The 57,671-nt window shown below is 53.7% G+C and carries 45 protein-coding genes (1 of these 45 cut by a window edge); 21 read left to right on the plus strand and 24 right to left on the minus strand.

The window, feature by feature from the left end:
• Nucleotides 1-230 precede the first annotated feature (230 nt).
• Nucleotides 231-416 (minus strand): general stress protein, encoded by a 186-nt coding sequence (locus NR302_RS20380; RefSeq protein ID WP_008106309.1) that lies wholly within the window; start codon nt 414-416, stop codon nt 231-233.
• A gap of 246 nt (nt 417-662) precedes the next feature.
• On the opposite strand from NR302_RS20380, the gene NR302_RS20385 reads away from it, so the two are divergent.
• The 4 genes from NR302_RS20385 (at nt 663) to NR302_RS20400 (ending at nt 6,433) form a co-directional block, all read left to right on the plus strand.
• A complete protein-coding gene (locus NR302_RS20385; RefSeq protein WP_008106310.1) occupies nt 663-2,111 on the plus strand; it encodes a sugar porter family MFS transporter in 1,449 nt (482 codons plus the stop codon).
• Between the two features lie 64 nt (nt 2,112-2,175).
• Nucleotides 2,176-2,880, plus strand: a complete 705-nt coding sequence (locus tag NR302_RS20390) for a YoaK family protein (RefSeq protein WP_154156746.1) — start codon at nt 2,176-2,178, stop codon at nt 2,878-2,880.
• Between the two features lie 275 nt (nt 2,881-3,155).
• Complete coding sequence (gene bglF / locus NR302_RS20395; RefSeq protein ID WP_258145636.1) at nt 3,156-5,024, plus strand: PTS beta-glucoside transporter subunit IIABC; 1,869 nt, start codon at nt 3,156-3,158, stop codon at nt 5,022-5,024.
• A gap of 14 nt (nt 5,025-5,038) precedes the next feature.
• Complete coding sequence (locus NR302_RS20400) at nt 5,039-6,433, plus strand: 6-phospho-beta-glucosidase (protein ID WP_308714012.1); 1,395 nt, start codon at nt 5,039-5,041, stop codon at nt 6,431-6,433.
• A gap of 82 nt (nt 6,434-6,515) precedes the next feature.
• Here NR302_RS20400 and licT read toward each other — a convergent pair whose 3' ends face one another.
• Nucleotides 6,516-7,379, minus strand: coding sequence for a BglG family transcription antiterminator LicT (licT, locus tag NR302_RS20405; protein WP_258145638.1), 864 nt, complete (start codon nt 7,377-7,379; stop codon nt 6,516-6,518).
• 302 nt (nt 7,380-7,681) lie between these two features.
• Here licT and fliD point away from each other — a divergent pair, with 302 nt between their 5' ends.
• Entirely contained in the window at nt 7,682-9,094 is a 1,413-nt protein-coding gene (gene fliD / locus NR302_RS20410; RefSeq protein WP_258145639.1) for a flagellar filament capping protein FliD, read from the plus strand.
• Between the two features lie 108 nt (nt 9,095-9,202).
• On the opposite strand, the gene yajD is transcribed toward fliD, so the two are convergent.
• Nucleotides 9,203-9,550, minus strand: a complete 348-nt coding sequence (gene yajD / locus NR302_RS20415) for an HNH nuclease YajD (protein ID WP_034460453.1) — start codon at nt 9,548-9,550, stop codon at nt 9,203-9,205.
• Nucleotides 9,551-9,723: 173 nt separating this feature from the next.
• Between yajD and NR302_RS20420 the strand changes: the two genes are divergently transcribed.
• The gene (locus tag NR302_RS20420; protein ID WP_258145640.1) at nt 9,724-11,226 is read left to right on the plus strand and encodes a glucosyltransferase domain-containing protein; all 1,503 of its coding nucleotides are present in this window, start codon (nt 9,724-9,726) and stop codon (nt 11,224-11,226) included.
• A gap of 74 nt (nt 11,227-11,300) precedes the next feature.
• Here NR302_RS20420 and NR302_RS20425 read toward each other — a convergent pair whose 3' ends face one another.
• Nucleotides 11,301-12,332: a methionine synthase gene (locus tag NR302_RS20425; protein WP_008106326.1), complete on the minus strand. Its 1,032-nt coding sequence runs from the start codon at nt 12,330-12,332 to the stop codon at nt 11,301-11,303.
• Nucleotides 12,333-12,361: 29 nt separating this feature from the next.
• Nucleotides 12,362-13,345, minus strand: a complete 984-nt coding sequence (locus tag NR302_RS20430; protein WP_008106329.1) for a DUF1852 domain-containing protein — start codon at nt 13,343-13,345, stop codon at nt 12,362-12,364.
• 307 nt (nt 13,346-13,652) lie between these two features.
• Here NR302_RS20430 and NR302_RS20435 point away from each other — a divergent pair, with 307 nt between their 5' ends.
• The gene (locus NR302_RS20435) at nt 13,653-14,192 is read left to right on the plus strand and encodes a DUF2058 domain-containing protein (RefSeq protein ID WP_154156752.1); all 540 of its coding nucleotides are present in this window, start codon (nt 13,653-13,655) and stop codon (nt 14,190-14,192) included.
• 20 nt (nt 14,193-14,212) lie between these two features.
• On the opposite strand, the gene NR302_RS20440 is transcribed toward NR302_RS20435, so the two are convergent.
• Nucleotides 14,213-14,896 (minus strand): RluA family pseudouridine synthase, encoded by a 684-nt coding sequence (locus tag NR302_RS20440; protein WP_258145641.1) that lies wholly within the window; start codon nt 14,894-14,896, stop codon nt 14,213-14,215.
• 189 nt (nt 14,897-15,085) lie between these two features.
• Here NR302_RS20440 and NR302_RS20445 point away from each other — a divergent pair, with 189 nt between their 5' ends.
• The gene (locus NR302_RS20445; RefSeq protein WP_008106338.1) at nt 15,086-15,568 is read left to right on the plus strand and encodes a cold-shock protein; all 483 of its coding nucleotides are present in this window, start codon (nt 15,086-15,088) and stop codon (nt 15,566-15,568) included.
• Between the two features lie 102 nt (nt 15,569-15,670).
• Here NR302_RS20445 and NR302_RS20450 read toward each other — a convergent pair whose 3' ends face one another.
• The 4 genes from NR302_RS20450 to NR302_RS20465 form a co-directional block, all read right to left on the minus strand.
• Nucleotides 15,671-16,156 (minus strand): type VI secretion system tube protein TssD, encoded by a 486-nt coding sequence (locus NR302_RS20450; protein ID WP_154194349.1) that lies wholly within the window; start codon nt 16,154-16,156, stop codon nt 15,671-15,673.
• Between the two features lie 14 nt (nt 16,157-16,170).
• A complete protein-coding gene (locus NR302_RS20455) occupies nt 16,171-16,497 on the minus strand; it encodes a DUF1493 family protein (protein ID WP_258145642.1) in 327 nt (108 codons plus the stop codon).
• Nucleotides 16,491-16,940 (minus strand): STM2901 family protein, encoded by a 450-nt coding sequence (locus NR302_RS20460; protein ID WP_258145643.1) that lies wholly within the window; start codon nt 16,938-16,940, stop codon nt 16,491-16,493. The genes NR302_RS20455 and NR302_RS20460 overlap by 7 nt, the downstream gene beginning before the upstream one ends.
• A 194-nt stretch (nt 16,941-17,134) precedes the next feature.
• Complete coding sequence (locus NR302_RS20465; RefSeq protein WP_258145644.1) at nt 17,135-18,778, minus strand: methyl-accepting chemotaxis protein; 1,644 nt, start codon at nt 18,776-18,778, stop codon at nt 17,135-17,137.
• Nucleotides 18,779-19,067: 289 nt separating this feature from the next.
• Here NR302_RS20465 and NR302_RS20470 point away from each other — a divergent pair, with 289 nt between their 5' ends.
• A complete protein-coding gene (locus tag NR302_RS20470; protein WP_258145645.1) occupies nt 19,068-22,787 on the plus strand; it encodes an autotransporter outer membrane beta-barrel domain-containing protein in 3,720 nt (1,239 codons plus the stop codon).
• A 72-nt stretch (nt 22,788-22,859) separates the two neighbouring features.
• Here NR302_RS20470 and glgX read toward each other — a convergent pair whose 3' ends face one another.
• The 4 genes from glgX to proP all read right to left on the minus strand — a co-directional run bounded on the left by glgX (nt 22,860) and on the right by proP (nt 31,008).
• Nucleotides 22,860-24,932 (minus strand): glycogen debranching protein GlgX, encoded by a 2,073-nt coding sequence (gene glgX / locus NR302_RS20475; RefSeq protein ID WP_258145646.1) that lies wholly within the window; start codon nt 24,930-24,932, stop codon nt 22,860-22,862.
• A 34-nt stretch (nt 24,933-24,966) separates the two neighbouring features.
• Nucleotides 24,967-27,453: a malto-oligosyltrehalose synthase gene (treY, locus tag NR302_RS20480; RefSeq protein ID WP_258145647.1), complete on the minus strand. Its 2,487-nt coding sequence runs from the start codon at nt 27,451-27,453 to the stop codon at nt 24,967-24,969.
• Complete coding sequence (gene treZ / locus NR302_RS20485; RefSeq protein WP_258145648.1) at nt 27,450-29,234, minus strand: malto-oligosyltrehalose trehalohydrolase; 1,785 nt, start codon at nt 29,232-29,234, stop codon at nt 27,450-27,452. The genes treY and treZ overlap by 4 nt, the downstream gene beginning before the upstream one ends.
• Nucleotides 29,235-29,568: 334 nt before the next feature.
• Nucleotides 29,569-31,008: a glycine betaine/L-proline transporter ProP gene (gene proP, locus NR302_RS20490; RefSeq protein ID WP_258145649.1), complete on the minus strand. Its 1,440-nt coding sequence runs from the start codon at nt 31,006-31,008 to the stop codon at nt 29,569-29,571.
• 306 nt (nt 31,009-31,314) lie between these two features.
• Between proP and NR302_RS20495 the strand changes: the two genes are divergently transcribed.
• The 3 genes from NR302_RS20495 (at nt 31,315) to NR302_RS20505 (ending at nt 34,141) form a co-directional block, all read left to right on the plus strand.
• Nucleotides 31,315-32,016, plus strand: a complete 702-nt coding sequence (locus NR302_RS20495) for a response regulator (RefSeq protein WP_258145650.1) — start codon at nt 31,315-31,317, stop codon at nt 32,014-32,016.
• The gene (locus tag NR302_RS20500) at nt 32,013-33,281 is read left to right on the plus strand and encodes a HAMP domain-containing sensor histidine kinase (RefSeq protein ID WP_258145651.1); all 1,269 of its coding nucleotides are present in this window, start codon (nt 32,013-32,015) and stop codon (nt 33,279-33,281) included. Before NR302_RS20495 ends, NR302_RS20500 begins: the two co-directional genes overlap by 4 nt.
• An 80-nt stretch (nt 33,282-33,361) precedes the next feature.
• Entirely contained in the window at nt 33,362-34,141 is a 780-nt protein-coding gene (locus NR302_RS20505; RefSeq protein WP_258145652.1) for a MipA/OmpV family protein, read from the plus strand.
• 1 nt (nt 34,142) lies between these two features.
• Here the strand turns inward: NR302_RS20505 and NR302_RS20510 are convergent, their stop codons facing one another.
• Nucleotides 34,143-35,033, minus strand: coding sequence for an oxidoreductase (locus NR302_RS20510; protein WP_258145653.1), 891 nt, complete (start codon nt 35,031-35,033; stop codon nt 34,143-34,145).
• Nucleotides 35,034-35,093: 60 nt separating this feature from the next.
• Nucleotides 35,094-35,843 (minus strand): DeoR/GlpR family DNA-binding transcription regulator, encoded by a 750-nt coding sequence (locus NR302_RS20515; protein ID WP_258145654.1) that lies wholly within the window; start codon nt 35,841-35,843, stop codon nt 35,094-35,096.
• Between the two features lie 128 nt (nt 35,844-35,971).
• On the opposite strand from NR302_RS20515, the gene NR302_RS20520 reads away from it, so the two are divergent.
• On the plus strand, nt 35,972-36,331 hold the full coding sequence (locus NR302_RS20520) for an NUDIX hydrolase (protein ID WP_258145655.1): 360 nt from the start codon (nt 35,972-35,974) through the stop codon (nt 36,329-36,331).
• Nucleotides 36,332-36,414: 83 nt separating this feature from the next.
• Here NR302_RS20520 and NR302_RS20525 read toward each other — a convergent pair whose 3' ends face one another.
• A complete protein-coding gene (locus tag NR302_RS20525; protein WP_258145656.1) occupies nt 36,415-37,161 on the minus strand; it encodes an SDR family NAD(P)-dependent oxidoreductase in 747 nt (248 codons plus the stop codon).
• A gap of 147 nt (nt 37,162-37,308) precedes the next feature.
• On the opposite strand from NR302_RS20525, the gene NR302_RS20530 reads away from it, so the two are divergent.
• Nucleotides 37,309-38,250: a LysR family transcriptional regulator gene (locus NR302_RS20530; RefSeq protein ID WP_258145657.1), complete on the plus strand. Its 942-nt coding sequence runs from the start codon at nt 37,309-37,311 to the stop codon at nt 38,248-38,250.
• Here the strand turns inward: NR302_RS20530 and NR302_RS20535 are convergent, their stop codons facing one another.
• The 4 genes from NR302_RS20535 to NR302_RS20550 form a co-directional block, all read right to left on the minus strand.
• Nucleotides 38,251-39,147, minus strand: a complete 897-nt coding sequence (locus NR302_RS20535; RefSeq protein WP_258145658.1) for an SDR family oxidoreductase — start codon at nt 39,145-39,147, stop codon at nt 38,251-38,253.
• 253 nt (nt 39,148-39,400) lie between these two features.
• On the minus strand, nt 39,401-39,553 hold the full coding sequence (locus tag NR302_RS20540; protein ID WP_008110189.1) for a KGG domain-containing protein: 153 nt from the start codon (nt 39,551-39,553) through the stop codon (nt 39,401-39,403).
• 117 nt (nt 39,554-39,670) lie between these two features.
• Nucleotides 39,671-40,783 (minus strand): ABC transporter substrate-binding protein, encoded by a 1,113-nt coding sequence (locus tag NR302_RS20545; RefSeq protein ID WP_374990662.1) that lies wholly within the window; start codon nt 40,781-40,783, stop codon nt 39,671-39,673.
• A gap of 37 nt (nt 40,784-40,820) precedes the next feature.
• Entirely contained in the window at nt 40,821-42,950 is a 2,130-nt protein-coding gene (locus tag NR302_RS20550; RefSeq protein WP_258145660.1) for a TonB-dependent siderophore receptor, read from the minus strand.
• Between the two features lie 197 nt (nt 42,951-43,147).
• Here NR302_RS20550 and NR302_RS20555 point away from each other — a divergent pair, with 197 nt between their 5' ends.
• Nucleotides 43,148-44,035, plus strand: a complete 888-nt coding sequence (locus NR302_RS20555) for a MurR/RpiR family transcriptional regulator (protein WP_154156767.1) — start codon at nt 43,148-43,150, stop codon at nt 44,033-44,035.
• 2 nt (nt 44,036-44,037) lie between these two features.
• Here the strand turns inward: NR302_RS20555 and NR302_RS20560 are convergent, their stop codons facing one another.
• On the minus strand, nt 44,038-44,955 hold the full coding sequence (locus tag NR302_RS20560; RefSeq protein WP_258145661.1) for a DMT family transporter: 918 nt from the start codon (nt 44,953-44,955) through the stop codon (nt 44,038-44,040).
• A gap of 169 nt (nt 44,956-45,124) precedes the next feature.
• On the opposite strand from NR302_RS20560, the gene NR302_RS20565 reads away from it, so the two are divergent.
• Complete coding sequence (locus NR302_RS20565) at nt 45,125-46,039, plus strand: alpha/beta fold hydrolase (RefSeq protein ID WP_258145663.1); 915 nt, start codon at nt 45,125-45,127, stop codon at nt 46,037-46,039.
• Nucleotides 46,040-46,079: 40 nt separating this feature from the next.
• Here NR302_RS20565 and NR302_RS20570 read toward each other — a convergent pair whose 3' ends face one another.
• The gene (locus NR302_RS20570) at nt 46,080-48,251 is read right to left on the minus strand and encodes a TonB-dependent siderophore receptor (RefSeq protein ID WP_258145848.1); all 2,172 of its coding nucleotides are present in this window, start codon (nt 48,249-48,251) and stop codon (nt 46,080-46,082) included.
• A 343-nt stretch (nt 48,252-48,594) separates the two neighbouring features.
• Here NR302_RS20570 and NR302_RS20575 point away from each other — a divergent pair, with 343 nt between their 5' ends.
• The 5 genes from NR302_RS20575 (at nt 48,595) to NR302_RS20595 (ending at nt 55,020) form a co-directional block, all read left to right on the plus strand.
• Nucleotides 48,595-49,785, plus strand: coding sequence for a glycoside hydrolase family 5 protein (locus tag NR302_RS20575; RefSeq protein WP_258145664.1), 1,191 nt, complete (start codon nt 48,595-48,597; stop codon nt 49,783-49,785).
• A gap of 341 nt (nt 49,786-50,126) precedes the next feature.
• Complete coding sequence (locus NR302_RS20580) at nt 50,127-51,023, plus strand: ABC transporter substrate-binding protein (protein WP_258145665.1); 897 nt, start codon at nt 50,127-50,129, stop codon at nt 51,021-51,023.
• Complete coding sequence (locus tag NR302_RS20585; RefSeq protein ID WP_008110207.1) at nt 51,020-51,943, plus strand: amino acid ABC transporter permease; 924 nt, start codon at nt 51,020-51,022, stop codon at nt 51,941-51,943. The genes NR302_RS20580 and NR302_RS20585 overlap by 4 nt, the downstream gene beginning before the upstream one ends.
• Nucleotides 51,936-52,697, plus strand: coding sequence for an amino acid ABC transporter ATP-binding protein (locus tag NR302_RS20590; RefSeq protein ID WP_061719602.1), 762 nt, complete (start codon nt 51,936-51,938; stop codon nt 52,695-52,697). The genes NR302_RS20585 and NR302_RS20590 overlap by 8 nt, the downstream gene beginning before the upstream one ends.
• 34 nt (nt 52,698-52,731) lie before the next feature.
• Nucleotides 52,732-55,020, plus strand: coding sequence for a molybdopterin-dependent oxidoreductase (locus NR302_RS20595; RefSeq protein WP_258145667.1), 2,289 nt, complete (start codon nt 52,732-52,734; stop codon nt 55,018-55,020).
• An 80-nt stretch (nt 55,021-55,100) separates the two neighbouring features.
• Here the strand turns inward: NR302_RS20595 and NR302_RS20600 are convergent, their stop codons facing one another.
• A protein-coding gene (locus NR302_RS20600; protein ID WP_258145668.1) for an FAD-dependent oxidoreductase crosses the window boundary here: on the minus strand, nt 55,101-57,671 show its 3' portion. The gene runs 1,140 nt beyond the window's last position; only the last 2,571 of its 3,711 coding nucleotides appear in the window; its start codon lies off the right edge, out of view — the gene reads right to left on this strand; it ends in the stop codon at nt 55,101-55,103.

Genomic DNA, 57,671 nt, shown 5'->3' on the forward strand with positions numbered 1-57,671 from the left:
TCCTTTGCTCATGGGGCCGCCGGGAATCGGTTGTTCGGTTTGCACATTAGGGCGACCATCGGGGCCAATAGGGCGGTCAGAGTGATAGCAGCCTGATAACGTTATCAGGGCGGAAAAGATAATAAGCCCACCTAAAAATCGCTTCATATAAACACGTCCTATTGAAGGGTGTAGGAAACAAACGATCAAGCAGTGAAGCCAATCCATGGCATAAAAAATCCTAAGGCGCCTTACTCAGACTTCGTTGGAGGACGACGGCTAATTTTGCCTCCTTTCCGTCCCGCTTCAACGGCTCTTTCAGGATCGTTTCTGAAATTGCCTCCACTGGCTTTGCCTCCCGCTCTTCCAGCTTCTTTCGCACGTTCTGGATCGTTGGCAAAATTCCCTGCGCCGCCTCTGTAGCTCTGTTGTTTCATAGGAAGACCTCTTATCAATGTTCCGTGAGATTTGAGGACTAGCTAGTCACGCTGAAATTTTAGTATGCCGTTGAGGTAAAGCCAGGGCGCAGATGACGATCGTTGAAACGGATCATGAAAAAAATTTTTGGATGTTTATCGATTTAACAGTGATCTCCGTCACATTTTACAATTCCTGACTATACTTCTGCCTTTTGGGTTTCAACCTTTGCGCTCCAGAGCGCGTTCAATATGCAGGGAACAGGAATGGACACATCGCAGCAAAACAGTGACGACGATTCAGCGCTAAGCAATCTCACCGTCAAACAGCGCATCTTCTTCGTTGTACTTGTGGCGACCATGGGCGCGCTGGCCTTTGGTTATGACACCGGGATTATCTCGGGTGCCTTGCCGTTTATGACCTTGCCGCTCGATCAGGGCGGTCTCAATCTCACTCCATTCACCGAAGGTTTAGTCACTTCATCACTGATCTTCGGTGCCGCTCTGGGTGCTTTTCTCAGTGGTTACTTCTCCGACCGCTTCGGTCGCCGTATCACGCTGCGCTCTCTGGCGCTGATTTTTGTACTTGGCGCGATTGGTACCGCGTTAGCGCCGAACCTGCACGTAATGGTGGCGATGCGTTTTCTGCTCGGGATTGCGGTTGGCGGTGGCTCCTCAACCGTGCCGGTGTTTATTGCCGAAATCGCCGGACCAAAACGTCGTGCGCCGTTGGTGAGCCGCAACGAGCTGATGATTGTTTCCGGTCAGTTGCTGGCGTATGTGGTCAGCGCGGTGATGAGTTTCACGCTTAACGATCCGCATCTGTGGCGTTACATGTTGGCGATGGCGATGATTCCGGGCGCGTTGCTGTTCATCGGCACCTTCTTTGTGCCGGCTTCGCCGCATTGGATGGTGGCGGAAGGACGTATCAAAGAAGCGAGCCGTATCCTGCACAAACTGCGTGAAACACCGCGTGAAGTGAAGAAGGAGATGACGGAGATGCGCCAGCACGCCAAGGCGGCGCGTCAGGGGCCTTCCGCGCGTGAACTGCTGCAAGAGAAATGGATTCTTCGCTTGTTGCTGGTGGGCGCGGGGCTGGGCATTGTTATCCAGTTCACCGGCGTGAACGCCTTTATGTACTACACTCCAGTGATTCTGAAAACCACCGGTATGGGCACCAACGCGTCGATTGCGGCAACCATCGGTAACGGCATTGTCTCGGTGCTGGCGACCATGGTGGGCATCAAAGCGGTGGGACGTTTTGGACGTCGCACCATGCTGATGACCGGTTTGACAGTGGTAATCGCCATGCAGCTGGTGCTCGGCTGCGTACTGCTGCTGATGCCACAAGACATGACGCAAAGTATCTTCGCGCTGGCGGCAATTCTGGTGTTCCTGTTCTTTATGCAGATGTGCATTTCGCCGGTGTATTGGCTGCTGATGTCCGAGCTGTTCCCGATGAAAGTGCGTGGCGTGCTAACCGGGGCTGCGGTTTCATTCCAGTGGATCTGTAACGCGGCGGTGGCGTTTGCTTTCCCGCCGCTGCTGTCCGCCACCGGCAATGGCGCATTCTTTATCTTTGCGGCCATCAACGTCGGCTCGCTGATCTTCGTGATCACCATGTTGCCTGAGACTAAAGGCAAATCACTTGAGCAGATCGAAAACGAAATGCGCGAGCGGTTTAGTGAGCAGGAACAGGATCAACAGACCGCCTAACGGTGCTTGAGAATTCCTGGTCACGGGAGGAAGATACGCATCTTTCACCGGGCCAGGATTTCCCATGCTGATCACCGCCGAGAACACGCGCACCTTCAATACCGACATTCGCCTGGCCTGCACGCTGGCCGCAGTTGCCGGCGCACTCAACACCGCAGCGTTTGAAACCGTCGGCTTCTTCTCGGCAAACATGACCGGCAATGTCTCCTCACTTTCCGACCATCTGGCCAAAGCCAATCTGCACGTTGGCCTGTTTTTTCTGCTCATCGTGTTGCTGTTTATCGCTGGATCGTCGGTATCAACGCTGATTATTAACTCAGGCAGACGACGCCAGATTCGCGGTATCTACGCCATTAATATCCTGATTGAAGGCATCGCGTTACTGGTGCTGGGTGTGATTGAAAGCTGGTTCCGCTTTAGCGGCTCCGGCGTGTTGCTGGTGCTTAGCCTGAGTTTTTTGATGGGATTGCAAAACGCCGTCGTGACGCGCATCTCCAACGCGCGCGTCCGTACCACGCACGTTTCCGGCACCGCGACCGATATCGGTATTGAGCTGGCGATGCTGTTTGATGTGCTGCGCCGCAAAGAATCACCCAAAGATGCGCCGCTCTATATTGAGCGGCTAAAGCTGCATTTTTACACCGTACTGGCGTTTTTAGGCGGCGGCGTGCTGGGGATTTGGTTGCTGCAGTGGATGAGTTATCTGCTGCTGATGGTGATTGGTGCGCTACTTAGCGTGCTGGCGTTAGCGGCACTCAAACGCATCTGATCGGTGACCCGCTTCACACTTCTCCACGCTGTTCGCTAATACTGCTTGCCACTTTTTCCGTGCTGTAAGCATGATAGCCCCCGTTAAGGATTGTTACTGTTCGGCAGGCAAAACCTGAGACGCGCCCTTTTTCATTGAAGAGGGCGCGTCTCAGGTTTTTTTTTGCGCGAAAAACGCGCCAATCCTTTGTAGGGTCGCCATTTATGGTGACCGAAAGACGCTTAACTGGCGAGCATTAGGGCATGAGTTTAGGGCATTGTTCAGGAGAAAGAGTGATGCAATATCAGGAACTGGCGGATGACATCGTTAGCGGTGTTGGCGGCAAAGAGAACATTATCAGCGTGATGCACTGCGCCACGCGTTTGCGCTTCAAGCTGAAAAACAGTCAAAAAGCGCAAACCGCCGCGTTAAAGGACAATCCCGGCGTGATCATGGTGGTGGAGAGCGGCGGCCAATATCAGGTGGTAATTGGCAATCAAGTCGCGGAAGTGTATCGCGAACTCACCGCGCGCCATGCGCTGGATAATCAGAACGAGGCCGCAGATAACGCTGCACCGCAAAGCCTGTTTGCACGCTTTATCGATTTGGTTTCCGGCATTTTTACCCCGTTTATCGGCGTGATGATCGCCACCGGCATCATCAAAGGGTTGCTGGCGTTGGCGCTGGTGCTCGGCGTGATGAGCGCCGACAGCGGCAGCTACAAAGTGCTGTTTGTTGCCAGCGATGGTTTGTTCTACTTCCTGCCGATTTTGCTCGGCTACAGCGCCGGTAAAAAATTCGGCGGCAATCCGTTTGTCAGCATGGCGATTGCCGCTGCGCTAGTGCATCCGATGATTCTCGAGGTGCTGCAACAGCAGCAGCAGGGCAATGCGCTGACGTTCATCGGCATCCCGCTCGAAGTGCTGAACTACAGCTCCTCAGTGATTCCGATTATCTTCGCGGCCTGGGTTTCCAGTTTGATTGAGCGCTGGGTGCATCCGCGTTCACCCAGCGCGGTGCGCAATTTCACTACGCCGTTGTGCTGCCTGTTGATCACCGTGCCACTGACGTTCCTGGCGATTGGTCCGGCGGCAACCTGGCTAAGCCGCATGCTGGCCGAAGGCTATCTGTGGATTTACAGCCTGAGCCCAATGATTGCGGGTGCGGTGATGGGCGCGATTTGGCAAGTGTGCGTGATTTTCGGTCTGCATTGGGGATTGGTGCCGATTATGCTCAATAACCTCGCTAACTTTGGTCATGACACGCTGCTGCCATTGCTGATGCCAGCGGTGCTGGGCCAGGCGGGTGCGACGCTGGGCATCTTCCTGCGAACCCGCGAAGCGAAACTCAAAGCGATGGCGGGATCGGCCTTTACCGCCAGCATCTTCGGCATCACCGAACCGGCGGTGTATGGCGTGACGCTGCCGCGTCGTCGTCCGTTTATCTTCGGCTGCATCGGTGGCGCATTGGGCGCGGCGATCCTCGGCTTCTGGCACACCACCATTTACTCCTTTGGTTTCCCGAGCGTGTTCACCTTTATTCAGGTGGTGCCGAACAGCGGCATTGATGCCAGCGTGCTGGCGGCGTTTGCCGGTGCGGCGGTGGCTTTAGTGTTCGCTTGCGTGAGCACCTATCTGTTCGGTTTGACCGAGCCAGCAGCTGCAGTGGCTGCGCCGCCTGCGCCGGTTTCTCCGCCCACCAATCTTACGCGCCGCGAAAGCGTGGTCAGCCCGATGGCGGGCGATGTCATTCCGCTGGAACAGGTTAAAGACGAAACCTTTGCCAGCGGTTTGCTCGGCAAAGGCGCGGCGATTATCCCGCAGAGTGGCCGCGTGGTTTCGCCGATCGATGGCGTGGTGTCGTCGATGTTCCGCACTGGCCATGCGATTGGCCTGACATCGGTGCAGGGCGCGGAAGTGCTGATCCACGTCGGCCTCGATACTGTGAAGCTCGATGGACAATATTTTTCTCCAAAAGTCGCCAACGATCAGCCGGTCAAAGTGGGCGATCTGCTGCTGGAGTTCGATCTCGATGCGATTAAAGCCGCAGGATTTGACCTCACCACGCCGGTGCTGGTGAGTAATAGCGATGATTTTGTGGATGTGTTAACCCTGAGCCGCACGGCCGTGAGCGAAGGCGCTCCGTTGTTGGCCGTGCTGAAATAATGAGGAGCAAGCAGATGACTAAACGTTTCCCGGACGGATTTTTATGGGGCGGCGCCGTGGCCGCCAACCAGGTTGAAGGCGCGTATCAGGAAGGTGGCAAAGGTTTATCGACGTCCGACCTGCAACCCAAAGGCATTTTCGGTGCGCGCGTCGAGCGCAGCGGTGACGATTTTGGCATCAAAGATACTGCCATCGATTTCTATAATCGCTTCCCGGAAGACATCAAACTGTTCGCCGAAATGGGCTTTACCGTGCTGCGTACCTCGATTGCCTGGACGCGCATCTTCCCGCAGGGTGATGAAGCGGAACCTAACGAAGCAGGCCTGGCCTATTACGATCGCCTGTTCGATGAGATGGCCAAATACAACATTACGCCGCTGGTGACGCTGTCGCATTATGAGATGCCGTATGGCTTGATCAAAAAGTACGGCGGCTGGGGCAATCGCATCACCATCGATTGCTTTGAACGCTATGCGCGCGCGGTGTTTACCCGCTTCCAGCACAAGGTGAAACTGTGGCTGACCTTTAACGAAATCAACATGTCGCTGCACGCGCCATTCACCGGCGTGGGTTTGGCAGAAGAGAGCGATCAGCAGGCAATCTATCAGGCGATTCATCATCAGCTGGTGGCGAGCGGACGCGCGGTGAAAGCCTGCCATGAAATCGTTAAGGACGGCAAAATCGGCAACATGCTGCTGGGTGCGCTGCTCTATCCGCTGAGCTGCCGTCCGGCTGACGTGCTGGAAACCTTACAGCAGAACCGCGAATGGCTGTTCTTTGGCGATGTACAGGTGCGCGGTGCGTATCCGGCCTATATGAAACGCTTCTTTGCCGATCGCGGCATCAGCATCGAGATCACTGATGAAGATAAGCGCGACCTGCAAAACACCGTCGATTACATCTCCTTCAGCTACTACATGACCGGCTGCGTCACCACCAATGAAGAGGAGAACCAGAAAGCGCGCGGCAACATTCTCTCGATGGTGCCGAACCCGCACTTGCCGAGCTCCGATTGGGGCTGGCAGATCGATCCAGAAGGGCTGCGCATTCTGCTTAACATCCTGTATGACCGCTATCAGAAGCCGCTGTTTATCGTGGAAAACGGGCTTGGCGCTAAAGATGTGGTGGAAGCGGACGGGCAAATTAACGACTATTACCGTATTCAATATCTCAACGATCATCTGGTGCAGGTGCGTGAAGCGATTGAAGATGGCGTGGAGGTATTGGGTTATACCTGCTGGGGACCGATCGATTTGGTCAGCGCATCAAAAGCCGAGTTCTCCAAACGTTACGGCTTTATCTACGTGGACCGCGATGATGCGGGCAACGGTACGCTGGCGCGTTCGCGTAAGAAGAGCTTCTTCTGGTATCAGGACGTGATTCGCAGTCATGGTGAAGCGTTGAAGTAAGTGGGTTGGTGGTCGCCATTAATGGCGACCCTACAAAGGATTGACGCGTTTTTTGTAGAGTGCGCATTGATGCGCACCTGGTTTACGCCTCGTCCGCATCATCCTGCAGCGCCAGCGTCTCTTTGCGTACCCGCTCAATATGAATGGTGAGGAACATGCGTTCCTCGCTGGAGAGCTCATACAGATATTTCTGCTGAATATGCTGGTCGATTTTCACCGCACATTGATAGGCGAGCGGATATTTGTCACGCACCACATCATGCAGAGATTCATCCTCGCTCCACGCGCCGCGTTTGCCCAACATACGTTGTGCAAAGAACTTCAGATGGTTGACGAAGCGGTTGTAACTCAAGCTCTCGGTGCGGTAATCCAGTTGCAGACGATACTTCACGATATGCAGGATCTCCTGCATAAATTGCGTTATGTGCGATACATCGGCGAAATCGCTGCCGAGTTGCGCATTCACCAGATGGAGCGCGATAAATCCGGCCTCATCTTCAGGTAACTCCACGCCCAGCCGTTTGTGAATCAGCGCTAGCGCTTCGATGCCCAATGAAAACTCTTTTGGATAGAGCGTTTTAATTTCCCACTTCAAGACGTTGCGAATCGGGATGCCTTGCTGATGGCGTTCGATTGCAAAATGGCAGTGATCGCACAGCGCGATTGAGAGACTTTCATGCAGCGGTTGGCCCAGCTGTTGACGCGCATTGGCAATGATCAGTTCGCTGGTGGTGATCACCTCAAGCGGAATATCCGACAGCAATTCGCTGAGCCGGCCCGTCAACGTATCACTTTGCAGCGCAAACACTTTTTCGATCTGCTGTGCATCCAGATCGTCGCCGACGCGTTTCTGAAACGCCAAACCGCGTCCCATCACAACCTGTTCTTTGCCGTTGTCGCCCAGCACTACCGCGACATTGTTGTTGAGGATTTTCGCGATTTTCATTTTATCTGCCCTGAAAATAAAAAACCTGACCCACCGGGAGGACGGCGTGTCAGGTTTTGCCTGCGCTGAACGCAGTAACAATCTCGCAAGATCATAATCGGCTGAGCTTTCCCGACAAGCACAGCGACAGTTAAATGTGAAATGCATCATATTTCCAGCGCGATTAATCATTGGCAATCAGACGCTAACGACGCGGCATTTTATGTTTGTAAGGATAGCGTAAGGAAATGATCAGATTTTTATAAAGTTTGCGTTAAGGCTGCCGATAGTACCGTAACGTTAAATTAACAGGAGTTGCGTTCATGACTGGGATTTCAACATTAGGCGTCGGTTCAGGACTGGGTTTAAGCACCATCCTCGACAAACTGACTGCGGCAGAGAAGCAATCGCTGGCACCGATTTCTAAGCAACAATCGGCGGCGACCGCCAAGTTGTCTGCCTATGGCACGCTCAAAACCGCGATTCAGACTTTCCAGACGGCAAACAACAAATTAAACGATGCCGCCCTGTATACCTCGACGACCACCGCATCCAGCTCAACAGCGTTTAGCGCCGATTCCAACGGCAATGCGCTGGCCGGAAAATACACCATCAGCGTGCAGAAGCTGGCACAATCGCAAACGCTAACCAGCGATGCCAAAACCGATATCAAAGCGGCGATTGGTAGCGATGCTGATTCCCGAACCCTGAAATTTGTCACTGCGGAAGGTAAAGAGAAGAGCATTACGCTGACCAAAGATCAGACCTCGCTTTCCGCCATTCGTGACACCATCAACAAGTCCGACGTTGGCGTCACCGCCAGCCTGATTAAGGTGTCGGCCACTGAATACCGTTTGTCACTGACTTCATCTGCATCCGGCACCGGCAATGCGGTGAAATCGCTGAGCGTGACCGGCGATGATACCTTGCACGACTTTATCGGCTTTGATGCGACAAATGCTGGCAGCAGCGGCATGACGCAAAGCGTCGAGGCGCAGAACGCCAAGCTGACCGTGAATAATGTTGCGATTGAGAGCAGCAGCAACGTGATCACCGACGCAGTGGAAGGCATCACGCTAAAACTCAACGATGAAACCAGCGGCAACCAAACGCTGACGGTAAGCAGCGATACCAACAAGGCGAAAACCGCTATTACCGATTGGGTAAATGCCTATAACTCGCTGCAGGATACGATGGCGAGTTTGACCAAATATACGGCGGTGGACGCGGGTAAAGACCCGGATGGCAAAAATGGTGCGCTGCTTGGCGATGGCACATTGCGTAACATTCAGGTGCAGATGAAAAGCATTCTGGCTAACAGCTCGGGTTCCAACGTCTACAAGACGTTATCGCAGGCGGGTATTACTACCGATCCGACCAGCGGTAAGCTCAATCTGGATGCCGCCAAATTGACCACCAGTTTGCAGGTGAAGCCTGAAGCGATCCGAGACATGTTCGCCGGCGATGGCAAAAAAACCGGTGTTTCGACGGTGCTGAACACCACCTTCACCGCGTTCCTTAGCAGCAAAGGTGTGCTGCAGGGCGCGACGGATACCATCAGTAAAAAACTGAATACGCTGACCGATCAGTACAATACCGCCAGCAAACGTATCGATGACACTATCGCGCGTTATAAAAAGCAGTTCACCAATCTGGATAAGATGGTTAGCGTGCTGAATAACACCAGCAACTATCTTACCGAGCAGTTCAGTAATAGTACGAAGACTAATAAGTAAGCGTAAATCGGTCGCCATAAATGGCGACCCTACGGTAATTTGGCGGGTACGCGCAATGGGCGTTCGTAGGGTCGCCATTCATGGCGACCTCTGTCTCAAACAATAACCTTACTTCTTCTTATTCAACATCGACTTCAAATCGGCAAACGGATTATAGGTGGCTTCACCGACATCTTTTTGCGCATCTTCCCCTGCTACAACCGTTGTACCGTACTGATCCGCTTCGGTGTACTTCGAATGTTCGTGGTCGTGACAATACAGGCACAACAACTCCCAGTTACTGCCATCTTCCGGATTATTGGTGTGATCGTGATCGATGTGATGAACGGTTAATTCGCGCAGATTGGAATAGACAAATTCGCGCGAGCAGCGGCCGCATACCCACGGATAGATTTTTAATGCTTTTTCACGATAGCCGCTTTCCAGCCGCGTGTAGTTTTTAGGGATCAGAGCCATGCCGATGTTGCCTGTTAGAAGGAGATAAAGTGACATGTTATCCGCACAGCCCAAACCTGCCAATGATGTTTATCATCCCTGAGCATCCCTTCTAAAAAAACCTCCTACACTAGGTTGTATCTACGCGGAAATAAATTCCGCCCGCCCCAGATCGATGGAAATTCGCTAATAAAATGATGCCCGTAAATGATCCTCCGTCGGCAAGCCGGATGCAGCGTATCGCTTTGACCATGATGGTTGCCATGCTCGCTACTCTGCCTGTCTGGACTCACAAAATTTATTATCGGGATGACCTTTACCGGATACTGGATGGGGATCGGTCAGTGTGGATGAGCAACGGAAGACCGGGCACCTGGTTATTAGAGGCTTTGGTCTCTTTTGGTAATACGGTCAGCGATGTTTCTCCGCTTAATTTACTGCTTGGATTGCTGGTGCTGAGTGTTGCAGCTGTTTTCTTCACTGAAAAACTTAAAATTCCCCTGATTGGCTACTGGTCATTTGTGCCGCCGCTTTTTGTGGTGCTCAATCCCTTTCTGGCGCAGGGAATGCTGTATACCTTTGACAGCCTCACCATTCTTTTGTCATTCGCGGGCGCGATGCTGGCAAGCATGGTGAACCGATCGAAGCCGTTTCAGGAGGTCATTTACACGGCGCTAATATTACTGCTGATTCAGACGCTCTATCAGCCAGGACTTAATGTCTATATTGCTTGCGTAGCGTTGCTGGCTATTTCACGGTTGAATAATGATCAATCTACATGGACGTGGCTGGCCGGGAAAATAGTGGCGCTGGGCATTGCCATTCTGGTCTATAAACTGGCGATGAATTATTTATTGCCGGTTAAGATCGACTGGTACAGCATGAAACACAGCAAGCTGTTACTGCCCAATTCAGAGTCTTTGCCAGTCATCATCGAGACGATTAAAACGTTTAGTCGCCTTTTTCTTAGCGCCTATCCGCGCGGCCTGATGATACTTTTATTGTTGCCTTTGTTGATGCTTTTTTCAGGCCTTATTTTGATGGCACGCAACTTAAAACAGCAGCGGAAATTGACGGTAAGCGCGGCCATTTTGATGTTGAGTGCAGGATTGATCGTCATCATCGCTATCCCCGGTCTTTCTTTGGCATTAGCCACTCCCTTATTTGCGCCACGCATGTTGGGCGCCTGCAGCATAACTTTCCTGTTCTGTTTCTACGTATCCGTGCTTGCTTTACCTGCAATAAAAAACTGGCTGGCGGGATTCAGTATCATTTTCCTGTTTTATCATCTGGTGGTGATGTCAATAACTTTCAACACGGTGGTGAATGACCAGCGTTACCAAATGGATGTGATGAATCAGATTAAAATCTCGCTGTCGGCTCCTGGCGCACAATCGATTGATTCTCTGGCGTTTGTTGGTCAGCTGAATGATGCCCCTGAAGTACAAACTAATATTCGTAATTTCCCCATCATCGATCATATACGAATGAAAATGCTGGGTGAGTCTGAACCGTGGATTTGGCTGGCTTTGATTAAAAACGCTGGTTTGAGGTTGAAAGCGGTGAACGCAACCGAAGAGATGAGAGTCATTAAACCGCGTGAATATCTTTCGCAGGGACCGGATTTTGACGCCTTTCAGGATGGTCAAACGATGGTGATTGATTTCAGAAAGTCGGGTGGGCAGGTTAACAAATAATGATTCAGCTGCTCGGTCCGGGAATGACTGTCATATCCCGGACCGAGTTTTGTATATGGTGCTATTTGGCCGCGTTATTTATTCAGCAGCTCTTTACGCACAATCTCCGCACCGGCGCTTAATGCATCCAGCTTGCCTCTTGCCACGCCTCGCGGCAAAGGAATCATGCCGCAGTTGGTGCAAGGATAGAGTTTGTCGGCGTCGACAAACTGCAGCGCTTTGCGCAGCGTCGCGGCAACTTCTTCAGGCGTTTCAATGGTATTGCTTGCCACGTCAATGGCACCAACCATCACTTTTTTGCCGCGAATCAGTTCCATCAATTCCATCGGCACATGTGAGTTTTGGCATTCCAGTGAGATGATATCAATATTCGACTTCTGCAGTTTAGGGAAGATCTCTTCATATTGACGCCACTCGGTGCCCAACGTCTTTTTCCAGTCGGTATTCGCTTTGATGCCATAACCGTAGCAAATATGCACAGCGGTTTCGCATTTCAGCCCTTCGATGGCTCTTTCCAGGGTAGCGATACCCCAATCATTCACTTCGTCGAAGAACACATTAAATGCCGGCTCATCAAACTGAATAATATCGACGCCCACCGCTTCTAACTCTTTGGCTTCTTCATTGAGAATTTTAGCGAATTCCCATGCCAGTTTTTCACGGCTTTTATAATGGTTGTCATAAAGCGTGTCGATCATGGTCATTGGACCCGGCAGCGCCCATTTAATTGGACGGTCAGTTTGCTGGCGCAAAAACTTAGCATCTTCAACGAACACCGACTTTTGACGACTTACCGGACCCACAACGGTTGGAACACTGGCATCATAACGATCGCGGATTTTTACGATCTCGCGCTTCTCAAAATCCACGCCGTTGAGATGTTCAATAAAGGTGGTAACAAAGTGCTGACGCGTTTGTTCGCCATCACTGACGATATCAATACCTGCCTGTTGTTGATCTTCCAGGCACAAACGCAGCGCATCTTGTTTACCGTCGGTTAATTCCTGATCTTGCAATTTCCACGGCGACCACAATGTTTCGGGCTGAGCCAGCCACGATGGTTTTGGCAAACTACCAGCAGTGGAAGTCGGTAATAATTTTTTCATAGCAGGTGACCTTATATTTTTATGGGTGATCAAAGAACGGGAGTAGCAAACCATTGCTCAAGAATAGTTTGGTAAGGCTTAATAAAGCGCTCTTCCGTGAACTTCCCTTGTTCAACTGCCAAATGGCTACGTTCTTCTCGATCATAAACAATTCGCGTTAAAGAATAATCCTGATGATTTAAGCTTGGCTGATACTGATTACCGGCGGCCGAGTTAGCATTGTAAATCTCAGGACGGTAAATCTTTTGGAACGTCTCCATGGTGCTGATGGTACCGATAAGCTCAAGATTGGTGTAATCACTGAGTAAATCGCCATGGAAATAGAAAGCCAATGGCGCAGCACTGTTTGCCGGCATGAAATAACGCGCCCGCAGGCCCATTTTTCCGAAATATTCATCAGTCAGTGAGAGTTCATCCTGCTGATATTCGATGCCCAGTACCGGATGTACATTACCGGTACGATAATAGGTGTTTTTACTTGATACGCTCAGGCAGATAACCGGTGCTTTATTGAAGTTAGCTTTGTATGCGTCTGAGTTAACGAAGTTTTTGAAGATATTCCCATGCAGGTCGCCAAAGTTATCTGGCGTACGGAATTCAGTGTGACTCTTATTATGCTCTGACAATACAACGCTGAAATCATAATCACGCACGTAAGAAGAGAAGTTATTGCCTACAATCCCTTCGATGCGCTCGTTGGTTTTTTTATCAACGATATTGGTTTTCAATATTTCAATGACCGGGAAGGTATTGCCATTGCCTTCAGCACCGAGATTCAGTTCAGCGGTAATAATCTCCAGCTCAACCGCGTAACGATCGCTTTTCGGATTGTCCCAATGCGCCAGAGAATTGAAGCGGTTATCAATCATCACCAACGCGTTGCGCAGATTCTCCTGACGCTTCTCACCCCGGGCCAGATTCGCAAAGTTGGTGGTGATACGTGTATTGCCAGAAGGATTGTAATTTTCGTCGAAACGAAGGCTCTTAACCGTAAAAGTAAAGGCGTTATTCATTTTAGTCTGCTGTCCTGGTTATAAATATAAGGCCTTGCTGTGGCTAGGTTTTTTAGGCTTTCCCCATGTTCTTATCGGGTACTCTCAATCAGCAGGCTTCATATTATTTTAAGTTATTAACGATGGTACTTTTATGCCTGAGTCACTGGTTGAAAAAAAGTGATTTAATTTCATCGAACATGAAGGAATTTCATGATGAGAGTGATGATGAAAATCGTGCGTTCAGCAGTCAGCCCGTGCGGTCTGGCACAGACTTCATCATTGCAGGTATACTCTTCCCAAATTTTTTAACGGGTCAGACACGAAAATGGCAAAACTCACCTTACAAGAGCAAATGCTGAAAGCAGGCTTAGTCAGCAGCAAAAAAATGGACAAGGTCCAACGAACCGCTAAAAAATCACGCGTTCAGGCTCGTGAGGCCAGAGAAGCGGTGGAAGAGAATAAAAAGGCGCAGCTTGAGCGTGATAAGCAGCTGAGTGAACAGCAAAAACAGGCGACATTAGCTAAAGAGTATAAAGCGCAGGTTAAGCAACTGATCGAAATGAACAAAATCGATATTTCAAAAGGCAATATTGGTTTTAATTTCACCGACAATAATCTGATCAAAAAAATCGACGTGGATAAGCTGACCCAGACGCAGCTGATTAATGGCCGCCTTGCCATCGCGCGACTGAGCGTTGATAGCAATGGTGAGAGTCAATACGCGATTATTCCTGCCAGCGTTGCGGATAAAATCGCACAGCGAGATGCAAGCAGTATCGTATTGAACAGTGCGTTGAGTCAGGAAGAGCAGGATGAAGACGATCCGTACGCTGATTTCAAAGTGCCAGATGATTTGATGTGGTAATAAAAACGCCGGTTGCGCTGTCAGAATGGGCAGGCATTGCTGACGTTTACAGACTCACCGCTTACCGGATGAATAAAATTCAACTCGCTGGCGTGTAACATCAATCGCGGCGTTTGTTCGCTTCCTGGCAGCAAGCGCCCGCCATACAGATCGCAACCCAAAATCGGATGGCCCAACTGCTGGCAGTGAATGCGCAGTTGATGGGTGCGTCCCGTTTCTGGCGTGAGTTCTACCCGCGTTAATGGCAGCATCCCTTCATGCGTGCGCTCAATGATGCGATAACGTGAGCGAGCAGGTTTGCCATTGACTGCGCAAATCGTCATCAGCGGAAACAGCGCCGGATCTTTAGCAATTGGCGCGTCGATCACACCTTCATCATCAGCCAGATGCCCGCACAACAGCGCGCGATAAATCTTGGTCACGCTGCGCTGGCTGAACTGCTGGCACAATGCGGCATTAATCGACTTGTTGCGGGCAATCACCATTAACCCCGAAGTACCGAAATCCAGCCGATGCACCAGCGTACAGCCGGGGAACAGCTTTACTAACCGATGATGCACTGAATCGAGATTGAGCGGATTTTTCCCCGACAGGCTGAGCAAGCCAGCAGGCTTATTGATTAGCAGCAGATGTTCATCCTGATAGAGAATCTCAATTTCGTCATCGCATGGCGGGGCAATAAAGTGATCGATAATGGTAGACATCAAAACGCCCGGCTGAGGAAGGGAGGCGGATAATAGCGAATTTTCAACTAGCTGGCGAATCTGGCGGATAAGCACTCGCATAGCCAAAAATTATCGTCCAGACTTACAGCAAAGACGTGGTCTGCGCAGGCAATGTGCTTTACACTGCGCGCTGAAAAAACTGAGTAGATAACGATTAGGTAGGCGGCAATGGCGATGAACGGAACGATCACAACCTGGTTTCAGGATAAAGGTTTTGGATTTATCAAAGATGAAAATGGCGATAACCGCTATTTCCATGTGATTAAGGTCGCTAACCCTGAGCTGATCAAGAAAGATGCGGCGGTGACATTCGAGCCGACAACTAATAACAAGGGTTTGTCAGCCTATGCGGTGAAAGTCTCGCCCGAGAGCAAATATATCTATATTGCAGGTGAGCGTCTTAAGCTTACGTCGATCAAGTCTTACGTGGTTTACAGCGAAGAAGTACCGGTTGAGACGCGTATCGATAAAGAGAATACCGTGCTGTCTGTTGGTATTTTGATGAATAGCATCAAGCCGAAAACTGATGTTAAGCCGGATGAAGTCCGCTCACTAAAAAAACTGGCGATTACCACTTTTCAGGGAACAACCTTAATTTTCACGGCAGATGAAATCGATATTGATGCCACTGTGAAAATGCTGAAGGTCTGAGAATATTTGGATTTTGTGCCGAAATCCTGCGCTTTATATATGCAGGATTACGGCATCAATTAGGTTGCGATAAATCTCTTTTCAATAATTTCACTTCCGGCTTTAGGCTGTTGGCCTCTCATTCCATGCATCGGTGTATTGAATGTTGCCATCAACATATTTCCACGTGATCTTCGCATAACGAAGCGCAACGCTTTCCATATGTCCGGTTCCAGGACAATTACGCGTATCATGCATGATCGGCGATATGGATATGACCTTTACATCTTCCATTAATATATTGAAGTACTCTTCTTCTTGACCGGCGTCACTGATTCGATACCACTTAATTTCAGCCTCCTTTAACGTTTGACCCGTTGCCACCGCTTTATATAAATAAGGGGATGCGGAATCAATTTCTTTTTCGAACATAAACGGAGCATGTTGCCGCGTCCCTGTTAGCTTCCCAGTGTTGTTGTCGGTTGGAATAGAGAGAAGATGCTGCACACCACGTAATTCAATGCTGCCTTCACGATGCATGACATCTGAACCGCCTCTGATGACCGCTCCGCCATCATCTTTGATAAACATGTGAACAGGTATAGCCATTTGAATCTCCTTAGTTAGTTGTACAACCAACGCCCAGCCTTTGCCGATTCCGCGAACATACGGACAGTTAGTGGCTTCACGGTTTGTTGTATGGGTTCCTTCGAAAAGTATTTTCGGAAAACTGTTTCTGTTTTCCAGGGATAATAAGCGTCAAAATTTATTACTGTTGTATCGACATTATATTTTTTTCCAAAATCCTCAATCGCATAAGGTAACTCATCCCATCCGGCATAGCCCTGAAGAGGAGTATCAAATTCAATCTGGATGGGTTTTAATCTCCATGTGGTCATAAGAGAAAGCTCTTCTCGGAAAAAGTCTAATACTTGTTGTTCATCTACCATACTCGATCTTCTTCTCTGACGATCATGTTATAGGTTGATACTGTTTTATAAACTATTCGAGCGACATCATTTGTCAGTAATGCCCATCCTACAACAGGAACAGTACGACCAACAAAAGCACCAAGATTGTTGGTCCACATAGGCTTGAGTAACTTAATGCTAGTGTTAGTAAATGTTGGCAAGGGACGGGGTAATTTCACGTTCAACAATTGACGTGAATATTTAGAAGCAATTGAAGTGCCAGGCGTAGCATTGCCGGGCTTACCTCGTGTACTAAGAAGAGGAAGACCAAGAATAATGCTGCTCACCGCAACAATGTTATTTATGCCGCCAACATGCTCATCAATTTTTTCCAACAATATCCAAAAAAATAACTCGCCAGCCGAAACATTGCTGACTCCTTTGTAGAAGTACGTCCCATTAAGCTGCTCAACCGTATCCATAATCATCCTCCCTGAATGACAGGTAGCCAGATTACAGCGGGATGAACGCTAATTTTTGTTCAAAAGAGAGGAGTGGAACGACTAATAGCGGAGTAGATATTGAAAAGTTTGCCAGGCAAATGAAAATAGGTCGCCATGAATGGCGACCCTACATTGCCGTAGGGTGCGCATTCATGCGCACCGGTTAAAACACCTTAAAAACTCTGCCAATCCGCATCATTCACCACCGCAACGCGCGATGGCTTAACGTATGAAGCCTTATGCACCACAGCCTGCGTCTGATTAACCTCGCCTGCACCCGCAACATGGAATTTACCCACCAGCTGATTCAGATTCCCGGCTTGCTCCTGCAGCGACTGCGAAGCGGCAGAAGCTTCTTCCACCAGCGCAGCGTTCTGTTGCGTGACATCGTCCATCTGATTCACCGCTTGCTGCACCTGCACAATGCCCTGGCTCTGCTCAACGGCGGCGGCGGCAATCTCTTCCACCAGCTGGCTCACCTGATGAATCGCATCGTTCATCACGCTCATATTGCGGCCGACGTCGCTGGCCTGCGCGGCACCGGCTTCGGTCAAACGATGGGACTCTTCAATCAGCGTCTTTATTTCGCGCGCGGCGGTGGTGGAACGCTGCGATAAGCTACGCACTTCACCGGCTACCACGGCGAATCCTTTGCCATGTTCCCCGGCACGCGCGGCTTCAACGGCAGCATTCAGCGCCAAAATATTGGTCTGGAAAGCAATGCCTTCAATGATCGAGACAATTTCGGTCACTTTGCGCGAGCTACCACGAATGTTATCCATGGTTGAAAGCATGGTGGTCAGTGATGTGCTGCTCTTCTCCGATAATCCGCTGGCGTTGGCGGCAAGCTGACTCGCCTGGCGGGTGTTATCGGCGGTTTGACGTACCGTTTCACTCAGCTCAGTCATGCTGGCGGCGGTTTGTTCCAACGATGCCGCCTGCTGTTCTGTACGTGATGAGAGATCTTCATTGCCAGCGGTGATCTGTACCGATGCGCTACTAACCGATTGTGATGCCTGACGCACGGACGAGAGGGCGCCTGATACGCGATCCATCAAGACGTTAAACGAGTGCGCCATATTGCCCACTTCATCACGACGACTTTCATCCGCCTTCAAGGTTAAATCGAGGTTCTCGCTGGCCGCCATCATCACCTTGCCTGCCGCAGACAAGCTGCGACGAATGCGCAGTACGGTGAACAGCGACAGCACACCAAAAATCAGCACGGTCGCGATAACGCCAGCAATGGTGGTCCACAGCACCGAATGGAAGGTGCTGCGGTTGGTGGCGCGCAGTTCATCGCCGATGGTGATATTCAGCTGTAGCTGTTTTTGATAATCACTAATCAGCTGTCGGATTGCGGCACCGATGCCGGTTTGTCCGGTGATCAAATCCAGACTGATGTCATTCTGATGGGCGCGTGATGCCGCTAAGAAGGGCGGAAGCGCGGCGATGACATGCTCAATATTGGTGTAAGCAACTTCCGTTAAGCGCTTATCTTCATCATTGGAGATATCGTTAGCCATGTAGTAATCGGTTTGTGATTTCAAATCCGCCAGCTGTTTTTGGATCTCACCCTCAATCGCCGGCATTTTACTGTCGTCGGTCTGGCTTTTGTGTTTGTACAGCGTTAACGCCAGCTGGTTACTGCCATCAATCAGTTTTCCCAGATCTTTGATCGAGGGAATCGCATTGGCCTGTACGTATTCAAAACGATCCTGAAAACCTGAAAGCAGAGAAATGGCGAGCACAGCTTGTAGGATGATGGCAGCAAACAGTATGGAAAAGGTGGCAAACAGACGTTGGGAGATGTTCATTTTATTATCCTTAATCTTAAGGCATCCCGGCTTTGACAGCACAGGGTAGAGGGCAGATTAATAACCATCGGCAGTTTGAGGAAATTAGTTAATTTTTTTATCGAGGATTTATGCCTTCGGTTATTTATCACACCAATTATTAACATCATCCCACACTGATGACTGATTCAGATGCGTGATAAGTAATGGACTACAAGACTCGGCTTGCTCTCCGATATTTTCCTACAGACCCGCTCTTTATCATTTCGGCAATGGTTAAAAATTGCTGGGTATAGAGAGAGTAAATCCTATGAATAAAGTATTTCGTGTGGTCTGGAATGCAGCGATGCAGCGTTTTGTTGTGGCTTCAGAACTGGCTAAGGGCAAAGTTAAATCAAGTTCCTCAGCTGTTACGGCAGGTAACTCAACTTATAAAACGTTTGCTGTTTCTGGGGTTGCTCTGGCAATGGCCTTAGCGTCGCCCTCTGTATTTGCCGTATCAATTATCGCAAATGGTGCAACCCTGACTTATGACGGTCAGGATATTACCGCGACCGGTTCAGGTGAGTTTGCGCGTGGATTGAGTGCCACTAACAATGGTGTAATTAATTTCAGCAACGGTAGTGTCACCACCACTGCTGCCGCTGGATTTGGTGCCTTCGTTGATACCAATGCCACCATTAAACTGGATAACACCACGATCAATACTGCGGGCACTAACGCGCAAGGCATCTATGCCAAAGGCGCGGGTAGCGTAACCGGTGATGGTGTGCATATCACCACCAGCGGCAAAACCGCCTACGGTATTCAAACCAGTAATGGTTCTGTGGCTCTGGCTAATAGCTCGATTAAGACCACTGGTGCGAGCGCTGCTGGTGTGGTGGCTGCAGGTACAGCGGGAAATGTCACGTTAACCAATAGCACCATCACTACCGAAAATAGTAGTGCACAAGGGATCTATGCCAATACGGGAATTGTCAGCGCCGATGGCGTGCAAATCACCACCAACGGCAGTACGGCGTACGGAATTCAAAGCAGTAATGGTGATGTAACACTAACCAATAGCTCAGTTAATACCACAGGTGCGAGTGCGACCGGTGTTGTCGCCATGGGCACTGCAGGAAAGGTTACCATCACTGACAGCATCATTAAGACTGCGGCGAATGGTGCACAAGGTATCTATACCAAAGATGGCGCTAATGTAACGGGCGATGGTGCATACATCACTACCAACGGAACTACAGCTTATGGCGTACAAAATGCCAATGGCTATATGACGCTGACTAACAGCTCAGTCAACACCACAGGTGAAGGTGCTATTGGTGTAGTTGGCACGGCAGCAACTGGCGGTACAGCCATCAGTGACAGCCTCATCCATACCACGGGTGATACCGCACATGCGCTCTTCGCTTCAGGCGGCGCTCAGATGACGGTGAATAACAGTGAGATTACCGCTGAAGGTCACTTTTCAAATGGAGCTAAAGCATCAGGTGCAGGCAGCGTCCTGAACGTTAATAACAGCAACATCACTACGTCAGGGGCTTCAGCTGAAGCAGTGTTAGCTTACGGTGGCGGCACGGTTAATCTGACTAACACCAATATCTTTTCTGACCGCATCAACTCTTATGGCTTGCGCGCCAATGGTGCCAATGCTGTGGTGAATTTTGATGGTGGCACCATTACCACGACCGGGCCTACCGATTCTGTTCAGGCATTGAACGCAGGCAGCGCGATAAATATTCGTAATGCCACCATCAACACAGCGGTTAAAGGGTTAACAACTGTCTCAGGTCAAATCGCTGCAGAAAACGTTATCATCAATAACAGCGGTGAAAATGTAGCCGATACCATGGAGACAGATAATTTAGCGACGTTGGGAGCAGGCGTTTCAGCGCGCTTAAGTGGCGCTAATATCACAATTAAAAATAGCCAGATCAATAGCAATCGCGGCAACTTGCTCGGATTACGCTCCAGCGAGGGTGCCAGCGTTGCACTCGATAATGTGGCATTTAATCACTCATCTAACGGTGCTGGTTTAGTTGCCTATAGTGGTGGCAACATCAGCGGCGATCGCGTCAGCATTAACCTGGCAGGTCAGGATGGCGCGGCATTGTCTTCGGGTATTTGGATGGGGATGGGCGCTGGCGACAACAGTGTTGATTTGAGCAATTCGCAGATCACACTGACCGGCGCAAACAGTGCTGCCTTACTGTTCCAATCCGATGCGGTGAGCAATAACGCTTTATCCCTGAGCAACAGCGCGATCAGTGCTAGCGAAGGCACAGCGGTGATGGTGTCTGGCACTGCCGATACTAACGTCACCACATCAGGATCGCTGTTAACCGGCTCGACGCTGTTATCCGCTGGCGTGGGTAATTCAGGCACTGTCAGCAATGTCGAACTCACTGGCGATAACGGCTCGGTATTCAACGGTGATGTGGTGATTGATCGCGCCAACACCGCGAAAAACATCATCAACCTCGACAACAATTCCGTATGGAACGGGGCGACGAGTTCACTGGAAACGCTGAACGTCTCAAACGGCAGCGCCTGGAATGTCAGCAAAAGCTCCGCCGTCGATAATCTGACGCTGGATAACGGCACCCTGAACATGACGGCGCCGGGTACCGACTATAGCGAAGTCACGGTTGGCAATCTGACCAGTAATAACGGCACGCTCGATTTCAAAACCCATTTAGGTGACGACGCGTCAGTCACGGACGATCTCATTATTACCGGCGATTACACCGGTAACAGCAAAGTTGTGGTGCAGAATGCGGGCGGTACTGGCGCGCCAACCATTAACGGCATCGAACTGATTCGTGTCGATGGCAACGTCAACGGTACCTTTGCTCAGCAGGGGCGTATTGTGGCGGGCGCCTACGATTATCATTTAGTGCAAGATGGCAATAAATGGGTGCTGCGTGATGATGTGGTCGGCGGCGTAGGTGGCGACACTGGCGCTCCGGTGGTGGGTGACGGTTCAGGTGCCCCAATTGGCGGCGGTTCAGGCGCACCAATCGGAAGTGGTTCTGGAGCAGTACCGGTTAAAGGCAAACCGATTACACGTCCGGAAACCGGCAGCTACGCAGCTAACCTTGCGGCAGCGAACACGCTGTTCACCACTTCGCTGGATGATCGCTTGGGGGAAACACACTACATCGGCGCAGATGGTAAGAAACACGCTACCAGCCTGTGGCTGCGTAACGCAGGTGGGCACACGCGCTTCAGCGATAGTTCTGGCCAGCTGAAAACCACCGGCAACCGTTATGTGATGCAGTTGGGCGGCGATATTGCTCAGTGGAGCAGCAACGGTGCGGACCGTTTCCACCTTGGCGTGATGGGCGGCTACGTTAATGCGCAAAGTAACACGCACTCCAACGTAACGGGTTACACGTCGAAAGGTCAGGTGCACGGTTACAGCACCGGCGTTTACGCGACCTGGTTGCAGGATAACGCGGACAAAACCGGTGCGTATGTTGATAGCTGGATGCTCTACAACTGGTTCGATAACAGCGTGAAAGGTGATGGCATCGCGGAAGAGAGCTACAAATCCAAAGGCATTACCGCCTCCGTTGAAGCCGGCTACGCCTTCAAAGTTGCGGAGATGAGCGAGCGTTCCAGCTTCTATCTGCAACCGAAAGCGCAGGCAACCTGGATGGGCGTGAAAGCGGATGACCATAAAGAGCACAACGGTACGCGCGTGGTCGGTGAAGGTGATAACAACGTGCAAACGCGTCTGAGTGTGCGCGCCTACATCAAAGGCCACAACGCCATTGATGATGGCAAAAACCGCACCTTCGAACCGTTTATCGAAGCCAACTGGGTTCATAACACCGAAAGCTACGGCAGCAGCATGAATGGCGTCAGCGTTCAGCAAGCCGGCGCGCGTAACCTCGGCGAAGTGAAAGTGGGAGTCGATGCCAAGCTGAATAAAACCGTCAATCTGTGGGGCAATATTGGTCAGCAGATGGGGGATAAAGGTTACAGCGATACCAGCGCGATGGTGGGCGTGAAGGTTAATTTCTGATTGGTTGGGTAGCAGGTCGCCATGAATGGCGACCCTACGACAATGAGCCGGTTCGCACCGGCTCATTGATCATTACGGCCTGCGGAACAGCGCCATACTGCGGCCTTCCAGCTCGAAATCCTTCTCTTTAGTAATCACCAATCCCTTCTCAACGCCTTCTGAAGTCGAGAGCTCCAGCACCCAGCCGCCTTCACCAAACTGCGGAATACGGAACGGCACGTTGCCTTCGTACGGATTAAACAGCATCAACACATCATGCCAGATACCTTCCTCCGTCTCTAAATCCGGGCGACCGAGATACACCCCGAGCGTGGTGCCATCATCCCATTGATCGGCCTGCTGGAAGCCGCCACCGGCGTTAAACCATTTGATTTCCATCCCATCGCGCCAGCTCTCACGTCGCAGCAGCGGCTGTTTAGCCCTTAACGCCAGAACATGCCGGGTAAAGTCGCGCAGCGCATCAGCGGAAGGCGGCAGGTTTTCCCAATGCAGCCACGAAATTTCGCTGTCCTGACAATAACCGTTGTTGTTGCCAAGCTGGCTACGACCAAACTCATCGCCCGCCAACAGCATCGGCGTGCCGTGGGAGAACAGCAGCGTGGCGAGGAAGTTGCGTTTCTGCCGCTCGCGCACCGCGTTAATGCCTTCATCGTCCGTCGGGCCTTCCGCGCCGTAGTTGTACGAACGGTTCTCGTTATGGCCGTCGTTATTGTCTTCACCGTTGGCTTCATTGTGTTTCTCGTTGTACGACACCAAATCGTTCAGCGTGAAGCCATCATGCGCGGTAAGGAAGTTGATGCTGGCCCACGGACGGCGACCGCGTTGGTCGTAGAGATCGCCGGAACCGAGCAGGCGCGCGGCGAAATCATTCGTGACCATGTCACCTTTCCAGTACTCACGCACCGTATCGCGATACTTATCGTTCCACTCCGCCCAGCCTGGCGGGAAGCCGCCAACCTGATAGCCGCCCGGCCCGATATCCCACGGCTCACCAATCAGCTTCAACCTGGACAGCACCGGATCCTGCATGATGGCGTCAAAGAAGCCACCGCGCTGGTCAAAGCCTTCTGGCTCGCGTCCTAGCACGGTGCCGAGATCAAAGCGGAAGCCATCAACGTGCATCGATTCGGCCCAATAACGCAGCGAATCCAGGATCATCTGCAGCACGCGCGGATGCGAGGTATTCACGGTGTTGCCGGTGCCGGTGTCATTGATGTAGTAGCGATGCTGATCCGGCAGCGTGCGGTAATAGGAGTAGTTATCGATGCCTTTAAACGACAAGGTTGGACCGAGTTCATTACCCTCGGCGGTGTGGTTATAGACCACATCAAGAATCACTTCGATACCGGCATCGTGGAAGGCGCGCACCATATCGCGGAAGCCCTGAATGCCGCGCGGACCAAAGTAGCGTGTGGCCGGGGCGAAGAACGCCAGCGTGTTGTAGCCCCAGAAGTTTTTCAGGCCGCGATCCAGCAGGTGCTGATCGTCCGGGAAACCGTGCACCGGCAGTAGCTCCACGGTGGTGACGCCGAGGCTTTTGATGTAATCGATCGAAGCCTGATTGCTTAAACCATCGTAAGTGCCGCGCATCTCTTCGGGCACCGCCGGATTGAGCTGGCTGAAGCCTTTCACGTGCGCTTCATAAATCACCGTTTTCGACCACGGAATATTCGGGCGATTGGCATCCTGCCAGTCGAATTCATTGGGATCGATGACCACGCATTTCGGCGTAAACGGCGCGCTGTCGCGGGTATCGAAACTTAAATCCTTCTCGTCATCGTGCAGGTCATACGCGAAGTGCGACTCATCCCACTGCAGTTCGCCCGCCAGTTCGCGCGCGTACGGGTCGAGCAACAGTTTGTTGGGGTTAAAGCGATGGCCATTTTCCGGCTCATACGGGCCGTGTACGCGATAACCATAGAGCGCGCCGGGCTGCAAGCCGGGAATATAGCCGTGCCACACTTCATGGGTATATTCCGGCAAATCGAAGCGGGCGATTTCGTTTTCGCCGCTTTCATCGTACAAACACAGCTCAACTCGCTCAGCGCAGGCCGAAAACAGTGCAAAGTTCACGCCCTGGCCATCAAAGTTAGCGCCAAGCACTTGTCCCGAACCTGCTGTAATTTCTAGAGGCTTACTTGTCATCCATTATTCTCCACACAGATTAATCGGGTATGTATCAGCTGCTCAGCAGCACTAACGGCGCACTTGAGGCCGCCTCATCCAGCGCGATGTAATCGCCGATCGCCACGCTTGCGCCTGTCCATAAGTTGCGATAGTGGCGATGGGCGAGTGATTCGGTCAGTTCTACTTCGGTTTGCGTCCATTGTGCGTTGTCGAAACTCAGGCGCGGCAAGATCACCAGCAGTGCGTGATCGCTGTCTTGACGCGCAAAGGCGATGACTTTCTCCTGATGTTCGCCGCTAACCTGCAGCGGCTGATAATCGCCCAGGCGGAACAACTGCGGATAATCGCGGCGCAGATGCAGAAGGCGGGCAATCACCTGTTGTTTCAGCTTTCCGCTCAGCCAGTTTTGCGCGTCGTTGAAATCGGGAGATTCAGACTCTTCAAGCTGCTGTTCCAGCAGATCAAAGTCAGGCGTGCGGCGGTTGTCGGGATCGACCAGGCTGAAATCCAGCGCTTCGCTGCCTTGATAGATATCTGGCACGCCCGGTGCGGTGAGTTTGATCACCGTTTGCGTCAGGCTATTGATCAGTCCGGCCTGAATAAACGGCTGCAACGCGTGGCTGAAGTCGCTGAGGAACAGCTGATTAGCCGGTGTAAGCAGATGGCGAGCGTAATCCAGCACCGCCTTTTCGTAGGCTTCATTACTTTCTGCCCAATCGGTTCGCAGCTTGGCTTCGCGTAATGCTTTCTCGACAAAGGGAATAAAGCGCTCTTCGAGTTGGCTGGCATCCTGCGGCTGCAAGGTGGTCGGCCATACGCCGGCTAACGCCTGATACAGCATCCATTCCACCGCCGGTTCCGGTGCGGCGCCATCTTCCAGCTCAACCACCTGCGCCTGATTAATCTGCCGCCAGCGCGTCACGTGTTCCGCCCACAGCGCTGGCGCTTCGCTCAGCGTGTACAGCCGCGCACGCGCATCTTCGCCACGCTTGGTGTCGTGGGTAGAAGTGGAAGAGATGCCATCGGGCTGCTGCTGCAGTCGCGTTTGCATCTCGATGTGGAAATGCGCCAGCGAGAAAGCATGCGGTAGCGGCTCTGCGCCAACTTCATTGATGGCTAACGCAACGTGATTGCGGAAGAACAGCGTGTCTTCCACCGACTTCGCCATCAGCGGTCCGGTCAACTGCTGGAAGCGTACGCGGAATTCATGCGCATCTTTTTCGCTCTCTTCGGAAACCGCGCCCAGCAGCATCGCTTGCAGCAAACTCAGTACCGTCGGCGACGCGCTGTTTTTTACGATTTCCAGCACCTGTTGCAGCAGTTCTTCGCCCTCCAGCGGCATACCGTCCTGCTGGCCATAGGTGCGATACACTGGGAAGGCGATGAGGATTTCCCGCAGCGCGACGTGCAGTTCCGCTTCACCGAGGTTGCGATGTTCAGAAGCGGCAATCTGCGTCGCCAGTTTGAGTAAACGCGCAAATTCACCGGCGAAATTGCGATCGACCATCAATTCACGCGCCACGCGCAGTCCGCCTTCAACGTCGTTACGTTGTCCGGTGATGGCTTCATAGGCCAGATGCAGCGTATCGATCTGCGAATCATCGACCAGCGCGTGCGACAGCGCGGCAATAAATTCGTAGCCGGTGGTGCCGGAAATCGGCCAATCGTCAGGAATCTGTTCCCCTTCGGCGAGAATTTTTTCCACCGTGATATAGCAATCCGGGCCGGTGGCCTGGCGCAGCTGGCGCAAATAACCTTGCGGATCGGCAAGGCCATCAACGTGATCGACGCGTAATCCGCTGACCGCGCCCGAGCGCACCAGCTCCAGAATCAGCTGGTGGGAATCGGCAAACACCGCTTCATCCTCAACGCGCACGCCGACTAAACCGGTGATCTCAAAGAAGCGGCGATAAGAGAGCTCGCTGCGTGCATCGCGCCAGCTGATCAAGCGCCACGGCTGCTGCTCATGCAGTTCTGCTATCGCTTTGGCATCGGTGATCGCCAGCACCGCGTCAGCGCGATCCTGCCAGCTGGCGGGCGTCAGCGGGTAAAAGCTGTCGTAATAGGCCAGCGCCGGATGGCCGGTTTCCGGATGCGCTTTAATGCTCAGCTCACCGTTTTCCAGCACGTTATCGAAGCTGTCGCCGAGAAACGGCAGCGTCAGGCGGCGCGTCCAGTCGATATCAAAGTGATTGGCATAGCGGCTGCTCTCGCCATACTCAATCACATCGCGCCACCATGCGTTCTCCAGCGAAGCCGCCATATGATTTGGCACGATGTCGAGAATCAAGCCGATCTCGGCGTCCTGCAACGCTTCAACCAGCCGATTGAAGCCGTCACGCCCGCCAATTGCCGGTTCGATCTCATTGGCATCGGTCACATCGTAACCATGAGTGGATTCGGCAGTAGCGCTGAAAATCGGCGACGCGTAAAGATGGCTGATGCCAAGACGTTGCAGATAAGGCACCAGCGCCGCAGCGCGATCAAACGTCATGCCGTTGCGAAACTGAATGCGGTACGTCGCGGTTGGAATGCTCATTTTGTTGCTCCCTGATCCAAACGCACCACAATGGTGTGTTGGGGTAATGCTTCAGTTTCTTGCGGCCAGGCGAAAATCGTGCGGCCTGGCATGGTGGGTAAAGGTTGCGTCAGCTTGCCGATATTCAGCGCCAGCGACAGCTCGCCCTGCGGAAAACGCAAGCTGACGGCAACAAAGCCTTCAGCGGTGGCGAGTACCTTGCCGCTGTTGCCGCCCGCATCCGCCAGCAGCGGCACGATGTGTTGCTGACGCAGCGCCAGCAACTCGCGCGTTAACGCCAGCCAGCTCTGGCCCGCAGGCGTTTGCAGCTTATTCCAGTCAAGTTTCGAGCGGATGAAGGTCTGCTCCGCGTTAGGATCCGGAACTTCTTCGTCATGCCCGGCGTGACCGGTGAACTCTCTGGCGCGACCTTCACGCACCGCTTTGGCCAAATCGCCGTGGAAATCGGTGAAGAACAGGAAGGGATTGGTTTCTCCATACTCTTCGCCCATAAACAGCAGCGGAATGTGCGGCGACAGCAGCAGCGTTGCCAGCAGCACTTTGGTGCGATCGCTGCCCGCCAGGTTGATCAAGCGATCGCCCTGCGCACGGTTACCAACCTGATCGTGATTCTGGATGAAATCAACGAACGCCACCGGCGGCTGGCTGGCGCTCGGTACGCCGCGCCGTTGCCCACTCTGCGGCGACAGCTCGCCCTGATAAGCAAAGCCTTCGGTCAGCACGCGCGCCACGAGCTTCTCTGGCACGTCGGCGAAATCTTCGTAATAAGCGTGGGTTTCACCGGTGGCGAATACGTGCACCGCATTGTGGAAATCATCGTTCCACTCGCCGGTAAACAGCGGCGCGTTGCCCTGTTTATCACGCGGATGCAGGAAGATGACGTTGCGGCAATCTTCAGTGGTGAGATGAATAGGGCGCTCGGGAATCGCCTGACGGATGCGTTCGGCAATCTCAATCAGTGCATGCTTGCTGGAGCTGTCTTCAATCTGATCGATAGCATCAAAACGCAGCCCATCCAGATTAAACTCCTGCAGCCAGTAGAGCGGCGCTTCGACGATGTAGCGACGCACTGCATCAACATCATAAGCAATGCCTGCGCCCCACGGCGTCATACGTTCCTGATGGAAAAATTCCGGCGCCAGCAGTGGCAGATAATTGCCTTCCGGGCCAAAGTGGTTGAGCACGATATCCAGCACCACCGACAAACCGTGCGCGTGTGCGGCATCGATAAAGGCTTTGAAATCATCCGGCGATCCGTAAGCCGCATGCGGAGCGTAGAGCAACACGCCGTCGTAGCCCCAACCGCGATTGCCGCCAAACTGCGAAACCGGCAGCACTTCCAGCTGCGTGATGCCCAACTCGGCCAGCCACGGCAGCCTGGCTATCGCCGCCTGGAAAGTGCCTTCTGGCGTAAAGGTGCCGATGTGCAGCTCATACACCACCGTTTCACGCCACGGACGACCTTGCCACTCGGTGTGCTGCCAGCGATAGCTTTGCGGATCGATAACCAGCGAAGGACCGTTGACGTCAGCCTTTTGCGCGCGCGCGGCGGGATCGGGCACCACCGTGCCATCGTCCAGCACAAAGTTATACTCTGCGCCGGGCGTCACGCCGCTGACCTGCAGTTCAAACCAACCGTCGCCCGCGTCAATCATGGCCGAATCATGGTCGGCAACTCTTAAGGTGATGTGCTGCTGTCCGGGTGCCCAAACACGAAAACGGACGCTGTCATCAGCAAGAATTTCAGCGCCCCAGGATTTTTCAAATGATCTGAATTCCATTCAATTGCCTCGTTTAGCCCACGCAGGGGCAATGGACGACATCAAGCGATTCGCTACTGGCTGAAAACGATATAAAAATGGGGACTAACGTTGGGTCGGACTACAGATCATAGTCGATATTTTCGCCTTTTCTGGCGCGAGACGGTGGATTTCCGGTGGGTTTCGGAAATTATCGAATAAGCGGGGGATTTTTACGCTTCGGTTAGATGAGGTCGCCATAAATGACGACCCTACAAACTGCGCCGGACTCTCACAAGGTCGCCATAAATGGCGACCCTACAAAATCACCCGTAGGGTCGCCATTCATGGCGACCTCTATGGATGCGCCTGCGATCTACGCCGGTTTATGCTTCACCTTGCGTTTACGCAGCTTATCGATCAAACGATGCGCTTCTGCTTCTGTCGCCACCGCAGGCGATGAACCTTTCAGCGGTTTACGCGCCGTTTCACTCAAGGTTAATACCGTCAGCAAACCAATAATCCCGGCACCGATCATGTAATACGCCGGCATCAGATTATTGTGCGTGGTATCCACCAGCCATGCGGTGATCAGCGGTGTAGTACCACCAAACAACGAAACCGATAAGTTGAAACCAATCGCCAGCGCACTGTAACGAATATCGGTAACAAACAGCGCCGGTAACGTTGCCGGCATGGTGCCGCTGAAGCAGGTATGCAACAAGCCGAGAATCGCCAATCCGGCAAACACCAGCAGCATGTTGCCGGAACCAATCAACATGTAGCTCGGGATCGCCAGCACAATTAAGCCCAGCGCGCCTAAACCAATCACCGGGCGGCGGCCAATGCGGTCGGTTAAATGTCCCCACATCAACGTCAGCGGCATCATGATAAACATAATCACCATCACCAACATCAGGCCGGATAGTTCACTCATCCCGAGCACACCGGTTAAATAGCTCGGCATGTAGGCGGTCAACATATAGTTGGAGACGTTGAACAGCAGCACCAGACCGATACATTTCAGCAGCGGTTTACGTTGATCGCGCAGCATCTGCCACACGCTCAGGCGCGGTTTGTTGTGCTCCATCTCTTCGCGTTTATCCATGTGATCTTTAAACGCAGGCGTCTCTTCCAGTTTCAAGCGGATGTAAAGGCCGAACAGACCCAACGGCGCAGCGAGGAAGAACGGCACACGCCAGCCCCAATCCATCATGGTTTGATGCGGTAAGAAGGCGATCATCGCGGTGACCAAACTGGCGCCTAACAGATAGCCGCCCAGCGTACCGAACTCCAGAAAACTGCCCATAAAGCCGCGACGCTTATCGGTGGAGTATTCCGCGATAAAAGTAGCGGCACCGCCATATTCACCGCCGGTGGAGAAGCCCTGCAGTAAGCGCGCGAGCAGCAGCAGAATCGGCGCGGCGATACCGATGCTGGCGTAGCTCGGGATTAGACCGATACAGAAGGTACCCATCGACATCATGATCATGGTTAACGCCAACACCTTCTGACGACCAATGCGGTCGCCGAGCGGACCAAACACCATGCCGCCAATCGGACGCACTAAAAATGCCGCAGCAAAGGTACCGAACGAAGCGATTAACTGTGCGGCAGCGCTGGCATCGGCAAAGAACACCTGACCAATGATCACGGCGAGATAGCTGTAGACGCCGAAATCAAACCACTCCATCGCGTTACCTAACGCGGCGGCACTGACCGCGCGTTTAAGTAATTTGTTGTCGATGACGGTGATGTCATCAACGGTTAAGCCACTGGATGCGGCTGAATTATGTGTATCCGTTCCTGTGCTCATATATTCCCCAGGTTAGAAAATGGCGCGATCTCATAGCTTTCGCAGCCGTAATTTCTTCATTGGAAAAGAAAGCTATAAGAGGCAGAAGAAGCGCAAACCCTAGTAAAGATTTCTATATCCCGCAAGTTGGCGGGATAAAACACTGGCAGATGGGGCTGCTGCGAGCGGTCGAAATAAATTAAGTTCGATCATGCGGGATTTTGTAGTGTGCGCATTCATGCGCACCTGGCCGAAGCAGAAGCGAAACTAATTGCCTCCACACGCTGTCTTTAACTCATCTGCGTAACCTTCTGCCTGGAAAATTAAATGACCTCCGTTCTGTTAATTGAGGACGATCACCGGCTGGCCCAGATGATCGTGCCTTACCTCACGCAGTACGAATTCAAAGTGGTGCACAGCGCCAGCGCGCAGGATGCGCAGTTCAAAATGAAACAGCGCGAATTTGATGTGGTATTGCTGGATTTGATGCTGGGCGATGCCGATGGTTTAGCGCTGTGCCGCGAGATTCGCAGCCAGTGTCACAATGAACCGGCGATCATTATGGTGACAGGGCGCGGCGATCCCGCTGATCGCATTATCGGGCTGGAGGTGGGTGCGGATGATTATCTGCCAAAGCCGTTTGAGCCGCGCGAACTGCTGGCACGGATGCGTGCGGTGCTGCGCCGCATCAGGCCAGGCAGCCGGGCAAGTAGCGACCACATCATTCGTTCCGGCCCGCTGGAGATCGATACCGCCGCGCGCACCGTGCTGCTGAATCAGCAAGCCTGTTCCCTCACTTCGTTACAGTTCGATCTGCTGGTCTCGCTGGCGCGCCAGGCCGGACGCGTGCTGAATCGTGAACAAATCTGGCAGTCGGTGCGCGGTGAAACCTACGACAGCTTTGATCGGGCGATTGATGTGCATATTGGCCGCATCCGCCAGCTTATCGAAGACGATCCGCGTGCGCCGAAACGCATCATCACCGTGCGCGGCGTCGGCTATGTCTTCTCGGCGTTGCCCAGTGCATGAAGCGTCTCGCCGATTTTCCGCTGCATCTGCAGATCTTCTTCGCCTTCAGCTGCGCGCTGTTTATGGTGGTGATCTGCACCATTGCGCTCTGGTTGTGGAACAAAGATGACAATCCGAATCTGCAGGCTTTTGCCACCTTTTCAGAGCTGGTGGAGCAGAACCTGCCGCCAGCCGATGCGCCGCGCGATGTGCAAATGGCGGCGATGGATCGTTGGATGCAGCGCGCCCACACGCGTTTTGCCCTGTTTACCGCCAATGGTGAACAGCTCAGTCGCCCGCTTGATCCGCCGCTGGCATTCCCGCCGCGTGACGCCTTTGGGCAGATCGAGGATGACTGGTACGGCATGCGCTTCGTCTGGCAGCTTAAGGACAAACGCGTGTTGGTCACGCAGTTCAGGAGCGATCAGCAGAAACGTCCGTGGCTGTTTATTCTGCTGATGCTGGGATTGGCGGGCAGCGTGGCGCTGATCTCCTTCCCGGTAATACGCCGCTTAACCGCGCGGCTGGAGTCGCTGCAGCAGAGCGTGGAATCGCTGGGGCGCGGCAATCTCAGCGCGCGCGTAACGGTGGCCGGACGCGATGAAGTGGCGCAACTCGCCACCAGCTTTAACCGCTCCGCCACGCAGATCGAGCAGTTGGTGCAGTCGCAAAAAACCATGTTGGCAAATGCCTCGCACGAATTGCGATCGCCGCTGATGCGCATTCAGATGGCGGCGGCGTTACTGGCACCGGACGATTCGCCAACGCGCCGCGAGTTGCAACGCAGCGTCGGCGAACTGGACGGGCTGGTGGAAGAGATTCTCACGTTGAGTCGTCTGGAGATGGCGAACAGTGCCATCAGCGGCGATTTCCAGCATGCAGATATCACGGCGATCGCAGCGGAAGAGTGCGCCGCCGTGCAAATTGAGTTGCAGGCCGAACATGTGGTGGCGCAGGTTGATGCGCGGCTGATTCGCCGCTTGCTGCGCAACCTGCTTGAGAACGCGCTGCGCTACGCCGGGCCGGAAATTTGCGTCGCGCTCCGGCACGCGGCGGATCGGCACTTTACGCTCGAGGTGCAGGATCGCGGTCCCGGCATTCCGCATGAAGAACTGGAGCGTATTTTCCAGCCGTTTTACCGCCTCACTCATCGCGGCAACGGCACAGGATTGGGCCTGGCGCTGGTGCGGTCAATTAGCGAGTACCATGGCGGCAGCATCAGCGTGAGTAATCGTGCTGGCGGCGGAGCCTGTTTCTGCGTGCGTTTACCGCTGGCTGTTACATAACTTTACCGGAGGTAAAAACCGGCGTTACACAAGGCTGGTGCAATGGGCTCATAACTCTGTGCTCATAAAGGAAGATGTCGATGCATTCCACCCTGGCTCAACCTCTCGCGCTGTTTTGTCTGCTGTCGGCGGCAAGTTTCCCGGTTCTTGCCGATTCCTCGCAGAATGAGTTTTCTGGTTTTATTGGCGGCGGCGTCGGGGTGAAACCGAAATACTCCGGCGCGAAAGAGAACAAAACCGACTTCGTGCCGGCGATCAAACTCAATTACGGCCCGCTGTTTGTCGGCGGCGTGGATGATCTGATCGCTCTCGGCTGGAACGTCGCTAAAACAGAAAGCTGGACCTTTGCGCTGGGCGTTGGCACTAACATTTCGCCGCGCCAGGAATCTGATGATCCGCATTTAAAAGGATTGGGCGATATTGATGTCACACCACGCGCCTTCACCTCAGCGATTTACGAGAGCGATTATTTTAAAGGCGGCGTGATTTTGACGCAGGATGTGGGCGGCAATCAGCAGGGCTTTAAACTCGCCTCCTATGCGCATCTGCAATGGCGTCCAACGCAAAGCCTGCGACTGTTCACCGGGCCGAATCTCAGTTGGGCCGACAGTGATTACATGCAGACGCAATATGGTGTCACGGCAGCGCAGTCGGCGCGCAGCGGTTTGGCGCGCTACGATGCCGGAGCCGGCATAGAAAAAGTGGGTTGGGAAGCAGGATTGGAGTATGCGCTAACGCCAGCGTGGCTGATTGGCGCGCGGGTAAACGTGCAGCATCTGGAGAACCACGCCGCCGACAGCCCAATTACCGAGGAAAAAGGGCAGGTAAGCGGCGCGTTGTATGCGGCGTGGCGTTTTTAATTCAGCCCGGACCTTCGCTACCGGCCGCCAGCAGCGGCACAATCACATCGCTGATTGGCGTCGGAATGCCGCGCGCCCGGCCATATCGTTGCACCACGCCGTTGCGGATATCCCACTCCAGCGGACGATCGGCCTGGCGATCGGCAAGGATCGAAGTGCCTAAATCACTCGGCGCGCGGTGGAAGCGTTCGACAATCTCCTGCGGCACTTCATCTTTCAACGCGGCACCTTCGGCGCGTGCCACCGTCAAGCACTCCTGTAAATAGGCCAGCGCCAGCGCGGTTATGTCTTCGCGCTGGAACATGCCCGCACGACGATTCGACAGCACCATCAAACCGGCAACTGCGTTTTGCAGCAGCTTGCGCCAGGCGATGGTAAGAAAATCGGCAGAGAGATCGACTGCGCAGCGTGTGTCTTTTAAGGCAGTAACCACGCGTTCGGCCTGCGGGGTTTCTGGCAGCGTCAGGCGCGGCTTTTCGCGCAGCCAAACCGAAGCATCCGGCTCGCGCTGGGCCGGGAACCACACCACCGACGGCAGCACGGTCGCGCCATTGACGTAAGGCGCGAGTTGGCTTTTCTGCTCAACGCCATTCTGCAGCGCGCACACCACGGTTTTTTCATTGCACAGCGCTGCGAGCCACGGCGCGGTGTCTTCGACCTGAGTGGTTTTTACCGCCACAAACACCAGATCGAACGGCTGCGCGATCTCGGCGGGATTGGTCAGCACCGGGCCGGGAACAATAATTTTGCCGCTGTCTTGACGCAGCTCGAGCTGCGGATGCGCGGTACGCCCGCAAATCGTTGGCGTGCGTCCAACTTCATGCAGTGCCGCCGCGATGGTGGTGCCAATCGCGCCCGGTCCAATAAGGGCGATGGTGGGATTCTCAGACATCTTATTAAGCTCCTGATTATCAAGTGGCAGATCGTTTGTTCAGCAGCGAAGAATAGCCGGTTACAGCACGGTTATGTGCTTTTTCCTTAGCAGTTGGCACATTTCGTCATCGGGCTGAGTATCAACGATCAACGTACTCGCCAGAGACAGCTCGCCGATGGCAAACGCCGAGGCGGAATTCAGCTTTTCATTCGATACCATCACCACCGTTTCCGCCGCGCGTGCGGAAAGCGCGCGTTTCACACTGGCTTCTTCGTAATTGCCGGTGGTTAATCCTGCGGTTTTATGTACGCCGGTTACACCCATGAAGAACAGATCGGCATTAATCCGCGCAATCGCTTCCAGCACCGCCGCACCCACCGCAACCACCGAATGGCGATACAACAGGCCGCCAATCATGATCACTTCAACCTGCGGATAATCCACCAGCGCCACAGCGATACTTGGGCTGTGCGTTACCACGGTAAAGGCCAGATCCGAAGGCAGCAGCTTCACCATCTCGGCGGTGGTGGTGCCGCCATCGATAATCACCACTTGTCCAGGCTGAATAAGCTGTACCGCTTTCTGCGCGATAAGGCGCTTGGAGCTGATCTGCACGCTTTTGCGTGTTTCAAACGGTGCGATAGCCGCAGAAACCGGCAGCGCACCGCCGTGCACCCGTTGCAGTAAACCTTCGGCTGCTAACTCACGCAGATCGCGGCGAATCGAGTCTTCCGACACCGCGAAACGCTGGCTTAGCTCGCTCGACATCACCTGATTTTCCTCGGACAGAATAGCGAGGATTTGCTGTTTACGTTGACTGGAAAGCATCAATTTCTCATTCATGTTTTTGCTTGTATCTGCACGATTATGCATGTTAGCGTAGATTTTGTCACCAAGAATCGGGCAAACGTGCAAAAAAACGCTTGCCCTAAACATCGAACCTTTGGAGAAGCCCAATGTTAATTCTTATCGCAGGACCAGTACGCAGCGGCACCAACGGCAATGAAGTGTTAATTCATGAAAATATTAAGAAATTAGACCAGATTGCCCTGCAGGTCTACCAGCGTGGACATACGCCGGTGATTGGTGAATGGCTGGCGTTGCCACTGGCAAGCGCGGCCGGTTCGCAGAAGATTGGCGATGAAATCAGTGAATCTTTTCTCTATCCGGTAGCGCATCGCTTGATTCATTGTTGCGATGCCATCTTGCGCATTCCGGGCGCTTCACAGGGTGCGGATAACGATGTGCGGATTGGCAAGGAGCGGGGGATTTCGATTTATACCCAGTTGGATGAGATTCCGGTGGTTGAGGCGTAGAAAAGGAGTGGTCGCCATAAATGGCGACCCTACATAACCTGCAAATATTCGTAGGGTCGCCATTTATGGCGACCTGGTACGCGTTACACCTGCGCCATACCGCCATCAACAAACAACTCTGCGGCGTTGATAAAGCTGGACGCATCGGACGCCAAAAACGCCACCACTTTACCAATCTCGCCGGGTTCGCCGAGGCGACCTAACGGCACCTGCGCCGCCAGCGCATCAAACAATCCTTGCTGCTGATCTTCAGGCACCAAACCACCTAAACCTGGCGTGCGCACCGGGCCGGGGCTGACCACGTTGACGCGAATACCGCGATCTTTCACATCCAGCGCCCACGAGCGGGCAAAGTTGCGCACTGCGGCTTTACTGGCGCTATACACGCTGAATCCGGCGGTGCCCTGAACCGATGTGGTTGAAGAAGTAAGGATCACCGAGGCGTTGTCGCTCAGCAGCGGCAGCGCTTTCTGCACGGTGAACAGCACACCACGAACGTTGGTACCAAAGATGCGGTCGAAATGCTCTTCGGTGATAGCACCGAGCGGCAGCATGTCGCCGCCACCGGCGTTGGCGAAGAGGATATCGAGGCGGCCGGCTTGTTTCGCGATCTCTGCATAGACGTTGTCGAGGTCGCTCAGCACCGAAGCATCAGCGCGAATACCGCTGGCGCTGGCACCGATGCTGGCAACTGCCGCATCAAGTTCCGCCTGACGACGACCGGTGATAAATACGCGTGCGCCTTGTGCCGCCAACTCTTGCGCGGATGCCAAACCGATACCGGTTGTGCCGCCGGTTACCAATGCGATTTTACCGTTGAGTGCGTTCATGTTTGCTTCTCCAGTGTGTGATGAGGTTTTGCTGACTGCGATGCAGTGCATGAGAAGCAATCTAACGCCACGGTGTTTACTGATAAATGGTGTAAAATCAAAATGACTATTCCTGTGTGTGGATAATTGAATGCAACGGAAGAAAGCATGGATCAGTTAATGGCGATAAAAGCATTTGCGCGTGTCGTTGAGGCGGGCAACTTTACGCGTGCGGCGGATTCACTCGACATGCCGAACGCCACGCTGAGCAAACTGGTGCAGGAACTGGAAGCGCATCTCGGCATTCGCTTACTACAGCGCACCACGCGGCGTGTCACGGTGACGCCGGAAGGGCGCGATTACTATGAAAAAGCGCTGCGCATCGTGCGGGATTTGGAAGATATCGATCACTCGTTTAACGCTGAAAGCGCTAAACCTGGCGGCTATCTGCGTATTGATATTGGCGGATCAACCGCGCGTGATGTGTTGATACCAGCACTGCCCGATTTTATCGCTCGTTATCCGGACATCCGTATCGATCTTGGCGTTGCGGATCGCGCGGTGGATTTGATCAGCGGTAATGTTGATTGCGTGATTCGCGGCGGTCCGCTCAGCGATTCGTCTCTGGTGGCGCGGCATTTGGGGGATGCAGAGATGATTACCTGCGCCGCGCCGGGCTATTTGAAAACCTACGGCGTGCCAGCTTATCCGCAAGAGCTGAAAAATGGCCATCGCATGGTGAGCTATTTGTCGCCGCAGAGCGGCAGGGCATTCCCGTTTCGTTTTACGCAGGGCGAAGAGCAGCTAGAGATTAAGAGCGAGCATCGGATTGGCGTCAATGAAAGTAACGCGCATCTGGCGGCAGCGGTTGCGGGATTAGGGATCATTCAGACTTTCCGCTATGCAGCGGCGGCAGATTTACAGGCGGGAAAATTGGTAGAGATTCTCACGGCGTGGCGGCCGGCGAATTATCCGTTTCATGTGGTGTATCCGCAGAATCGCCATCTGACGCAGCGGTTGCGAGTGTTTATTGAATGGCTGAGGGAAGTGTTTCCAGAGCGATTGAACGGGACAATGTTGGGTCGCCATTCATGGCGACCCCACGAATAATTAAAGTGTGCCGGTGCCGCCGTCGGAGCACCAAACCTGACCGGAGGTGAAGCTGTTTTTCACATCCGCAAAGGTGACGTAGAGCGGGGCGATTTCAGCCGGTTGTCCCGGACGGCCCAGCGGTGCGGATGCACCAAACTTCTCCACTTTCTCTTGCGGCTGTCCGCCGCTTACCTGCAGCGCGGTCCAGTATGGGCCAGGCGCGACGGCATTGACGCGAATCTGCTCTTTACCCAGCTGTTTTGCCAGCGCTTTGGTGAAGGCGACAATCGAGGCTTTGGTCTGCGCATAATCCAGCAAAATCGCGCTAGGATCATAAGCCTGCACTGAAGAGGTATTGATGATGGAGGAGCCCGCTGGCAGATATTTCAGCGCCGCTTTGGTGATCCAGAACATCGCGTAAACGTTGGTTTTGAAGGTGGCGTCAAAGTCTTCAGTCGAAAGCGTGCGGATCGATTCGTTGAACTGCTGACGTCCGGCGTTATTCACCAGAATATCCAATCCGCCCAACTGTTCAGCGGCCTGATCGACCAGTTTCTGGCAGAACTCTTCGGAACGAATGTCGCCCGGAATCGCCACCGCTTTGCGTCCTTCGGCTTCAATCAGTTTCACCACTTCAGCCGCATCGGCTTCTTCTTCCGGCAGGAAGTTGATAGCCACATCGGCACCTTCACGGGCATAAGCGATGGCCACGGCGCGACCAATACCGGAATCGCCGCCGGTGATAAGCGCTTTACGGCCGGTCAATCTGCCGGTACCACGATAGCTGGTTTCACCATGATCGGGACGGGGATCCATTTTGCTCGCCAAACCTGGCATCGGTTGCGTCTGCTTTTTAAAAGGCGGAACCGGATACGCTTCAGTAATTAAGGTTTTATTGGTGGCTTGCGTTGTCATATATATATATCCTTGTCGCATGAGGTGAATAAATTAAGCCTGGCATAAATGTGATATTTGTCACGTTAGAAAGTGAACAATCAGATTTATTAAGACGAAACGGCAAGTTAAGGGGGGATAAAAATGGAATGCAGTAACGTAAGGTTATTAACGGTATTTATTTCATTAGGATAAAAAGGGATGAGATAATTCTGAGGGCGTCCGTGCCCTGGCGGGATTCCAAGGTGCTGTGTGCTATTTACAGCGTTGATGACTACTTCTTACCGCCTTTCTTACCTGCTTCTGACGCTTTAGCGGGATCGTCTTTGAAACTACCGCCGCTTTTTTCTCCGCCTTTTTTACCGGCATCTGACGCTTTCTTTTTATCGTCAGCGAAATTACCGGAACCGCCTCTATGCTCAGCCATAAAACATCCTCTCGTGAGTTGTTGTTGCATGGCGGAAATAACTGCTTCAACGCCATGCCCGTGCTGCAAATTTAAGATTAGCGAGCTTCAGATTAATCACAAGCGGAGCGGAAGTGATTATTTATCGCTCGCTGGCGGTATGTTGATAAAATAAGTGCCGCTGTAGGGAATCGGTAAGAAATCATGGAAAATCTGCTGCAATGTCTTTTCAGGATCTATGTCGGCAAACAGCTGTGGATAGAGTGTCTTAGCCATAAATTCCGTCGCCGCGATGTGCCACGGGCTGAGGTAAAAGTTCATCCAGATCACCGCCGAGTGCCCATTTTTCAGTGCAGATAATTCACGTAAACCCTTTTGCTGCGCAGTCAGCTGTTTGAAACTGCTAAGTACGGTTTCTGGCGCCACTTCTGGCCCTAATTTCAGCAAGCCCTGTGAGGCATTATCGCCAAATCCGGTAGCAAAGTAGTACTGCGGCTGCGCGGCGATAACGCTCTCTTCACTCAGGCGACCAAACACGCCGTGCTGCGTTTTATTGGCGATATTGTCGCCGCCCGCCGCGTTGAGTAATTCGCCGAGGCTGCCATTGATCGCCGTCACGCAGCACTCGTTACGGCGTCCGAGATGCAGTTGCAGCAGCACCGAAGGCTTTGCGCCCTGATACGTGGCTAAGCGTTCACGAATCACCTGCATATGCTGATCGTAAAATTGATTAAACGCCTGCGCGCGCGCTTGCTGATTCAGCACTTCACCAAAAATTTCCACGCTGCGGCGGGTGTTTTTCAGCAGATGCACACGCAGATCGATCTTCACCACCGGGATATGTGCCGCCTTCAGCATGGTGACTAAACGCAGGTCGGCATCATCGTAGCGCGCCAGGCTCGGCAATATCACCACGTCCGGTTTGAGCGCCAGAATCTGCTCGGGATTGATGGCGTTTGGCCCGCCGGAACCGAGCGACGGGATTTTCAGCATCTGGGGAAACTGGCGGGCAAAACTGTTCCAGGTTTGGCTGTCGTACTTCTTCAGATCCTGCGGCCACGCCACAATATGCTGAAACGGTTCGCCCGGCTCGAGCAACGCCAGCGTATACAGCATGCGGCTTTCGCCCAACACGATACGCTGCGGACGATCGGGGATCTCAACGCGATTGCCGTCGATATCGGTGATGGTTTTCGCCCACGCCGCGCTACTTATTAGTAACAGGAAACCGGCCAAAATCGTGGCAAGCAGTGAAGGCGCACGTCGTGCGCCGGTGGTAAATATCGAATCAGAATTCAACGCTGGCCTCGAGCATCAGGTTGCGGGTTTCTCCTTCACGCACGCGCAGATTGCCGCCGCTGGAGGTGTAATAGTGCTTATTAAACAGGTTGTTCAGATTGAGTTTCAGCTGGGTTTTCTCGCCAAACAAACGGTTGTTCCAGGCGATAAAGCTGTCCGCCACCACATAATCGGGCATGTTAAAACTGTTTTCCGGATCGCCAGCACGTGTTCCCACATAGCGCGCGCCGCCGCCCACGCGGAAATCGCCTGGAATGCCGGAGATCGCCAGATTATGACTTAGATAGAGCGCGCCAGAGTGGAGGGGCGCGTTTTGCAGGCGATTACCGTTGTTAGCCGCGTTAACGCCATCATCAACAATCTCAGCTTTGTCATAGCTGTAGTTGGCGCTGAGATCCCAGCCCGGCAGCACTTCGCCATTTAACTCAAATTCCGCGCCGCTGGATCGGGCTTTATTGATGGCGCGCGTGGTGCCGTTAATGCTCAGCGACATATCGCGCTCGTCAATGCGGTACAGCGCCACGCTGGCAAACAGCTTCGGTGAAATCTGCCATTTGCTGCCCACTTCCCATGTGGTGCCCTGTTCCGGTTTTCCGACGTTGCCGTCATCGTCCACATCGGTCGATGGCGTGAAGGATTTACTCACGCTGGTGTAGAGCGAAACGTCCGGCGTCACCTTGTAGATCAAACCGGCCTGCGGCAGGAATTTGTTGCCTTCGCTGTCCAGCGTTTGCACCACCGGATCGAAGCCCTTTGAGGCGCGCTGCTCGTAATGCTGATAGCGCCCGCCAAGCACCGCGATCCAGTTTTCCGTCAAACTGATGCTGTCTTTGGCATAGATGGAACGGCTGTGCGTGCGGTTGAGGTTATTAGCATTGGCGCTGTTTTCGGTGCTGCTGTTGGTGATCGGCGACAGAATATCGTACTGCGGATTGTTGAAGTTGAAACCGGTGTTGGCTTTGCCCTGATACTGATGCGCGCGATAGGTTTGGATCATCTCGTAATCGGTGCCCATCACCAGATCGTGCGTCATGCCCAATACTTGCTGTGAGCCAATCAAGTCCCAGGAAACGTATTTGGTTTTATGGTTGAAGCCGCGATTGGCATCGGCGCGACGCGTCACCACGCCGGTAGTGGGATTGACCGCCGTAACGCGCACTTCATTGTTATCGTATTGGCGCTGGTTCCAGCCGAGCGTTATGCGCGTGCTCCAGTCATCATTAAACTGCCAGTCATAATGGGCGTTGAGGGTTTTGTTGTGGCCCCACGCATGGTTGGCTTTGTCATCAAGGCGATCTTTGTAGCCAATATCAATCGGATTACCGTTGATAAATGCGGTGCCGCGATCGTAAGGAATGTCGTACTGATAATCAGAATAGCTAATCAGGAAGCTGGCTTGCTCACCAAACCACTGCAGGGAGGGCGCGATTAGCGTGTGTTTTTCACTGCCAAAATTGCGCCAGTAATCCTGATTCTGTTTTTCCGCGATCAGGCGGAAGGCGAAGCCGTTGCCGAGAGGTCCGGTGACATCCACGGTGCCCGCGCCGCCGCCTTCACTTGAGGTTCGGCCGCTGACTTTGGTGTGCCATTCATACTGCGGCTTCTTGCTTATCACATTGATTACGCCACCCGGATTCTGGATGCCGTACAGCAAAGATGCCGAGCCTTTCAGCACTTCAACACGCTCGGTGGTGGCATCAAAGTTCAAACCCTGGCTGCTGCGCACGCCATCGCGATAGATCGAACCATCCGAATTGCTGCCAAAGCCGCGGCGTACAAAGCCATCTTCGGTGCCGCCCAGCGTGTTGCCTTCCGTTACGCCGCTGACAAAGCGCATCGCATCGGTAAGACTCGACGCCTGAAAGTCCTTTAATTGCTGCTGCGTCACCACGCTGACTGACTGTGCCTGATTAATACGCGGCGTAGACGTTTTACTGCTGACTGAACTATTAGTGACGTCGTCACCTTGCGCGTTGTCTTCCTGCGCTGAAACGGTGAGCGTGTGGCTATCATCAGCGGCATAACTGCTGGCGGAACTCCAGAGGCTAACGCCGTAAATCGCAGCAAGGATGGCTGGATGGCGTTGAGATTTAAAAGTGAAGGACTTGTTGTTATTCATTCATCATTAACCTGGTGCAATGCAATTGAGAATCATTCAACCATGATGTAATGTAGTAGTAAATGGAAATAATCTCGAAGCTGTTACACTATTATTAATATAAATTCATTTACTTACATATTTTATGCTTGGTAGTAATTACGTAATTCACTACAAACCTTCATTAATAATCTCACTCTTTAGAGAGCAACCAGCAGATGAGTCGTAATAGCATTAAAAGTCGTGTGGATGTTCTGGGTGAACGCTATCGATCGCGCGCGCCGACGTTATCATCCAGCCTGCAAGCGGTGGCCCGCTACATCCATGACCATCGCGAAGTGGTTTTGGATGCCACGGCGATGGAAATTGCCGACGCCACCAACACCTCGGATGCCACCGTAGTTCGCGCGGTGCAGGCATTAGGTTTTGCCGGTTTGCGCGATTTGAAAACCACGCTGACCGCCTGGTTTGGCCCGGCGATGAACTCCGAAGAAAAGATGAGCGCCACCGTTAGCGAACTGTCGTGCGATATCAATTCGGGCATCGATTTTGTGTTGAGCGGCCATAAACGCGCCTGCGATGCGTTGTCTGAACCGCACAATCGGGAAGCGGTCGCCAAAGCGGTGACGCATTTGATTGACGCGCGTCAGGTGGCACTGTTTGGCATCAATGCTTCGGGGATTTTGGCGGATTACAGCGCGCGTTTGTTTACGCGTATTGGGATTCCGGCGGTAACGCTGAATCGCTCCGGCATTGCGCTGGCGGAACAGTTGATTGGGCTGCAGCGTGGCGATGTGCTGATTATGATGGCGCAGAAGTCGGCGCATCGTGAAGGCATCACCGCACTGAAAGAGGCGAAACGTCTTGGCATGCCGGTGATTTTGCTGACTAATGCACTGGATTCGGCTTTCGCTAAACAGGCGGATGTGATTATCAACGTGCCGCGCGGCGGCGAGAATGGTCGTATGCCGCTGCACGGAACGGTGCTGGTGTGTCTGGAGATGCTGATTTTGTCGGTGGCTTCCGCGACCTCATCGCGTACGGTGAAAACCATGAAGCGCATTCAGGACCTCAATCGATCGCTGAAGCCATCCGGCAAAAAGTAACGCTATTTGCTGGCGCTGCTGTTTATGGCAGCGCGTTTGCTGAAACCGTTGCTGGTTACCAGCCATACTGCGCAGACAATCAGCAGCGAACCGCCGATAAAACCCTGATTGATCTCTTCGCCCAGCACTAACCAGCCCCATAAAATGCCAAACGGTGGGATCATAAATGTCACGGTCAGCGTGCGCAGCGGACCAATATCGGCGAGCAGGCGGAAGTAGATGATGTAAGCCAGCGCGGTGCAGATAAACCCAATCGCCAGAATGCTGGCCCAGACTTCTGGAATTTGCCAACTCGCCGCTGGCGTTTGCGGTGCGCTAAAGGCAAAGATCGGCAGTAGAAATACTGACGCACCGAGTTGGCTACCAAAGGCGACTTTGGTGGCATCGAGACCGCCGCGTGCACCGATCCAGCGCTTGGTCAGGAAACCAGCAAAACCATAACAAGCGGTGGCGATCAAACAGGCTAAAATCCCGCCAATTAAAGTGCTGCTAAGATGCGCTTCCCCGGTGGTGCTAATGACAATTATGCCGCTAAATCCGGCGATCATGCCAAGAACTTTATTAACTGTTAGCTTTTCGTCGAAGAAGGCGGCACCAATAATCACGCCCATTAACGGCGTAGTGGCGTTGAGAATCGCTGAATAACCTGCCGGCAACACGCGTGCCGCGAGGCAGTACATCAGGAATGGAATCGCCGAGTTGATGATGCCCAGCAACATCGCCCAGCCTAATTTGCCGTCAAAGCGGCGCGGAATGCGCATCACCGCCATGATAATCAGTAAACCCAGCATGCCGCAGAATACGCGTAAAAATGCGGTATTCACCGCGCCCAGCGCCGGTACCGCAATGCGCATAAACAGAAAACTGGCACCCCAAATCGCCGCTAAAATCAGCAGCCGCAACAAATCCGATGTTCGCATAGGTTTCACAATTGTTAAGAAAGAGTCGCGCACAGAATAGCAAACAACCCACTCCGTAGGGTCGCCATTAATGGCGACCGCTTCTCGCTTTGCAGAAATATTCCCTGCTACCGCAATCATCATGTAGTATTTAGGAATTGATCATTTCCTAAATATGCGGAGAGCGAAAATGTCAGCATCTGTTATCAAGCACGCGCCCGGCTGGACGCAGCCATTCAACGAGTTAGACGGATTTTCCCATCATTACGCCACCGTTGACGGCGTGCGATTGCACTACGTCAGCGGCGGCAACGCAAACGGGGAAACATTACTTTTACTGGCGGGATTTCCGCAAAGCTGGTTTGCCTGGCGGCAGGTGATGTCGCTGCTGAGCGATCGCTATTTCATTATCGCGCCAGATTTACCTGGCCAGGGCGATTCAGATAAACCGCTCAGCGGCTACGACACCACATCGCTGGCGCAGAAAGTGCAGGGCTTGATGCAGCTGTTAGGTCACACAAGCTATTACCTTGCCGCGCATGATGTTGGCGCGTGGGTTGCCTGGCCGTATGCCACGCTGTTTAGCGATCAGGTAAAAAAACTGGCGCTGCTCGATGCCGGCATTCCTGGCGTGACCTTGCCAGAATCGCTGCCCGCCACGCCGGATAAAGCGTGGAAAACCTGGCATTTCTCGTTTCATTTATTACCGGATTTGCCGGAAGCATTAATAGAAGGGCGCGAAGCAATCTACCTCGAGTGGTTCCTGAAACGCAAAGCGGCCAGCCCGATGGTGTTTGGCGATGAAGACATGGCGGAATATACCCGTTTGTTACAGCAGAAGGGCGCAATACGTGCCGGAATGGCCACTTATCGTGAAGTGACGGTTTCGGCGGCGCAAAACCGAAGGTTGCTTCGTGAACGCGGTAAATTAGCCTTGCCGTTACTGGCGATCAGCGCCGATCAGGGTTCGATACCGGATATGGCGTTGCCGTTGCGTGAATTCGCGGCGGATGTGACGGGAATTAAAATAGCGCACTGCGGTCACTTCATCCCCGATGAGCAACCGCAGGCGCTGGCTGATGCGCTGCGTGAGTTTTTTAATTAAACGTAGGGTCGCCATTTATGGCGACCAAAACCCAGCTCAATCAAAACGACATCGTCACGCCAGCGTAATACGCGCGGCCCGGTTCGTTATAGGTCGATGCACCCGAATTCTCGCGGTAAATGCGTTTATCAAACAGGTTGTTGATACCGGCATTGGCGCGCAGGTTTTTGGTGATGTCGTAATTGACGTTCAAACCAAACACCGAATACGGGCTGATTTCCTGCGTTGTCATGTTCGAGGTATCGATATTGGTCTCTGCATTCTGACGCGGTTTCTGGCGGCCATACTGCGTCCAGTTGATGTTGGCGCTGAGATCTTGCGTCGCCTGCCACTCCAGCTGCGAGTTGATGGTGAATTCCGGAATCACTGACAGCGGATTGCCGGTTTCCTTACTTTCGGAGCGGAACATGTAGGTAGCGTTGGAGCGCCATTCCAGCGTATCGGCAATTAAAGGAATGGTCAGATTACCTTCCAGTCCTTCCACAATTGCTTTGCCACCGTTTTCCCAGCGCAATACGTTATAAACCGGACGGGTGCTGGAATAAACCGGCTCGGTGCCCGACACAATTTTGTTTTTGTAGTCATTGCGGAACCAGGTGATGCCCGCGACATAGCCTTCGTTGCTGAACTCCAGCCCAATCTCTTTGTTGACGCTGGTTTCGGCATCGAGATCATCGTTACCCAGCAGATAACATTGGCTGAGGCCAATCGGGCAGCCGTTGCCACGCGTGGAGAGCAGATAACCCGGCGTTGACTGATACAGGTTAGGCGCTTTAAACACCCGTGCAATACCGGCTTTCAAAGTGAAGTAGTCGCCTAATCCTTGTGAAACGTTCAGGCTTGGACTCCAGTTCGCGCCAAACTGATCGTGATAATCAAAGCGTAGGCCCGGAATCACTTCGGTGGTATCAGTGGCAGCAATGTTGTCTTCGAAGAACAGAGAACTGATGGTAGCGCTGTTTTTGCTGCTGCGCTGCGACGGATCGCCAGAGCTGCCTGGCAGATTGACGCCGCTGGCGTTGGACGCCAGCATTGATGCCGGATCGTTCAGCTCGTCGCGGTTCCACTCCGCACCCAGCGTCACGGTTTGATCAACCAGTAGCTGCACCGGGAAGTTGATCTCTCCGCCCGCGCGATAGCTTTCCAAACGGCTGGTGGCATACGTATCGCTGTTGATCATCCCTTCGGTACGACCAGCGGTACCTTCCTGCAGACGGGTGTTATTGGTTTTCTCGTAGTTAAAGTTGAGCTTTGAGGTTCCCCAATCCCAGATACCGTTGTGTGCGATGCCGTAGCTCTGGCGATACATGCGGTTAGTTTCATCACCGTACAGCGATTCAACTAAACCGTCGGTGCTGGCGTTGCTGTTGCTGTTTTGCGTATCACCGGCGTAAATGTTGCCCTGACGGCTGTAACCGTAGGAGAAGTCGACAATTTGTAGCGGCGTGATTTTCCACGACAGCACGGTATTGATGTCTTTATTGCGCACGCCTTCACGGCCCGCTGCGTATGAACCGTTCTCGGCGGTGTTGATATCGAACGCATCGGCATCGGTGCGGTTGATGTTGCCGTACAGGCGCATGGTCAACGCATCACCGGCCAGCGGGCCGCTGAGATTGAAGTTAGCGCGTCGCGTATCGCCTTCTTTGTCGTTTTCTGGCTGGCTGGTGTAGAGCGACAGCGAGCCGTGCCAGTCATTGGTTGGACGCTTGGTGATGATGTTCACCACGCCGCCCGCCGCGCCAGAACCGTAACGAGCAGCGGCCGGACCACGAATCACTTCAATGCGCTCCACCATTTCCGCTGGCACCCAATTGGTATCGCCGCGTGAATCACGCTCGCCGCGCCAGCTGTAACGCACAGAGTTACGCGAAGAAACCGGCACGCCATCGATCATTATCAAGGTGTTTTCCGGGCCCATGCCACGGATATCAATTTGACGGTTATTGCCGCGGCTGCCGCTGGCGCCGTTACCGGTGAGGTTCACGCCGGGCATTTTGCGGATGATGTCGGAGAGATCGTTAACAGGGGGATTTTTCTTGATGTCTTCAGCCGTAATGGTGGACACGCCCGGTTGCTGTTTGAGCTCCTGCTCGGCGGTGACGATCATTGATTCATCGTCAGCCAGCTTTTCTGTGGTTTCAGCTGCAAAGGCAGGCGACGTTAGCATTCCCGCTAAAAAAAGCGCAATCGGACGCTTTTTGCCACGCATAGTTACATTCACTTAAGTTTTCTCCCTGTTACGTTAACAATTGTAAGTAAATGCGCATGATAATGATAACGGTTCTCATTGTACATCTGACGAAACTGGCTCTCCTTTATTTCTCCATATTTACGCTGTTTTGTGCAGCAAAGGTGAAGAAACGTAAAGCCAATGAAATTGGGGTAATAACGAGGCGGACAGGAAAACGGCGACAACAATTTATTACAAAAATTCAATTAAATTCAGCGTGATGATAAAGAGAGGTAACGCACGGTAATTAACCAATTATTCACATACTCTGCGTGACGTCGCCGGGGATGGCGAAAAAACCAGCGTAAATTAAGGAGAAAATGTGCGCCATATCATACAAACCTTTACACTCCTGCTAAGTGTTTTACTCGGTGTCGGTAGCGTAAACGCCGCCGACAAGATGGATTTCTGGCTTCAACCGCAGCACGGCGGCAACAGTTTCAACCGCATTCCCCCAAGCGAAACCTATTTTAAATCCCTGCATAATTACGGTGCGAGTTGGGTGCGACTGTCGTGGGATAAATGGCCGAAGCAGGATCGTGACTTCCTGATCGGTAATGCGGACGGTTATCAAGGCTTGATGCCGGAAGATCTCGCTACGTTAAAAAAGGTGCTGGATCATGCACAGGCGGCAGGCATCAAAGTTGTTATTACGCCGCTATCACTGCCCGGCATGCGCTGGTCGCAGAATAACGGCGGCAAGTTTGACGATCGGCTGTGGCAGGACAAAAAATACTGGCAGCAGAGCGCACAGTTCTGGCGCGACTTAGTGAAAGTATTGAAGGATCATCCCGCCATCGCGGCCTACAACATTATCAATGAACCTGCGCCAGAGAAGATGAGCGATCTTGCCGAGCACGCTTCGCCGGAAAAAATGCAAGCCTGGTATCAGCGTGAGCAGGGCACCGCACGCGATCTGCCGGATTTCTATCGCACCATCATTGCCGCAATTCGGGAAGTCGATAAATCCACGCCGATCATGGTCGACAGCGGTTGGTACGCGGCGGCAGATGCTTTCAGCTATTGGCCGCAGGCGTTGAGCGATGCGCGTGTGCTGTACAGCGTGCATATGTATGAACCTTATGACGCTACCAGCGCGCCGAATGCCAAACGGCAAAAGCCGTGGGTTTATCCCGGTAACGTGCCGTTTGCCGGTGAAATGCAGCAATGGGATGCCGCGCGTTTAGCCCGCTATTTAGCCTTGCCGTTCACATGGGCAAAGGAAAAGGGCGTTGCCAATCATCAAATGGTGGTGGGCGAGTTTGGCTGTGTGCGCACGTTACGCGGCTGCACGCAGTATCTGGAAGATGTGCTGACGGCGCTGGATAAACAGCAAGCGCACTGGGCGTTTTACAGCTTCCGCGAAGATAGCTGGGATGGCATGGATTACGAGCTCGGCGATAAAAAGGTGCCGTGGCGTTATTGGCAGGCCGCTGAACAGAATCTGCCGGATACCTTACCGCGCCATGCCACCAAAGAATTCGAGCCTATCCGCAAACGCTTAGATCATTAGATTCTTATTTAGACGAAAAACGCTGTTTGCCGCTGAATAAGCAGGCTATTGATTCAGTGGCAAAATCTGAATTGTACCTTCAACTCCGCGTCTCATCTGACGCGGAAATCCTCCTCTATAACCCTGCACGCCGCTATTGCCATATTTCGGCAATAGATATGTTTTTTTCGCATTTGTGATTGTTATCTATCTTCCAGAGAATGTTCAGCGGGACGTAATGAGGATGACAATTCCTTCCACCACGCGCCGTTCGCGCGAGGTGAGTCAGGAGAAAAAACCATCGCTACCTCAACGCCTTTTCCCTGTGGGGAAACTTTTTATAAATCAGGAGAAAGGTTCCAGTGAAATTCGCCAAAGGCATGACTATTCTTGCGCTCGCGCTGAGTGCACACACCGCGTTCGCCGCCGATGAATCCCTCCCAACTGACAGCTCAATCCACGTGCAGGCCGATCCCGCGCTGAAAAGTTTGCTGCCTGCGGATGTGGTCAAACGTGGCTACATTGTTGCCGGAACCAACCCCAACACGCCGCCAACCACCTTCTATAAAGAAGACAACAAAACGCTGGCCGGTCGTGAAATCGATATCATGAATGCCGTGGGCGAGCGTCTGGGAATCCAGGTTCAATGGCGCGACACCGGCGGTTTCGACAACATCATTCCCGGCCTGAAAACCGGTCGTTACGATGTGGCGCTCTCCAACATCAACGCCACGCCAGCGCGTGCCAAAATCATCGACTTCGTCGGTTACTACGATGCCAGCCGCCTCGGCATTATCTCGCGTAAAGATGCCAACATCGCGCCATTCAAAGAACTGGCCGACGTGTGTGGTAAAGAAGTCGGTGCCGGTTCTGGTACCACGCAAGTTACGCGCCTTGAAGACGCCAGCAAAGCCTGTGAAGCGGCTGGTAAAAAACCAATCAAAGTCTCGGTATTCCCGGATCGTCCAGCTGGCGTGCAGGCGGTGGTAAGCGGTCGCGTGCCAATGTTCCTCGGCCCGTATGAAGGCTTGCTGTGGCAGGTGAAAGTGATCAAACCGCTGACCATGAGCGGCGAAATCACCGTACACGATGCGCCAGTCTCCGTTGCGTTCCCGAAAGATTCTGCGCTGGAGCCCGCCGTACAGGCCGCGCTGAACTCGCTGATCAAAGATGGCAGCTACAACAAGATCCTCGACAACTGGGGCATCGGCTTTGGCGCTGTTAAAGAAGCCAAACGCAATCAGGAAATCTTTCAATGAGTGATTTTCACGACCACACCGGCGATTTGAAAATCGTCGGCAAACGTTACTACGGACGCTGGCTGAGTGCGCTGGTGGTGCTGTTGTGCGTGGTGGCGATGGCGAACTCGATGATTAACAATCCACGCTTCGAATGGAGCGTGATTGCGGAGAACTTTACCGGCGAATCGATCCTGCAAGGCGTATTAATGACGCTGCAGCTCACCGCGATCTCTGTGGTGCTGGGTTTTGCTTTTGGTACGGTGCTGGCGCTGATGCGCCTCTCCTCCAATCCGGTGCTGGTGGGCGTGAGCTGGTTTTATACCTGGTTCTTCCGTGGTGTGCCGATGCTGGTGCAACTGTTCCTGTGGTACAACATCGCGGCGCTTTATCCCACCATCGCCTTGTCGATTCCGGGCCTCGGCGAACTCTGGAGCACGCAATCTAACGCGTTAGTCAGCCCATTCAGTGCGGCGGTGATCGCGCTGGTGATGCACCAATCCGCTTATGCCGCTGAAATTGTGCGTGCCGGTATCCAGAGCGTTGGCAACGGCCAACTGGAAGCCGCGCGTGCGCTTGGCTATCGTCCTTCACAGATTTTCCGTCACACCGTGTTGCCGCAGGCGATGCGCGCCATCATGCCGCCAGCGGGTAACGAAATCATTGGTCAGCTGAAAACCACGGCGGTGGTTTCCGTGATCTCGCTGCAGGACGTGCTGTTCTCGGCGCAGATTATTTACCAGCGCACCTATGAAGTGATTCCGCTGCTGCTAGTGGCAACCTTGTGGTATCTGCTGATGACCTCGGTGCTGTCCGTCGGGCAGTTCTATGTGGAACGCTATTTTGGACGTGGCGTCACGCGCCGGGAAAAACGCAGTTTGCTGAAATCGCTGCCAGGTTTCTCAGCGGCGAAAGCAGAAAGGAGCGTCAGCAATGGGTGAAGCGATCGCATTACGTAAAGTCACCAAGCGCTTCTCTGGCGTCACCATTCTGGATGAAGTGAATCTGGATATTCCTGCCGGTTCAGTCACGGTGATCCTTGGGCCGTCGGGTTCCGGGAAATCCACGCTGCTGCGCTGCATCAACCATCTGGAAAAACTGGATGGCGGCACCATTCGCATCGGCGGCGAGATCATCGGCTACAAGCAGAAAGGCCAGGCGCTGCACGAATTAAGCAGCGGTGAAGTGGCGCGTCAGCGTGCCGAAATCGGCATGGTGTTCCAGCAGTTCAACCTGTTCCCGCATCGCACCGTGTTGCAAAACATCGTGGATGCGCCGATGCGTGTGAAGAAGCAGAGCCGTCAGCAAGCGACCAGCAAAGCGCTGTCGCTGCTGAAGCAGGTGGGTTTGTCAGGCCGCGAAGAAGAGTGGCCGCAGAATCTCTCCGGCGGACAGCAGCAGCGTGTGGCGATTGCCCGCGCGCTGGCGATGGATCCCGGCGTGATGCTGTTTGATGAACCGACGTCGGCACTCGATCCCGAACTGGTGGGTGAAGTGCTGCAGGTGATTAAACAGCTGGCGCACTCTGGCATCACCATGGTGGTGGTGACGCACGAGATTGGTTTTGCGCGCGAGGTTGCCGATAACATTGTGTTTATGGAAAGCGGCAAAATCGTGGCGGCCGGGCCAACCCAGCAAGTGCTCGACGACCCGGAAAACGGGCGCGTAAGAAACTTTATTGCAACGGTGCTATAGGCACCGTTTTTCTTTTTTGATGCCAGGAACAGTGATGACGCAAAAACCGGTAATGCACAGCGCCCATTGGGGCGCTTTTCATGCCCAGCAACAGGGCGATCGGCTCACTATCGAACCGTTCAGGGGCGATCCCGATCCCAGCCCGCTGCTGCAAAATTTCCGCAGCGCGTTAAACCATCCGGCGCGCGTTTCCCGCCCGATGGTGCGTCGTGGCTGGCTGGAGAACGGACCAGGCCCGGACGATCGTCGTGGCAACGATGAGTACGTCGCGGTGAGCTGGGATGACGCTTACGCGCTGGTGACGCGCGAACTGCAACGCGTCGGTGACACTTATGGCCCGGAAGGCATCTTCGGCGGCTCTTACGGATGGTCAAGCGCCGGCCGCTTCCACCACGCGCAAAGTCAGGTGCATCGCTTCCTCAATACCACGCTCGGCGGCTACGTGCGCTCGGTCAATAGTTACAGTTCGGGTTCAGCGTCAGTATTGCTGCCCCATATCGTCGGGGATATGACTGAAATTGCGCGTCGCGGCGTCAGTTGGGAAGAGATCGCCCAACACAGCGAAATCGTGCTCGCATTTGGCGGTTTGGCATTGAAAAACTCGCAGGTTGCCAGCGGCGGCTTGAGCGAACACACCGAACGCGGTTTTATGCAGCAGGCGGCGCAGCGCGGCACGCGCTTTATCTCGGTCAGCCCGCTGAAAAGCGATCTGCCTGAAGAAGCGCAGGGCGAATGGCTGGCGCTGCGACCGGGCACCGATGCGGCCTTTATCCTCGGCGTGTTATCGGTGTTGATCGCCGAACAGCTGACCGATGAGGCTTTCCTCGCGCGTTACACCGTGGGCTGGCCAGAAATGGCGGCCTACATTCGCGGTGAAGAAGATGGCACGCCGCGCGATACCGCGTGGGCAGCAGAAATTTGTGGCGTCAGCGCGGAGTTCATCAGTGATTTCGCCCGCCAGCTGCACGGCAAACGCGTGCTGGTGACGGTGGCGCATGCCTTGCAGCGCGCCGAAAACGGCGAACAGCCGGTGTGGCTGGGATTGGTGCTGGCGGCCGCGCTCGGTCAGCCGGGTTTGCCGGGCGGTGGCTACACTTATGCGCTTGGCGCGCTGGGCCATTACGGTAAGCATCATAATCTGGTAAGTTTCCCGGCGCTGCCGCAGGGCAAAAACGGCATCGATCGCCTGATTCCAGTGGCACGTATCTCAGATATGTTGCTCAATCCCGGCAAGCAATTTGACTACAATGGCCGCCGCTTAACCTATCCGCACATCCGTCTGGCGTATTGGGCGGGCGGCAATCCGTTCCACCATCATCAGGATCTCGCGCGCTTGCGTCAGGCATTCTGCCAGCTGGATACGCTGATCGTGCATGAAATCGCCTGGACCGCCAGCGCACGCCATGCCGATATTGTCTTGCCCGCCACCATGACGCTGGAGCGTGAAGACATCGGCGGCGCACCTACCGATCGCCACTTGTTTGCCATGCAGCCGGTGGCGCAACCGTTCGGCGAAGCCAAAGATGATTACGCGATTTTCACCGAGCTGGCGCGCCGTTTAGGCCGGGAAGAAGCCTTCACCGAAGGACGCGATACGCGCGGCTGGCTGCAGCATCATTACGCTCAGCTGCAACAGAAGCTGGCGGCGCATCAGGTTGAGATCCCCGACTTCGAGAAGTTCTGGCAACAAGGCGTGCTGGAGTTACCGCAGCTGAAAGATGGCGGCCGCATGATCAACGCGTTTCGTGCCGATCCAGAAGCGTCGCCGCTGCCGACGCCGAGCGGGAAAATCGAAATTTTTTCCGCCACCATCGCCAGCTTTAATTATGAAAACTGTCCCGGTCATCCGGTATGGCGCGAGCCGCAGCAGCAACCGGATGCCGATCATCCGTTCTGGCTGATCGCCAATCAGCCGGCGACGCGCTTGCACAGCCAGCTCGATTTTGGTGATTACAGCCTAAGCGGCAAACGCGATGGCCGCGAAGTGTGCAGTTTGCATCCGGCTGATGCGGCGGCGTCAGGTATTAACGATGGCGATATTATCGAGCTCTACAATGCGCGCGGCCACGTACTCGCCAGTGCGCGTCTGACCGAAACCATCATGCGCGGCGTAGTGCAGTTGCCGACCGGCGCCTGGTACGATCCGGTCGATCCCACCGCGCTGCGTCCACTTTGCCGTCACGGTAATCCTAATGTGCTGACGCTGGATATCGGCACCTCGTCATTGGCACAAGGCTGCAGCGGGCAAATCACCGTAGTCCAGGTGCGTAAATATCGCGGCGAAGTGACGCCGGTACAGGCGTTTAATCCGCCAGGTTCATAATAATTTTCGGCGGGGAAATGTAAAAAGGTCGCCATGAATGGCGACCCTACGGTTTTAAGCAGAATTTTGCGCACCGTCAATTACGCCGTGGTTTTCCGGTTTTGCGTCAAATCTTTTACCGTTTCCGCTGCACGTTTTCCGGCGAGGAACGCGTGGTCCGAGTTGTAATATTCCCACTCGCTGTAGCGCCCGGAAAGATGGATGCCTTGCGTCGCCAGCCAGCTGCGAATCAGCGTGACGTTGGCGGTGCGTTGATGGTCGTACACCACATAGGCGTACGGCATATCCACTTCACTGGCGGTCACGATTTCATCATCGACATTGATGATGCCGACCCGAATACAATCCGCGATGCAGCGTTCAATCAAGGCGTCACCTTCGCAAGGCAGCGGCTGATCGGCGCGATAGGTCATTTCACAGGTCAGGCCAAAACCGCCTTGCGGATTACAGTGCGGGCTGGCATTGCCTTGTAAAAAGATGCGGTGGAACAGCGTGTCGCCGGGATAGTAAATCCAGTGCTTATCGCTGATATTTGCGCGGGCAATGCCCAGATTGACGCAGCGCACCGAGATATGGCGTAGCTGCTTCGCCGCTTTCTGTACCGCTTCCGGGGCAAAGCTGCCGATCAATCGCACCAGTTCCGGCAGCGGCAAGGTGCTGATCATCTGGTCATAATGGAACTGTCGACCATCACTCAACAGCACGCGTCGCTGCAGCGGCTGGATCTCGCTGACGTCCGCTTCCATCTCCAGCGCGCAATTCAGATGGGGCAGAAATCCTTCCATCAGCGCCTGAAAACCGCCGCGCAGCGGATAGCCAAAGCGCGCGTTGGGACCGACCGGTTTATCCAGCGGTGCCAGCGCGCCGGAGATGATCTGCTCCAAATCCGGCAGCGGCACGCGTCCGCCGAGCCAAGAGGTTTCCATATTCACCAGCGGAGTTTTCCACAGTTTCTGGTTATACGGCAGGGCGAAATGTCGCGCGATGCCTTTGCCCCAGGTACGGAAAATAAAGCTCTCAAAATCTTCGCTCTCCGGCTGACAGGCCAGGCTTTCACCGTCCGGGATGGCGCCATCGGCGCAGCAGTCGCGCCGCGCTTCGGTGGCGACTGCCTGTAAAGCGGGAGGTGAAGCATAACGCGCTTCAATCGCGCCCAACACGCATTCGCCAATCACCTCGGCGGGCAAACCGTGTAGCGCCGACTGGAACGGATAACGGGTGTAAACATCATGGCTGTAAACCCAGGCTTCACGCGTTTGCCAGTGCTGATTGTCGCCCAGCAGGATGTCGTACAAACGCAACACGTAAGGATCGTTGGAGAACATAATGTGGCCGGCATGATCGAAGGTGAATCCCTGATCCTCGACCGAACGGCACCAGCCGCCCACGCTGGCATTTTTCTCCAGCACCACCGCGCCCGCGCCGTAGTGATAACCGGCGCTCAATCCGGTTGGCCCGGCACCCAGAATCAAGCACTCAACGGTATTGTGTGCCTGCGCGGGTGGACGGGCGGCGGTCACGTCAGGATGGGAAATCTGGCGTTTCGACAGTGCAACGATATGCGCCTGCATCTCCTCGACGGTGCGATCCCACGAGGTTTCCGCTACGCGGGCTGCCATGTTTTTCGCCAGCTGATAGCGGGTTTCCAGCGGCATGTTGAGCGCAGCTTCGCAGGCCTGAATAAAGCCCTGATGTGAATCGGCGATGTTCACCACCTCGGTGTAATGGCGCGCCACATCGGCAATCGCGGTGCTGACGATCGGCAGCTGCGCCGCCATGTACTCCAGCACTTTGGTCGGGCTGATAAAACGCGTCGATTGATTCAGTGCGAACGGCATCAGGCACAGATCCCAGCCGGCGAGAAAGTGCGGCAAGGCGGCATACGGTTGCTGACCGAACCAATGCAGATTGCTGTGCTGGGGCAGGCTGGCGGCATCAATTTTCACCACCGGACCAACCATCACAATCTGCCAGTCGGGATGCGCATCCGCCAGCGCGGCAATCAGCGCCAGATCGAGGCGTTCATCAATCACGCCGTAATAGCCGAGGCGCGGCTTTGGCAGGTTTTCCTGCAGCGGATGGCTGTTAGTGCGGTCCAGCGCCTGCTCAAAATGCGCCGCATCGACGCTGCTTGGGCAGCAGTAAACATTCGCATGGCGATGTTTCTTCGCTTCATACAGGCTGGTGCCGCCGGTGAACACCAAATCGGCGCGGCTCAACAGCGCTGATTCACGCTGCTGCAGCTGGCGCGGTGCCTGGTTGAAGGCGGAAAGTTCATCCATGCAGTCATAGATAATCGCGCTCGGGGTAAAGCAGGCCAGCAACGGCAGCGCCATCGGCGTGTAAAACCACACCAGCGGCGTTTCATCGTCATCCAGCAGTTCGGCCAGCAGTGGCTGCAGTACAGCGATTTGGCTGTCATGGAAACCTGGCGCGGCCACATCGGTATGCGGCTCGATCACCGTCACATTGGGTGCTGGCTGATAGTGACGTAACGCGGCTTCACCGGGCTGATAAATCGGCTCTTCGATAAACACAATGCGGTGAAACTGGGCGAGGCGCGACAACAGATGCTGTGGACGTTGAAAGACAAATCCCCAACGTAAATGACTGAATACCACTAATACGGATTGTTTCATGACGCTTTCCTC

Source organism: Pantoea sp. SOD02, assembly GCF_024707505.1.
Taxonomy (GTDB): Bacteria; Pseudomonadota; Gammaproteobacteria; order Enterobacterales; family Enterobacteriaceae; genus Pantoea; species Pantoea symbiotica.

Excerpts from the sequence above, each read along its gene's own strand:
- NR302_RS20515 (WP_258145654.1), bottom strand. The coding sequence starts at position 35,843 with ATGCTTTCCAGTCAACGTAAACAGCAAATCCTCGCTATTCTGTCCGAG.
- NR302_RS20510 (WP_258145653.1), bottom strand. The coding sequence starts at position 35,033 with ATGTCTGAGAATCCCACCATCGCCCTTATTGGACCGGGCGCGATTGGC.
- NR302_RS20565 (WP_258145663.1), top strand. The coding sequence starts at position 45,125 with ATGTCAGCATCTGTTATCAAGCACGCGCCCGGCTGGACGCAGCCATTC.
- NR302_RS20450 (WP_154194349.1), bottom strand. The coding sequence starts at position 16,156 with ATGGCTATACCTGTTCACATGTTTATCAAAGATGATGGCGGAGCGGTC.
- licT (WP_258145638.1), bottom strand. The coding sequence starts at position 7,379 with ATGAAAATCGCGAAAATCCTCAACAACAATGTCGCGGTAGTGCTGGGC.
- treZ (WP_258145648.1), bottom strand. The coding sequence starts at position 29,234 with ATGGAATTCAGATCATTTGAAAAATCCTGGGGCGCTGAAATTCTTGCT.
- NR302_RS20430 (WP_008106329.1), bottom strand. The coding sequence starts at position 13,345 with ATGAATAACGCCTTTACTTTTACGGTTAAGAGCCTTCGTTTCGACGAA.
- NR302_RS20435 (WP_154156752.1), top strand. The coding sequence starts at position 13,653 with ATGGCAAAACTCACCTTACAAGAGCAAATGCTGAAAGCAGGCTTAGTC.
- NR302_RS20500 (WP_258145651.1), top strand. The coding sequence starts at position 32,013 with ATGAAGCGTCTCGCCGATTTTCCGCTGCATCTGCAGATCTTCTTCGCC.
- NR302_RS20520 (WP_258145655.1), top strand. The coding sequence starts at position 35,972 with ATGTTAATTCTTATCGCAGGACCAGTACGCAGCGGCACCAACGGCAAT.
- NR302_RS20425 (WP_008106326.1), bottom strand. The coding sequence starts at position 12,332 with ATGAAAAAATTATTACCGACTTCCACTGCTGGTAGTTTGCCAAAACCA.
- NR302_RS20555 (WP_154156767.1), top strand. The coding sequence starts at position 43,148 with ATGAGTCGTAATAGCATTAAAAGTCGTGTGGATGTTCTGGGTGAACGC.
- NR302_RS20455 (WP_258145642.1), bottom strand. The coding sequence starts at position 16,497 with ATGGTAGATGAACAACAAGTATTAGACTTTTTCCGAGAAGAGCTTTCT.
- NR302_RS20460 (WP_258145643.1), bottom strand. The coding sequence starts at position 16,940 with ATGGATACGGTTGAGCAGCTTAATGGGACGTACTTCTACAAAGGAGTC.
- treY (WP_258145647.1), bottom strand. The coding sequence starts at position 27,453 with ATGAGCATTCCAACCGCGACGTACCGCATTCAGTTTCGCAACGGCATG.
- NR302_RS20465 (WP_258145644.1), bottom strand. The coding sequence starts at position 18,778 with ATGAACATCTCCCAACGTCTGTTTGCCACCTTTTCCATACTGTTTGCT.
- NR302_RS20570 (WP_258145848.1), bottom strand. The coding sequence starts at position 48,251 with ATGCGTGGCAAAAAGCGTCCGATTGCGCTTTTTTTAGCGGGAATGCTA.
- NR302_RS20550 (WP_258145660.1), bottom strand. The coding sequence starts at position 42,950 with ATGAATAACAACAAGTCCTTCACTTTTAAATCTCAACGCCATCCAGCC.
- NR302_RS20585 (WP_008110207.1), top strand. The coding sequence starts at position 51,020 with ATGAGTGATTTTCACGACCACACCGGCGATTTGAAAATCGTCGGCAAA.
- NR302_RS20385 (WP_008106310.1), top strand. The coding sequence starts at position 663 with ATGGACACATCGCAGCAAAACAGTGACGACGATTCAGCGCTAAGCAAT.
- NR302_RS20470 (WP_258145645.1), top strand. The coding sequence starts at position 19,068 with ATGAATAAAGTATTTCGTGTGGTCTGGAATGCAGCGATGCAGCGTTTT.
- NR302_RS20540 (WP_008110189.1), bottom strand. The coding sequence starts at position 39,553 with ATGGCTGAGCATAGAGGCGGTTCCGGTAATTTCGCTGACGATAAAAAG.
- NR302_RS20390 (WP_154156746.1), top strand. The coding sequence starts at position 2,176 with ATGCTGATCACCGCCGAGAACACGCGCACCTTCAATACCGACATTCGC.
- NR302_RS20505 (WP_258145652.1), top strand. The coding sequence starts at position 33,362 with ATGCATTCCACCCTGGCTCAACCTCTCGCGCTGTTTTGTCTGCTGTCG.
- NR302_RS20535 (WP_258145658.1), bottom strand. The coding sequence starts at position 39,147 with ATGACAACGCAAGCCACCAATAAAACCTTAATTACTGAAGCGTATCCG.
- glgX (WP_258145646.1), bottom strand. The coding sequence starts at position 24,932 with ATGACAAGTAAGCCTCTAGAAATTACAGCAGGTTCGGGACAAGTGCTT.
- NR302_RS20595 (WP_258145667.1), top strand. The coding sequence starts at position 52,732 with ATGACGCAAAAACCGGTAATGCACAGCGCCCATTGGGGCGCTTTTCAT.
- yajD (WP_034460453.1), bottom strand. The coding sequence starts at position 9,550 with ATGGCTCTGATCCCTAAAAACTACACGCGGCTGGAAAGCGGCTATCGT.
- NR302_RS20445 (WP_008106338.1), top strand. The coding sequence starts at position 15,086 with ATGGCGATGAACGGAACGATCACAACCTGGTTTCAGGATAAAGGTTTT.
- bglF (WP_258145636.1), top strand. The coding sequence starts at position 3,156 with ATGCAATATCAGGAACTGGCGGATGACATCGTTAGCGGTGTTGGCGGC.
- NR302_RS20380 (WP_008106309.1), bottom strand. The coding sequence starts at position 416 with ATGAAACAACAGAGCTACAGAGGCGGCGCAGGGAATTTTGCCAACGAT.
- NR302_RS20495 (WP_258145650.1), top strand. The coding sequence starts at position 31,315 with ATGACCTCCGTTCTGTTAATTGAGGACGATCACCGGCTGGCCCAGATG.
- proP (WP_258145649.1), bottom strand. The coding sequence starts at position 31,008 with ATGAGCACAGGAACGGATACACATAATTCAGCCGCATCCAGTGGCTTA.
- NR302_RS20525 (WP_258145656.1), bottom strand. The coding sequence starts at position 37,161 with ATGAACGCACTCAACGGTAAAATCGCATTGGTAACCGGCGGCACAACC.
- NR302_RS20400 (WP_308714012.1), top strand. The coding sequence starts at position 5,039 with ATGACTAAACGTTTCCCGGACGGATTTTTATGGGGCGGCGCCGTGGCC.
- NR302_RS20420 (WP_258145640.1), top strand. The coding sequence starts at position 9,724 with ATGATGCCCGTAAATGATCCTCCGTCGGCAAGCCGGATGCAGCGTATC.
- NR302_RS20440 (WP_258145641.1), bottom strand. The coding sequence starts at position 14,896 with ATGTCTACCATTATCGATCACTTTATTGCCCCGCCATGCGATGACGAA.
- NR302_RS20560 (WP_258145661.1), bottom strand. The coding sequence starts at position 44,955 with ATGCGAACATCGGATTTGTTGCGGCTGCTGATTTTAGCGGCGATTTGG.
- NR302_RS20590 (WP_061719602.1), top strand. The coding sequence starts at position 51,936 with ATGGGTGAAGCGATCGCATTACGTAAAGTCACCAAGCGCTTCTCTGGC.
- NR302_RS20530 (WP_258145657.1), top strand. The coding sequence starts at position 37,309 with ATGGATCAGTTAATGGCGATAAAAGCATTTGCGCGTGTCGTTGAGGCG.
- fliD (WP_258145639.1), top strand. The coding sequence starts at position 7,682 with ATGACTGGGATTTCAACATTAGGCGTCGGTTCAGGACTGGGTTTAAGC.